General features: G+C 58.0%; 61 protein-coding genes and 2 pseudogenes (2 of these 63 cut by a window edge). 38 read left to right on the top strand and 25 right to left on the bottom strand.

The features are described 5' to 3' along the window. The 9 genes from AC3WWR_RS07165 to AC3WWR_RS07125 form a co-directional block, all read left to right on the top strand. Window positions 1–287 carry the 3' end of a 3-hydroxybutyryl-CoA dehydrogenase gene (locus tag AC3WWR_RS07165; RefSeq protein WP_083348776.1) on the top strand. The gene continues 565 nt to the left of window position 1, outside the view, so the window shows 287 of its 852 coding nt (coding positions 566–852); its start codon lies beyond the left edge, outside the window; it ends in the stop codon at window positions 285–287. Continuing rightward, window positions 274–933: a TetR/AcrR family transcriptional regulator gene (locus tag AC3WWR_RS07160; protein ID WP_033045218.1), complete on the top strand. Its 660-nt coding sequence runs from the start codon at window positions 274–276 to the stop codon at window positions 931–933. Before AC3WWR_RS07165 ends, AC3WWR_RS07160 begins: the two co-directional genes overlap by 14 nt. Before the next feature lie 91 nt (window positions 934–1,024). Further along, complete coding sequence (locus AC3WWR_RS07155) at window positions 1,025–1,438, top strand: VOC family protein (protein WP_033045217.1); 414 nt, start codon at window positions 1,025–1,027, stop codon at window positions 1,436–1,438. Window positions 1,439–1,576: 138 nt separating this feature from the next. Continuing rightward, window positions 1,577–2,005, top strand: a complete 429-nt coding sequence (locus tag AC3WWR_RS07150) for a hypothetical protein (protein WP_033045215.1) — start codon at window positions 1,577–1,579, stop codon at window positions 2,003–2,005. Between the two features lie 359 nt (window positions 2,006–2,364). Further along, window positions 2,365–3,141 carry an ABC transporter substrate-binding protein gene (locus AC3WWR_RS07145; RefSeq protein WP_033045213.1) on the top strand — a complete coding sequence of 259 codons (777 nt, stop codon included), beginning with the start codon at window positions 2,365–2,367 and terminating at the stop codon, window positions 3,139–3,141. 91 nt (window positions 3,142–3,232) lie between these two features. Continuing rightward, window positions 3,233–3,922 (top strand): ABC transporter permease, encoded by a 690-nt coding sequence (locus AC3WWR_RS07140; RefSeq protein ID WP_020800209.1) that lies wholly within the window; start codon window positions 3,233–3,235, stop codon window positions 3,920–3,922. 14 nt (window positions 3,923–3,936) lie between these two features. Then, complete coding sequence (locus AC3WWR_RS07135) at window positions 3,937–4,635, top strand: ABC transporter permease (protein ID WP_033045212.1); 699 nt, start codon at window positions 3,937–3,939, stop codon at window positions 4,633–4,635. An 8-nt stretch (window positions 4,636–4,643) separates the two neighbouring features. Beyond that, a complete protein-coding gene (locus AC3WWR_RS07130; protein WP_020800211.1) occupies window positions 4,644–5,756 on the top strand; it encodes a succinylglutamate desuccinylase/aspartoacylase family protein in 1,113 nt (370 codons plus the stop codon). Window positions 5,757–5,774: 18 nt separating this feature from the next. Beyond that, window positions 5,775–6,539, top strand: coding sequence for an ABC transporter ATP-binding protein (locus tag AC3WWR_RS07125; RefSeq protein ID WP_083348775.1), 765 nt, complete (start codon window positions 5,775–5,777; stop codon window positions 6,537–6,539). 101 nt (window positions 6,540–6,640) lie between these two features. On the opposite strand, the pseudogene AC3WWR_RS07120 reads toward AC3WWR_RS07125, so the two are convergent. After that, window positions 6,641–7,192, bottom strand: a pseudogene (locus AC3WWR_RS07120) (sulfite exporter TauE/SafE family protein); the annotation flags it as partial. A 396-nt stretch (window positions 7,193–7,588) separates the two neighbouring features. Between AC3WWR_RS07120 and AC3WWR_RS07115 the strand changes: the two are divergent. After that, a complete protein-coding gene (locus AC3WWR_RS07115) occupies window positions 7,589–8,497 on the top strand; it encodes a MurR/RpiR family transcriptional regulator (protein WP_033041390.1) in 909 nt (302 codons plus the stop codon). Between the two features lie 115 nt (window positions 8,498–8,612). Beyond that, entirely contained in the window at window positions 8,613–8,885 is a 273-nt protein-coding gene (locus tag AC3WWR_RS07110) for a hypothetical protein (protein WP_020800214.1), read from the top strand. A 36-nt stretch (window positions 8,886–8,921) separates the two neighbouring features. Here the strand turns inward: AC3WWR_RS07110 and AC3WWR_RS07105 are convergent, their stop codons facing one another. After that, window positions 8,922–9,146, bottom strand: a complete 225-nt coding sequence (locus AC3WWR_RS07105) for a hypothetical protein (protein ID WP_020800215.1) — start codon at window positions 9,144–9,146, stop codon at window positions 8,922–8,924. Window positions 9,147–9,691: 545 nt separating this feature from the next. On the opposite strand from AC3WWR_RS07105, the gene AC3WWR_RS07100 reads away from it, so the two are divergent. Genes AC3WWR_RS07100 through AC3WWR_RS07090 form a run of 3 tightly spaced genes read left to right on the top strand, consistent with a single transcriptional unit; the run spans window position 9,692 to window position 13,645 of the window. Then, a complete protein-coding gene (locus AC3WWR_RS07100; RefSeq protein WP_020800216.1) occupies window positions 9,692–10,990 on the top strand; it encodes a sialidase family protein in 1,299 nt (432 codons plus the stop codon). Then, a complete protein-coding gene (locus tag AC3WWR_RS07095) occupies window positions 10,987–11,580 on the top strand; it encodes a hypothetical protein (RefSeq protein ID WP_020800217.1) in 594 nt (197 codons plus the stop codon). The genes AC3WWR_RS07100 and AC3WWR_RS07095 overlap by 4 nt, the downstream gene beginning before the upstream one ends. A gap of 31 nt (window positions 11,581–11,611) precedes the next feature. Continuing rightward, a complete protein-coding gene (locus AC3WWR_RS07090; RefSeq protein WP_033039420.1) occupies window positions 11,612–13,645 on the top strand; it encodes an LTA synthase family protein in 2,034 nt (677 codons plus the stop codon). An 11-nt stretch (window positions 13,646–13,656) separates the two neighbouring features. On the opposite strand, the gene AC3WWR_RS07085 is transcribed toward AC3WWR_RS07090, so the two are convergent. The 4 genes from AC3WWR_RS07085 to AC3WWR_RS07070 form a co-directional block, all read right to left on the bottom strand. Beyond that, complete coding sequence (locus AC3WWR_RS07085) at window positions 13,657–14,136, bottom strand: DUF6130 family protein (RefSeq protein ID WP_033039422.1); 480 nt, start codon at window positions 14,134–14,136, stop codon at window positions 13,657–13,659. Between the two features lie 12 nt (window positions 14,137–14,148). Then, the gene (locus AC3WWR_RS07080; protein WP_020800219.1) at window positions 14,149–14,823 is read right to left on the bottom strand and encodes an NADPH-dependent F420 reductase; all 675 of its coding nucleotides are present in this window, start codon (window positions 14,821–14,823) and stop codon (window positions 14,149–14,151) included. A 220-nt stretch (window positions 14,824–15,043) separates the two neighbouring features. Further along, on the bottom strand, window positions 15,044–15,535 hold the full coding sequence (locus tag AC3WWR_RS07075) for a hypothetical protein (protein ID WP_042955779.1): 492 nt from the start codon (window positions 15,533–15,535) through the stop codon (window positions 15,044–15,046). 93 nt (window positions 15,536–15,628) lie between these two features. Continuing rightward, entirely contained in the window at window positions 15,629–16,099 is a 471-nt protein-coding gene (locus tag AC3WWR_RS07070; RefSeq protein WP_020800222.1) for an anti-virulence regulator CigR family protein, read from the bottom strand. Window positions 16,100–16,264: 165 nt separating this feature from the next. On the opposite strand from AC3WWR_RS07070, the gene AC3WWR_RS07065 reads away from it, so the two are divergent. Together AC3WWR_RS07065 and AC3WWR_RS07060 are read left to right on the top strand one after the other, a co-directional pair. Next, window positions 16,265–16,999 (top strand): metallophosphoesterase, encoded by a 735-nt coding sequence (locus AC3WWR_RS07065; RefSeq protein ID WP_033044640.1) that lies wholly within the window; start codon window positions 16,265–16,267, stop codon window positions 16,997–16,999. Window positions 17,000–17,091: 92 nt separating this feature from the next. Further along, a complete protein-coding gene (locus AC3WWR_RS07060; protein ID WP_492598570.1) occupies window positions 17,092–17,361 on the top strand; it encodes a hypothetical protein in 270 nt (89 codons plus the stop codon). A gap of 69 nt (window positions 17,362–17,430) precedes the next feature. Here the strand turns inward: AC3WWR_RS07060 and AC3WWR_RS07055 are convergent, their stop codons facing one another. Further along, on the bottom strand, window positions 17,431–17,610 hold the full coding sequence (locus AC3WWR_RS07055; RefSeq protein ID WP_020800225.1) for a hypothetical protein: 180 nt from the start codon (window positions 17,608–17,610) through the stop codon (window positions 17,431–17,433). Window positions 17,611–17,760: 150 nt separating this feature from the next. Here AC3WWR_RS07055 and AC3WWR_RS07050 point away from each other — a divergent pair, with 150 nt between their 5' ends. Beyond that, the gene (locus AC3WWR_RS07050; protein ID WP_042955784.1) at window positions 17,761–17,964 is read left to right on the top strand and encodes a hypothetical protein; all 204 of its coding nucleotides are present in this window, start codon (window positions 17,761–17,763) and stop codon (window positions 17,962–17,964) included. A 442-nt stretch (window positions 17,965–18,406) separates the two neighbouring features. Here AC3WWR_RS07050 and AC3WWR_RS07045 read toward each other — a convergent pair whose 3' ends face one another. Next, window positions 18,407–20,086, bottom strand: a complete 1,680-nt coding sequence (locus AC3WWR_RS07045; protein ID WP_083348769.1) for an arylsulfatase — start codon at window positions 20,084–20,086, stop codon at window positions 18,407–18,409. Between the two features lie 280 nt (window positions 20,087–20,366). On the opposite strand from AC3WWR_RS07045, the gene AC3WWR_RS07040 reads away from it, so the two are divergent. After that, entirely contained in the window at window positions 20,367–21,377 is a 1,011-nt protein-coding gene (locus AC3WWR_RS07040; RefSeq protein WP_454865689.1) for an AraC family transcriptional regulator, read from the top strand. A 74-nt stretch (window positions 21,378–21,451) separates the two neighbouring features. Here the strand turns inward: AC3WWR_RS07040 and AC3WWR_RS07035 are convergent, their stop codons facing one another. Continuing rightward, window positions 21,452–22,729: an OprD family porin gene (locus AC3WWR_RS07035; protein ID WP_093935707.1), complete on the bottom strand. Its 1,278-nt coding sequence runs from the start codon at window positions 22,727–22,729 to the stop codon at window positions 21,452–21,454. A 125-nt stretch (window positions 22,730–22,854) separates the two neighbouring features. Beyond that, complete coding sequence (pobA, locus tag AC3WWR_RS07030) at window positions 22,855–24,042, bottom strand: 4-hydroxybenzoate 3-monooxygenase (RefSeq protein WP_020800229.1); 1,188 nt, start codon at window positions 24,040–24,042, stop codon at window positions 22,855–22,857. A 203-nt stretch (window positions 24,043–24,245) separates the two neighbouring features. On the opposite strand from pobA, the gene AC3WWR_RS07025 reads away from it, so the two are divergent. Continuing rightward, window positions 24,246–25,130 (top strand): helix-turn-helix domain-containing protein, encoded by an 885-nt coding sequence (locus AC3WWR_RS07025; RefSeq protein WP_020800230.1) that lies wholly within the window; start codon window positions 24,246–24,248, stop codon window positions 25,128–25,130. Between the two features lie 201 nt (window positions 25,131–25,331). Beyond that, window positions 25,332–26,267, top strand: coding sequence for a SphA family protein (locus AC3WWR_RS07020; protein ID WP_492598569.1), 936 nt, complete (start codon window positions 25,332–25,334; stop codon window positions 26,265–26,267). A gap of 64 nt (window positions 26,268–26,331) precedes the next feature. Here AC3WWR_RS07020 and AC3WWR_RS07015 read toward each other — a convergent pair whose 3' ends face one another. Continuing rightward, entirely contained in the window at window positions 26,332–28,179 is a 1,848-nt protein-coding gene (locus AC3WWR_RS07015; RefSeq protein WP_492598568.1) for a sigma 54-interacting transcriptional regulator, read from the bottom strand. A 344-nt stretch (window positions 28,180–28,523) separates the two neighbouring features. Here AC3WWR_RS07015 and pchA point away from each other — a divergent pair, with 344 nt between their 5' ends. Genes pchA through AC3WWR_RS06990 form a run of 5 tightly spaced genes read left to right on the top strand, consistent with a single transcriptional unit; the run spans window position 28,524 to window position 33,113 of the window. Further along, complete coding sequence (gene pchA, locus AC3WWR_RS07010) at window positions 28,524–30,008, top strand: 4-hydroxybenzaldehyde dehydrogenase (protein ID WP_492598567.1); 1,485 nt, start codon at window positions 28,524–28,526, stop codon at window positions 30,006–30,008. A 53-nt stretch (window positions 30,009–30,061) separates the two neighbouring features. Beyond that, window positions 30,062–30,397, top strand: coding sequence for a c-type cytochrome (locus AC3WWR_RS07005; RefSeq protein WP_492598573.1), 336 nt, complete (start codon window positions 30,062–30,064; stop codon window positions 30,395–30,397). A gap of 10 nt (window positions 30,398–30,407) precedes the next feature. Continuing rightward, window positions 30,408–31,100, top strand: coding sequence for a hypothetical protein (locus tag AC3WWR_RS07000; protein ID WP_492598566.1), 693 nt, complete (start codon window positions 30,408–30,410; stop codon window positions 31,098–31,100). A gap of 13 nt (window positions 31,101–31,113) precedes the next feature. Continuing rightward, window positions 31,114–32,682 carry an FAD-binding oxidoreductase gene (locus AC3WWR_RS06995; protein ID WP_083348765.1) on the top strand — a complete coding sequence of 523 codons (1,569 nt, stop codon included), beginning with the start codon at window positions 31,114–31,116 and terminating at the stop codon, window positions 32,680–32,682. A 59-nt stretch (window positions 32,683–32,741) separates the two neighbouring features. Continuing rightward, window positions 32,742–33,113 carry a c-type cytochrome gene (locus AC3WWR_RS06990; RefSeq protein WP_020800238.1) on the top strand — a complete coding sequence of 124 codons (372 nt, stop codon included), beginning with the start codon at window positions 32,742–32,744 and terminating at the stop codon, window positions 33,111–33,113. Between the two features lie 17 nt (window positions 33,114–33,130). On the opposite strand, the gene AC3WWR_RS06985 is transcribed toward AC3WWR_RS06990, so the two are convergent. After that, complete coding sequence (locus tag AC3WWR_RS06985) at window positions 33,131–33,280, bottom strand: hypothetical protein (protein WP_155943752.1); 150 nt, start codon at window positions 33,278–33,280, stop codon at window positions 33,131–33,133. Between AC3WWR_RS06985 and AC3WWR_RS06980 the strand changes: the two genes are divergently transcribed. The 8 genes and pseudogenes from AC3WWR_RS06980 (at window position 33,279) to AC3WWR_RS06945 (ending at window position 38,225) form a co-directional block, all read left to right on the top strand. Then, the gene (locus AC3WWR_RS06980) at window positions 33,279–33,677 is read left to right on the top strand and encodes a hypothetical protein (protein WP_083348764.1); all 399 of its coding nucleotides are present in this window, start codon (window positions 33,279–33,281) and stop codon (window positions 33,675–33,677) included. The genes AC3WWR_RS06985 and AC3WWR_RS06980 overlap by 2 nt on opposite strands. Window positions 33,678–33,783: 106 nt before the next feature. Continuing rightward, entirely contained in the window at window positions 33,784–34,179 is a 396-nt protein-coding gene (locus AC3WWR_RS06975) for a hypothetical protein (protein ID WP_020800240.1), read from the top strand. A 111-nt stretch (window positions 34,180–34,290) separates the two neighbouring features. After that, window positions 34,291–34,359, top strand: a pseudogene (locus tag AC3WWR_RS06970) (DUF2933 domain-containing protein); the annotation flags it as partial. 29 nt (window positions 34,360–34,388) lie between these two features. After that, window positions 34,389–35,072, top strand: a complete 684-nt coding sequence (locus AC3WWR_RS06965; protein WP_020800241.1) for a methyltransferase family protein — start codon at window positions 34,389–34,391, stop codon at window positions 35,070–35,072. Then, window positions 35,069–35,338, top strand: a complete 270-nt coding sequence (locus AC3WWR_RS06960) for a DUF5676 family membrane protein (protein ID WP_020800242.1) — start codon at window positions 35,069–35,071, stop codon at window positions 35,336–35,338. The genes AC3WWR_RS06965 and AC3WWR_RS06960 overlap by 4 nt, the downstream gene beginning before the upstream one ends. 26 nt (window positions 35,339–35,364) lie before the next feature. Beyond that, window positions 35,365–37,536 carry a heavy metal translocating P-type ATPase gene (locus tag AC3WWR_RS06955; RefSeq protein ID WP_432669387.1) on the top strand — a complete coding sequence of 724 codons (2,172 nt, stop codon included), beginning with the start codon at window positions 35,365–35,367 and terminating at the stop codon, window positions 37,534–37,536. Next, window positions 37,536–37,754: a hypothetical protein gene (locus AC3WWR_RS06950; protein WP_020798990.1), complete on the top strand. Its 219-nt coding sequence runs from the start codon at window positions 37,536–37,538 to the stop codon at window positions 37,752–37,754. The genes AC3WWR_RS06955 and AC3WWR_RS06950 overlap by 1 nt, the downstream gene beginning before the upstream one ends. Before the next feature lie 156 nt (window positions 37,755–37,910). Next, window positions 37,911–38,225 (top strand): DUF2933 domain-containing protein, encoded by a 315-nt coding sequence (locus AC3WWR_RS06945; protein ID WP_151141782.1) that lies wholly within the window; start codon window positions 37,911–37,913, stop codon window positions 38,223–38,225. Between the two features lie 135 nt (window positions 38,226–38,360). Here the strand turns inward: AC3WWR_RS06945 and AC3WWR_RS06940 are convergent, their stop codons facing one another. Then, the gene (locus AC3WWR_RS06940) at window positions 38,361–39,005 is read right to left on the bottom strand and encodes a DUF2268 domain-containing putative Zn-dependent protease (RefSeq protein ID WP_110753841.1); all 645 of its coding nucleotides are present in this window, start codon (window positions 39,003–39,005) and stop codon (window positions 38,361–38,363) included. A 186-nt stretch (window positions 39,006–39,191) separates the two neighbouring features. Here AC3WWR_RS06940 and AC3WWR_RS06935 point away from each other — a divergent pair, with 186 nt between their 5' ends. The 3 genes from AC3WWR_RS06935 to AC3WWR_RS06925 all read left to right on the top strand — a co-directional run bounded on the left by AC3WWR_RS06935 (window position 39,192) and on the right by AC3WWR_RS06925 (window position 40,808). After that, window positions 39,192–39,626: a YeeE/YedE family protein gene (locus tag AC3WWR_RS06935; RefSeq protein WP_033039564.1), complete on the top strand. Its 435-nt coding sequence runs from the start codon at window positions 39,192–39,194 to the stop codon at window positions 39,624–39,626. Window positions 39,627–39,628: 2 nt separating this feature from the next. Continuing rightward, window positions 39,629–40,048 carry a DUF6691 family protein gene (locus AC3WWR_RS06930; protein ID WP_168757813.1) on the top strand — a complete coding sequence of 140 codons (420 nt, stop codon included), beginning with the start codon at window positions 39,629–39,631 and terminating at the stop codon, window positions 40,046–40,048. 256 nt (window positions 40,049–40,304) lie between these two features. Continuing rightward, window positions 40,305–40,808, top strand: a complete 504-nt coding sequence (locus tag AC3WWR_RS06925) for a hypothetical protein (protein ID WP_033039568.1) — start codon at window positions 40,305–40,307, stop codon at window positions 40,806–40,808. A gap of 178 nt (window positions 40,809–40,986) precedes the next feature. On the opposite strand, the gene AC3WWR_RS06920 is transcribed toward AC3WWR_RS06925, so the two are convergent. The 10 genes from AC3WWR_RS06920 to AC3WWR_RS06875 all read right to left on the bottom strand — a co-directional run bounded on the left by AC3WWR_RS06920 (window position 40,987) and on the right by AC3WWR_RS06875 (window position 49,688). Further along, entirely contained in the window at window positions 40,987–41,301 is a 315-nt protein-coding gene (locus AC3WWR_RS06920) for a hypothetical protein (RefSeq protein WP_020798997.1), read from the bottom strand. 224 nt (window positions 41,302–41,525) lie between these two features. After that, window positions 41,526–41,744 (bottom strand): hypothetical protein, encoded by a 219-nt coding sequence (locus tag AC3WWR_RS06915; protein ID WP_020798998.1) that lies wholly within the window; start codon window positions 41,742–41,744, stop codon window positions 41,526–41,528. Between the two features lie 342 nt (window positions 41,745–42,086). After that, complete coding sequence (locus AC3WWR_RS06910; protein WP_033039572.1) at window positions 42,087–42,833, bottom strand: fumarylacetoacetate hydrolase family protein; 747 nt, start codon at window positions 42,831–42,833, stop codon at window positions 42,087–42,089. Continuing rightward, window positions 42,830–44,266, bottom strand: coding sequence for a dihydropyrimidinase (hydA, locus tag AC3WWR_RS06905; protein WP_020799000.1), 1,437 nt, complete (start codon window positions 44,264–44,266; stop codon window positions 42,830–42,832). Before hydA ends, AC3WWR_RS06910 begins: the two co-directional genes overlap by 4 nt. Before the next feature lie 51 nt (window positions 44,267–44,317). Beyond that, on the bottom strand, window positions 44,318–45,214 hold the full coding sequence (locus AC3WWR_RS06900) for an allantoinase PuuE (protein WP_492598565.1): 897 nt from the start codon (window positions 45,212–45,214) through the stop codon (window positions 44,318–44,320). 53 nt (window positions 45,215–45,267) lie between these two features. After that, a complete protein-coding gene (locus AC3WWR_RS06895; protein WP_033040878.1) occupies window positions 45,268–46,146 on the bottom strand; it encodes a MurR/RpiR family transcriptional regulator in 879 nt (292 codons plus the stop codon). A gap of 36 nt (window positions 46,147–46,182) precedes the next feature. Beyond that, the gene (locus AC3WWR_RS06890) at window positions 46,183–47,418 is read right to left on the bottom strand and encodes a cysteine desulfurase-like protein (protein WP_020799003.1); all 1,236 of its coding nucleotides are present in this window, start codon (window positions 47,416–47,418) and stop codon (window positions 46,183–46,185) included. 20 nt (window positions 47,419–47,438) lie between these two features. Continuing rightward, window positions 47,439–48,173 carry an amino acid ABC transporter ATP-binding protein gene (locus AC3WWR_RS06885; RefSeq protein WP_020799004.1) on the bottom strand — a complete coding sequence of 245 codons (735 nt, stop codon included), beginning with the start codon at window positions 48,171–48,173 and terminating at the stop codon, window positions 47,439–47,441. Next, window positions 48,170–48,847 (bottom strand): amino acid ABC transporter permease, encoded by a 678-nt coding sequence (locus AC3WWR_RS06880; RefSeq protein ID WP_020799005.1) that lies wholly within the window; start codon window positions 48,845–48,847, stop codon window positions 48,170–48,172. The genes AC3WWR_RS06885 and AC3WWR_RS06880 overlap by 4 nt, the downstream gene beginning before the upstream one ends. A 64-nt stretch (window positions 48,848–48,911) precedes the next feature. Next, a complete protein-coding gene (locus AC3WWR_RS06875; RefSeq protein WP_020799006.1) occupies window positions 48,912–49,688 on the bottom strand; it encodes a transporter substrate-binding domain-containing protein in 777 nt (258 codons plus the stop codon). A gap of 736 nt (window positions 49,689–50,424) precedes the next feature. Between AC3WWR_RS06875 and AC3WWR_RS06870 the strand changes: the two genes are divergently transcribed. Next, on the top strand, window positions 50,425–50,637 hold the full coding sequence (locus AC3WWR_RS06870) for a hypothetical protein (RefSeq protein WP_033040881.1): 213 nt from the start codon (window positions 50,425–50,427) through the stop codon (window positions 50,635–50,637). Window positions 50,638–50,691: 54 nt separating this feature from the next. After that, window positions 50,692–50,904, top strand: coding sequence for a hypothetical protein (locus tag AC3WWR_RS06865; RefSeq protein ID WP_033045751.1), 213 nt, complete (start codon window positions 50,692–50,694; stop codon window positions 50,902–50,904). A gap of 124 nt (window positions 50,905–51,028) precedes the next feature. Here AC3WWR_RS06865 and AC3WWR_RS06860 read toward each other — a convergent pair whose 3' ends face one another. Beyond that, window positions 51,029–52,378, bottom strand: coding sequence for a hypothetical protein (locus tag AC3WWR_RS06860; protein WP_492598564.1), 1,350 nt, complete (start codon window positions 52,376–52,378; stop codon window positions 51,029–51,031). Window positions 52,379–52,476: 98 nt separating this feature from the next. Next, window positions 52,477–54,495: the final stretch of a hypothetical protein gene (locus tag AC3WWR_RS06855; RefSeq protein ID WP_033041377.1), read on the bottom strand. 2,730 nt of this gene lie beyond the right edge of the window; the window shows 2,019 of its 4,749 coding nt (coding positions 2,731–4,749); the start codon falls outside the window, past its right edge; the stop codon is at window positions 52,477–52,479.

Below are 54,495 nucleotides of genomic sequence, written 5' to 3'. Positions count from 1 at the left end.
TCAACCGGATCCTGGTGCCGATGATCAACGAAGCGATCCTGGTACTGCAGGAAGGCCTGGCCAGCGCCGAGGACATCGACGCCGGCATGCGCCTGGGTTGCAACCAGCCTATCGGCCCGCTGGCCCTGGCGGACCTGATCGGCCTGGATACGCTGCTGGCGATCATGCAAGCCTTCTACGAGGGCTTCAACGACAGCAAATACCGCCCGGCGCCATTGCTCAAGGAAATGGTCGCCGCCGGTTACCTGGGACGCAAGACGGGGCGCGGCTTCCATGCCTATGCCTGAGCGTTGCTCGCGTTTCGCCGAATACCGGGACAAGGTGCTGGAGCTGTTCGCCAGCAAGGGTTTCGGTCAGGTGGGCATGCGCGAGCTCGCGACGTGCCTGGGGCTTTCCCCGGGCTCGCTGTATCACCATTACCCGAGCAAACAGCACCTGTTGCTGGATTTGATCGAAGAGTTCTACGAAGAGCTGCTGGCCACGCTGGGGCGCATCAAGCAACAGGCGCCGGCCAAGCGCGACCGACTCAACAGCCTGATTCGCGCGCACCTGAATTTACATCGCGACTTGCCCTGGCATTATCGCCTGGTGGAGCGCGACAGCAGTTGCCTGAACGAAGAGCAGCAGGCTCGGGTGCAAAAATTGCGCGAGCAATACGAGCGCCAGTTGATGGTCCTGCTCGGCGCTCGTTCGAGGTTCAGTGAATCAGGTCTCCTGGCGGCCGGCCATGCCATCGCCGCCCTGCTTAACAGCGCACCCAGCTGGCTGACCGGCCATTCGCTGGACGAAAGCGAGCACGATGAACTGCTGGAGAACCTGGTCGGCGGTGCCATCGAGCGCGTGCTCGCGCCGAGGCGCACGAGCGAGGCTATAAGCCTGGCGCGCCCTATCGAGAAAATATCTAAAAATACCCAGGCTGCCTCCGCGTTTTAGCGCTTTGCTTGCCCAGTCGATGCCATCGGAATTCGCGCTTGCACCCAGCGTCCAATTCGATGTGTACCTTCCACTGACCGGGAGCGCAATCATGAAAATCAATCCCTACCTGATCTTCAACGGCGACTGCAAAGCCGCATTCACCTTCTATGCCGAAAGTCTCAAGGGCCAGCTCGAAGCCATGCTGACCTTCGGCGAAACACCTGCCGCCGAGCACGTCCCCAAGGATCTGCACAACCTGATCATCCACACCCGGCTGGCCGTGGGGGACCAGGCGATCATGGGCTCGGACACCACTCCCGATCGCCCCACCGATGAGATGAGCGGTTGTTCGATTTCGCTGAATGTCGACAGCATCCAGGAGGCTGAACAGGTGTTTTCAGCCCTGTCCGAAGGTGGCAAGGTGCAAATGCCGCTCGAGGCCACCTTCTGGGCCGCGCGTTTTGGCATGTTGGTCGATCGCTTTGGCGTGTCGTGGATGATCAACTGCGAAAAGGACCAGTAACAGGATCGCGCACAGCGCCGCTGTTCAAGTCTTCGAGCAGCTCCGGCCGGGAACGGTCGGGCACTCTGGCAACTCCCGGGCCGTCTGCTACCGTCAACAAGCCACCCGTGTGACAGCGGCCCTTCGGAGGAAACCACCATGCACACCCATGACCCGTCATGGTCCACCCGTCTAAAACTGTCGCTGCTGGCAGGAGGGCTCGCCGCCGCCCTGCTGGCACTCAGCGGTTGCGCGACAGTCGATGCCCAGACCACCGCCTACGTTGGCGTGGAACATCCCGCACCGACACTGCCCAGTGAAGTCGTCGTATTGCGCTCCGAGCCCCTGCGCCCGCACGTTCGGCTGGGCGAAATATTGATCGACGCCAGTGTTGACCCGGCCCCGCCCATTACCGAGGTCGAGCAGAAACTGCGCGAAGAAGCCGCCAAGCTCGGTGGCGATGCCGTGGTGGTGGTCTATGACCATATCCAGCCGGTAGGTGCCTATCTCAACGGGCCGCTATGGGCTCGCGACGTACAGACCGTCAATGGCCGCAAACTCAAAGGGATCGTGATCAAGTACAAGTGAACAGCAGGTTTTTTCGCTGAAATTGACAACGCGGGGCGCAGTTTCCCCGCGAGTCAGCGGTCGCATTCGTGTCCGCTTACCACCCCTGTCCCCTCCCCCGGATCTAGAAAAAACCGGCTATCGACAATCAGGCCCGCCTGCGTGGTTGCACGTGGGACTTGCCCGGGCCTGACCTGCCAATAGTGACAGTGACGCTCCGGTATTTTTCGCCCGACACTGATATGTTTTTTTTCATTTGTTTGATTTATGAAATTTTATGTGCCATTTATAGCCTCGAAAATCCACGGAGCGGTCCCCTTCGACAGATCGGACGATCGCTGCGCGCAACACCCAAACACCTCATCCAGGGAGTCAACAATATGAACAAGACAGAACTTCTAGGTACTCTGGCACTGTGCGCCGCAAGCTTGCTGGCACATGCCGACGAAGACAGCCTGCGCATCGGTATCGAAGCCGCCTACCCGCCCTTCTCCTTCAAGACGCCGGAGGGCAATGTCAGTGGTTTCGATTACGACATCGGCAACGCGCTGTGCGAAGAAATGAAGGTCAGGTGCGAATGGGTCATCCAGGAATTCGACGGCATGATCCCCTCACTGAAAGTGCGCAAGATCGATGCCGTGTTGTCGTCGATGTCGATCACTGAGGACCGCATGAAATCCGTCGACTTCAGCAAAAAGTACTACCACACGCCGGGCAAGTTCGCGATGAAGGCCGGCAACGTAATCAACGACCCGCTGGTCGACCTCAAGGGCAAGAAAGTCGGCGTCCAACGTTCCTCGACCTATGACCGTTTCGCCACCGAGCAGCTTCAGAAAGCCGGCGCCTCGATTGTTCGCTACTCCTCACAGAATGAAGCCTTCCTCGACCTGGCAGCGGGTCGCCTGGACGCCACCCTCGCCGACGTCGTCAACACCAACGAGAGCTTCATCAAGACGCCATTGGGTAATGGTTTTGCCCTGGTCGGACCCGACATCAACGACCCCAAATACTTCGGCAAAGGCGCCGGGATTGCAGTGCGTAAAGGCGACAGCGCGAACGTTGCGCGCCTGAGTGCGGCGATTGACGCCATCCGCAGCAATGGCAAGTACCAGCAAGTGATGGCCAAGTACTTCGCGTTCGATATCTACGGCGAATAAGCCTTTACCCCAGACCCTGGCGCAGGCCTGTGCAGGCGCCACTTGTGGCTTGTCTCGTGCGCCTTGCGGCGCTCGCTTGAGGAACTTCAACATGCTCCACGGCTACGGATCGAGCATTCTCGATGGCGCCTGGCTGACCATCAACCTTGCCCTGACCTCCATGACCCTGGCCATTGCCCTGGGCCTGATCGGCGCCGCCTTCCGGTTGTCGCCGTTCAAATGGCTGGCGGTACTGGGCGAAGGCTATACCACCCTGATCCGCGGGATTCCCGACCTGGTGTTGATCCTGCTGATCTTCTATGGCGGCCAGGATCTGGTGAACCGCCTTGCCCTCGCGCTGGGCTACACCCGCTACATCGACATCAATCCGTTTATCGCGGGCGTCTGCACCATGGGCTTCATCTTTGGTGCCTACCTCTCGGAAACCTTTCGTGGCGCCTTCATGGCGATCCCCAAGGGCCAGGGCGAGGCCGGCGCGGCCTATGGCATGAGCGGCCTGCAGGTGTTCTGGCGGATCCTGGTGCCGCAGATGATTCGCTTCGCCATTCCCGGCTTCACCAACAACTGGCTGGTGCTGACCAAATCCACTGCGCTGATCTCGGTGATCGGCTTGCAGGACATGATGTTCAAGGCCAAGAACGCGGCGGACGCCACCCATGAGCCGTTCACGTTTTTCCTCACCGCTGCCGCGCTCTACCTGATGCTGACCAGCGTGTCGTTGCTGGTGCTGCGCTATCTGGAAAAACACTACTCGGTCGGCGTCAAAGCCGCCGAACTGTAACGGGGAGCACAGGCATGATTCTCGACTACAACCTGATCTGGGAAAACCTGCCGCTGTATTTCAATGGCGCGCTGGTGACCCTCAAAGTCCTGCTGATTTCCCTGGCCATTGGCCTGGTGCTGGCGATTCCCATCGCGTTGCTGCGCGTATCCCGTTCGCCGCTGCTCAACTTCCCGGCCTGGCTCTACACCTACGTGATTCGCGGCACGCCGATGCTGGTGCAATTGTTCCTGATCTATTACGGGTTGGCGCAGTTCGAAGCGGTACGCCAAAGCGCGCTCTGGCCGTACCTGTCCAGTGCAACTTTCTGCGCTTGCCTGGCCTTTGCGATCAATACCAGTGCCTACAGCGCCGAACTGTTGGCCGGCAGCCTGAAGGCCACCGCCTACGGCGAGATCGAAGCCGCCAAAGCCATGGGCATGTCGCGCTTGACCCTGTACCGGCGGATTCTCCTGCCGTCGGCCCTGCGCCGGGCGTTGCCGCAGTACAGCAACGAAGTGCTGATGATGCTGCAAACCACCAGCCTGGCGTCGATCGTCACGCTGGTCGATATCACGGGAGCCGCGCGAACGGTCAGTTCACGGTTCTATCTGCCGTTCGAGGCGTTCATTACCGCGGGCCTGATCTATCTGGCCCTGACCTTCATCCTGGTTCGTCTGTTCAAGTTGGCCGAGCGCCGCTGGCTGGCCTACCTGGCACCGCGCAAGCACTAAGGAGTCTCATGCAACACATTCAATACCTGTTGCCGTGGAGTGCCTCGGGCACAGAACGAAAGCTCTCGCTGTTCCGTTTTGGCAGCGGCGCGCGCAAGGCCTACATCCAGGCTTCCCTGCACGCCGATGAATTGCCGGGAATGCGCGTCGCCGTCGAACTCAAGCGCCGCCTGCAGGCGCTGGAAGAGCAAGGTCGCCTGAACGGGGTGATCGAATTGGTGCCAATGGCCAATCCGATCGGTATCGCCCAGATGTTCCAGGCCACGCACCAAGGTCGCTTCGAGTTCTCCAGCGGGAAGAATTTCAATCGCGACTTCCCGGAACTCGGCAAGGACGTCGCGCAGCGACTGGAAGGTCAATTGGGCGACGATGCCGATGCCAACGTCGCCCTGATCCGCCGCGCCATGGGCGATGCCCTCGCCAACTTGCCGGCAGCGACCTCGGAGCTCGACGGTTTGCGTCGCCTGTTGCTGCAGCATGCCTGCGACGCCGATGTGGTGCTGGACCTGCACTGCGACTTCGAGTCGATCATGCTGTTGTATACCATGCCGCAAAACTGGCCACGCCTGCGCTCGTTGGCCGCCCGCCTGGACGCCGGCGTTGCCCTGTTGGCCGAGGCTGCGGGCGGCAGCGCTTTCGATGAAGCCTGCGCACTCCCCTGGCTGCAACTGGCCAAGCGCTTCCCTGAAGCCAATATTGCGCTGGCATGTGTAGCCACCACTATTGAATTGCGCGGCATGGCTGACACCGAACGCGAGACGTGCGTCGACAGCGCGCAAGCCATTCTCGGCTATCTCGCCGATCAAGGCCTGATCAGCGGTGACTGGCCTGCGTCGCCACCAAGCAGGTGTGAAGCGACACCGTTCGCCGGTGCGCAGTACGCCTACGCGCCACACCCGGGGGTGGTGAGTTATCTGCAACCGCTGGGGGCCCGGGTCAAGGTCGGCGATCCGCTGTTCGAAGTGATTGATCCGCTCACCGACCAGCACAGCGTGGTGCGTGCCAGTACCGACGGCATTCTTTACGCCCGCGAACGCCTGCGCTTTGCCCAGCCCGGCCTGTGGCTGGCGAAAATTGCCGGCAGTACCCCCATTCGCCAAGGCCGCTTGCTCAGCGACTGATAACAGAGAGTCAGAACCATGTACAAGCTGGAAATAAAGGACCTGCAAAAAAGCTACGGCACCCATGAAGTACTCAAGGGCGTGTCCCTGGAGGCGAAAGCCGGTGACGTCATCAGCATCATCGGCTCCAGCGGCTCGGGCAAAAGCACCTTCCTGCGTTGCATCAACCTGCTGGAACAACCCAACGCCGGCAACATCGCGCTCAATGGCGAACAGCTCAAGCTGGTGAGCAACAAACTCGGCGGGCTCAAGGCTGCCGAACCCAGGCAGCTGCAACGCATGCGTTCGCGGTTATCGATGGTGTTTCAGCACTTCAATCTCTGGTCGCACATGAGTGCCCTCGAAAACGTCATGGAAGCACCGGTACATGTACTGGGCATCGACAAGAAACAGGCGCGGGAAAAGGCCGAGCACTACCTGAACAAGGTCGGCGTGGCACACCGCATGGACGCCTGGCCGGCGCATATGTCCGGAGGTGAGCAACAGCGGGTGGCGATTGCCCGGGCACTGGCCATGGAACCTGAAGTAATGCTGTTCGACGAGCCCACGTCGGCACTCGACCCCGAACTGGTCGGCGAAGTGTTGAAGGTCATGCAGGACCTGGCGCTGGAAGGCCGGACCATGGTGGTCGTGACCCACGAAATGGGCTTTGCCCGCGAGGTGTCGAACCACTTGGTATTCCTGCACAAGGGCCAGGTCGAGGAACGTGGCGACCCGCGCGAGGTGCTGGTCAACCCGCAGTCCGAACGCCTCCAGCAGTTCCTGGCTGGCAGCTTGAAATAAGCCTTCCGCGCACACCGACTCTTGGCCCGTCGCTGCACACCGAGGGTCGGCTTCGGAACGCTCCGGCCGGGATGTTGCCCACCCAAAAAGTTCTTCACGGAACCGCCTGAAACACCGGTAATTGTCTTGCTCAAGTAAATAACAAACGAGGCGGCTGCTTCGGTTGAGAGCAATGGGCCTTTCAATAACCCGTATGCAGAAAAAATTGGAATGGTCAGCGGCCCGGTAGAAAGAACAATACCCGTGAGGTAGCCGACAAAAGCCCCTGTGATTAAGAGCTGCCAAAGCGAAAGAGTGAAATTTCTTGATTTTGCCCAGTGGCGATAGGGAATCATGAGCAGAAAGAACGTCCCGAGGGCTATATCAATCCAGGTTGCTTTCAGGCTCCAGAGTGTGTGTGCACCAAGAGCCGCTGCGGGTACCCCTGTCACCGAATAGGCTAAAAACGCCTTCCAGTGAATATCCTTTCGCCAAAGAATAACTCTTGAAATATTGCCGACGATTGCTGCCACCGCCATGATCGGCACCGCCTGCTTGGGGCCGAAACAAAGGGCGAGCGCAGGCAGAAGCATGATCGATGCCCCCGTACCGATTACACCACTGACGACGCCTGAAATGACCCCGATAAACAAAACGAGTAAGTATTCTGTCATTTGTCTTCCAGAGCGAATGTTGGTTTTTTACTATTTCAACGCCGCTCCAACACACCGATAACTTCACTAACTTAGTAAGTTAATTTTTTCTCAGGGTGATTGCGGATTCGATAAACCAAGCCACCGTGCCAGGCTTCGATTAATTTTTGTATGTGGATGACTTGAGAGATCTTTCTTTATATTTTGTAGGAGTTTTCGCTGACTTTGTTGCATGGTCGTAGTGAAGCCTGAGTACTGCAGCAACTTCAGGCGCGAGTAGCTTGAAATAAGTCATCTGCGCACAGCGAGGGTCGGCTTCGGATACACTCGCGAGCAAGACCTCTGTAGGAGCGAGCATGCTCCTACGGGTCATTCGCCCCACCCCACCTCCAACCCCCAGGACATGTTGAGCCGGATATGCCGACCCCTTCGAAAGACACCACGGTCTATGCCGCGCCAGTGATGCGCAAACTGGCGGAAATCGTTTCCGACCTGCCGCCGTCACTGCGCAAAGTGGCGGACTTTGTCCTGCGTCACCCGCTCCGGGCCGCGACGTTGACCATCGAAGAAATGGCCCATGAAACCTCCACCTCGCCCGCCGCGGTGAATCGCCTGGCCAAGGCGCTGAACCTGGGTGGCTACACCGGCATGAAGGCCGAGTTGGTGGCGACGTTGCAGCAGATGGTGTCGCCGGTCGACAAGCTGCGCAACGAACTGGCGCATCGACCGGGGGGCGCGTTTGGCCTGCATGAGCAAATCCACAGCGCCAGCAGCAACCTCGCCACGGCCGCGACCAACAACCACGCCGAGACTTTCGAGGCGTTCGTCACCCGCCTGACCGAAGCGCGGAAAATCTACATCCTGGGCTTTGGCAACAGCGTGTACTTCGCCGGTCTCGCCGCCTCTACCCTGATGCCCTTCTGCGCGGACGCAACCGCCATCAGCATGGAGGGCGGCAACGAAAACGCCGCTTACCGGCTGGCTGCCATCACTGATGAGGACGTACTGCTCGCGATCTCCCTGCCGCGCTACTCCCTCGATACGCTGCAACTTGCACGTTTTGCCAACGCGCGCGGCGCCTCGGTATTGGCGATCACCGACTCACCCGCCTCCCCGCTCACCGCCATTGCCGAACACGTGCTGTTTGCCCCGGCTGACCATCCGGTGTTGACCAGTTCCAACATTGCCGTGCTTGCCCTGATCGAAGGACTGGTGGCAGGCGTGATGGCTCGCAACAAGGAAGCCGTGAAGCTGGCCACCGAACTGACCGAAAGCGTGATGTCTTACCTGCACATCCCCACAAGCAACAAATCGCCGAAAAAGTGATGGTTCCCGGGCGCCCGTTGCAACACTTCGGATCTGCCGCCCGTCTGCCACTGCGCACCTTCCTGTGAGCCGTGCTTCAAATGCCGTACATACCCTTGCACGGAAGACTCAAACGATGAACATCACCATTGTCACTCTCATGCTCACGGGCTTGTTGTCGGCTTCGCCGCTTTACGTGCAGGCCGCCGAGAAAACCACCGAGGATGCAACGATTCCACCTTCGGCACTTCCCGGGCTCAACCAGCCGGAATCCAACGAAGAAAAGGCAGATAAAAAGGGCGAGGAAGCAGCGGGTTCAAACGCCGGTGCCGACGCGCACTCCATAAAAAAAGACGCAGCATCGGAGGACGACGGGGAGAATCAAAGGGGTAGCAAGTCTGGCAGTTGACCAACCTCTACCCCTTTTTCAAAAGCCCCGGATGTATCAGTCGTCCCGGTCGTCACGATCGCGATAACGACGGTTGTCGCGATCATCGTCACGACGATCGTATCGATGGTCATACCCTCGGTCATCATCCCGGTCATAGCCACGGCGATGATCATGATCTTGATATCGACCGTACCTTTCTCCGTCTTCCCAGTGAGGTCCGCAGCCTCCCAGCAAGAGCAGGCTGGAAATGGCCAGGGTCATCATTACTGCGCGATTCATTTGAGCATCCTGAAGGTGGGGGGGGTGAGAGGGTTTCAGCCGCTGGAAAATCCCGCACGGTGTTGAAACCCTGTCTTTGACCATTCAGTAACTCAATGATTCCGCTGGCAAAAAAACTGGCCGGCACGCCCGTGGCGCGAGCTCCGGTTCGGCGTGGTTTAGCCTGGGAAATGCTGGTTGGCAATCACCTGCTCGGTGATCGGCGCAAGTGCCGCCACCGCCCACAGGCCATAAACCGGATGGGCGGTGGCGGCCTCAGGCTTCTTCATTGCGGGCTAATGAACTGCTTGAAGCCGTCAGCTCCCACCCCATCGGCTCGAACGAACCGATCTTGAGCCTGTTTTCAACGTGCCGACGAGCAGAAAACGGGTCGGCTGGAAACGGTCATGAACCCACCCGCTCCACGCCCTGAAAAAGTCGCCCTTGGAGCGCTCAGCCAAATTTTCAATCAACATCCCGCAAAACAAAAATTCTTACAATCCAATTATGTACTAAAGTAAGAGGTTGAGTGTTTTAATGGGTCTTGAAATGCCAAAGGCCCAATCATGCGCATCAAATTTTCCGGCATTCCTGCATTCGGCATCTACATTGCCCTTGTTTGCCTGTTCGCGGCTGCATGGATCACCCACCCGGCCCCCGAGCACTCGCCCTTTGCCCTGATCAATCCGGCCTCGGCGGTGGCGGATAAGGACGCTAAACCCATCTATACCAGCCGTTTCGCCTCCTCCGGGCTGGTGGACTTCGTGCATTCGGCGGCGGTCACTGCCTTGCCTGACGGTAGCCTGATGGCGGTCTGGTTCGCCGGCACCCGTGAAGGCGCAGCCGATGTTCAGGTGCGCTCCGCCCGTTTCAACCTGAGTACCGGCGAGTGGGGGGAGGAACAGGTCATGGCGACCCGGGACTCGACCCAGCAAAGCACGCGAAAGTACATCCGCAAACTGGGTAACCCGGTCATTGCCCTCGCGCCGGACAACCGCCTGTGGCTGTTCTACGTTTCCGTGTCCATGGGCGGATGGGCCGGTAGCGCGGTCAATGTGATGGTTTCAGACGATTTTGGCGGGCATTGGTCGGCACCACGCCAATTGATCACTTCACCGTTCCTGAACATCAGCACCCTGGTCCGGTCGGCACCGGTGTTCCATGCCGACGGTTCCATCGGCCTGCCGGTCTACCATGAGTTCCTCGGCAAGTTTGCCGAGTACCTGTACTTGAGCGCAGACGGTGATGTGATCGATAAATTCCGCATCAGCCATGGCAATAATTCATTGCAACCGGCGATCGTTCCGCTGGATGGCCAACGCGGCATCGCCTTGTTGCGTTATGCCGGTGACACCCACCACCGGGTCCTGGCGAGCCGCACGGAAGACGCCGGACAAAGCTGGAGCGAACCTTATCCGCTGGTTCCTTCGAACCCCAACTCCTCGTTGGCAGCTGTTGCGACGCCGGACCGCGGGTTGCTGGTAGCGCTCAATGACCTGCAGGATGGACGCTTCAAGCTGAGCCTGTATGGCACCGATGCGAAAATGGACGATTGGCGCCTGTTGCACGACCTGGACAAATCACCGGATCCAGAGGGCGATCCGTATACCCCTCTGGTCTACAAGGAAATCATCGGCAAACAATTCCGTGGCTCCAGTGGCAAGCTGCGCCAGACGCTGGAGGCGCAATTCCTCGCCAACCTCGACAAACGTGTGTGTAAACGCCAGGAATGTGAGTTTGAATATGAATACCCCTACTTCCTCCGCAGTCCCGACGGGATGTATCACCTGGTCTATTCCTGGAACAACACCTTCATCAAGCACGTCACCTTCAACGATGCCTGGCTGGCCGAGCGTCTCCAATGATTAATCTGTGGCAGGCCCATGCCAGTTTCGCGATGATCCTCTTCCTGTTACTGCCGTCTTTTGGCCTGGGCAGGACCTGGCGCATCGCGCTGCTGCTTGCCTTGCTGGCCGCCAGCTTCATACCGCTGGGCGGGTTGTCGCTGGCCGCTTACCTGCGCAGCCATATCGACGACCTTGCGATCACCTCAATGGTGTTCATGGCCTGGGGATGTTTGCGCAGGCTAGGTCTGCTGCCGCCTGAGCGGCAGGGTCAAACCAGCGTATTGATCCTCTTCGCCGCGCTGGCCCTGGTGCTGTACCCCGCAACCCTGGGCCTGAGTGACCTGGACCCTTACCGGCGGGGCTACAGCCCGCGCCCCCTGTTGTTGTTCGTCGCACTGATGACGCTCGGCCTGTTCTACCTGCGCCATTACCTGGCCGTGGTGATGTTGACCTGTGCGACCCTGGCCTTCCTCGTCGGGATCAAACCCTCCCACAACTATTGGGATTACCTGGTCGATCCGTTGCTGGGCCTGTATTGCTGCGTGGCACTGCTGATGCTGGCGGCGCGTCGGCCGTATCGCCGGCTCATCACCCTGCGCGGCGCTTGAACTTCAATGAAATCTCAATAAGGAAACGGGCATGGGCTGGCTGAAATCGAGACGTCTGCATTACTGGCTGGGTGCAACAGCGATCGCCTTCGTGCTGTTCGCACTACTGCGGGTGGTGTTCTTTTTCGGCTTTTCCGGTTTCGACGCCAAAGCCCTGGGCGACGAACATGTGCTGACAACTCTGGGCATCGGCTTTCGTTTCGACTTGCGCCTGGCCATCCTGATCATGCTGCCGCTGGTATTGCTGGCCTGGATCCCGCGCTGGAACCTTGTCGGCAGCCGCCTCCTGCGCGGCATCGCCCGCCTGTACCTGGTAGCCGCCCTCAGCGTCGCGCTGCTGATCTACATCATCGATTTTGGCCACTACGCCTACCTCGGCGTGAGGATCAACGCCACAGTGCTGCGCTTCATCGAGGATGCGCAAATATCCCGTGACATGGTCTGGCAAACCTACCCGGTCATCTGGATCTCACTGGGTTGGTTGGCAACCGTCGCAATCGCGACACTGGCCCTGGTGCGTCTGGAGCGCGTCACGCTGGACCGTCCACGCAAAACCATTCACCCGCTCTGCGCGACATGGGGCGGTGCAGTGATGGTGGTGCTGGTGCTGCTGGGTATCCTGGGCCGTGTCGAACACCTGAACATCGAGAACCCCGTGCCGCTGCGCTGGAGCGATGCGTTCTTCTCGGGCAACAACCAGGTCGCCGCACTGGGCCTGAACCCGGTGATTTTTTTCTACGACACCGTCAAGGTCGGCCAGTCACGCTATGACGAGGCACAGGTGCGCGAACATTACGCGGTCATGGCTCACTATCTGGGCGTCGACAAACCTGATCCGCAGGCCCTCGACTTCGTCCGCCACCAGACGCCACAACCTTACAAAATCAATGGCTCGCGACCACCTAACGTGATGTTCGTCATGCTCGAGTCGCTGGGCACCAGTGCCGTCGGAGCCTATGGCAACCCGATCAATCCAACGCCCAACATCGATCGCCTGGCCACGCAGAGCTGGTTCTTCAAGCACTTCTATGTGCCGGTCACGGGAACGGCCAAAACTGTCTGGGCCAGCATTACCGGGGTACCTGACGTCACTCGACAGGAAACCGCGACGCGTAATCCACTTATCACCCGGCAAAACACGCTGGTCAATGCCTTCACCGGCTACGACAAGATCTACACCATTGGCGGCAACTCCGGCTGGGCCAACATGAATGCCCTGATCCGGCAAAGCATCGACGGCGTTCGCCTGTTCGACGAGCGCGACTGGAAATCCCCGGTGGTGGATGTGTGGGGCATTTCGGACCTGGACCTGTTCAAGGAAACCGACCAGATCCTGCAAGCGTTGCCCAAGGACAAACCGTTCTTCGCCTATGTGCAAACGGCGGGCAACCACCGCCCATTCACCATTCCAAAGAGCAATGACGGCTTCGAGGTCAAGCACCCTACCCTGGAGCAAGTCCAGGCCGCCGGCTCGCGCAGCGTCGAGCAATACAACGCCGTACGCCTGCTGGACTTCAACATCGGACGCCTGATGGAAATCGCCAAGGCCGGCGGCTGGTACGAAAATACCATTTTCGTGCTGTTTGGCGATCACAACACCCGTATCGCCCAGATCCCCTTCCTGGCCCCGGCCTACGAGCAACTGGGCCTGGAGAGCAACGCGGTGCCGATGATCATCCACGCGCCAGGCCTGATCGGAACACGCAAGGTCGAGGAAGCTGTCGGCCTGGTGGACCTGCTGCCAACCGTGGCAGGCATGGCCGGCCTGGAGTTTCGCAACAGCGGCATGGGCCGCGATATCCAGCAGCCCGCGCCCGAAGGCGAACGTGTGGTGCCATTGGTGTTGCGTGAAGGCACCTTCCCGCTGATTGCCGGCGTGACGCAACACTACATGGTGCAGATGGAACACGACGGCAGCTCGCCAACCCTGCATGACCTGGCCTCACCGACGCCGCTGGACAACGTGGCCGAGCAAAACCCCGAGGAGTTCAAGCGACTGTCACGGTTGACCCGCGCCATGCACGAAACCTCACGGTTGATGCTGTACCAGAACGTACGCGACTAACCACTCAACAGTTACGGTTTTACCGCGGGACCTGCGCCAGTGTGAGGGGCGACGGATGGCCCCTTCGGCGGAACAGTGAAACTCACTGTCGTATGGGTGAGGATCCTGTGCGTCGGGTCGGCTACTTCAAGCAGAACCTTGTGGGCGCCGGGGGTCAGTCCGACCAGGATGATCGGATCTTCACTGGTGTGCGCCCATGTACCTTTCCAGTCGTCGACAGTCACGTGAAGGTGGCCCAGTCGTGGGGATACATCGGCGGCCGCCTTACCGAATACTGGCATGATCCTGGCGTGCTCTGTTCGATACTGGATGATGACGACCCCGCGGGCGAGCGGCTCGGCGAGCGGCGGATAGGCAATGAGCCTTGGCGTCGTCTCGGATTCCAATGGCAATATTGCCGGTGGGTGATCGGTGTCGGCCGCCCCTTGACCGAACGCTGCCGTGCAAGACAACACACTCCAGGCAATGGCCAACAGATTTGCGGAAGCCATGGTGGATTTCTCCTAAAGACCGACTTTGCGCTTGAGTTCGGCTTCGTTCCAAAGGCCGCTGAGCGGGCCGCCCGGCAACCCTTCATTGGCTCGCGCCAGCGGGAAAATAACCGGTAAAAAACCGGCGTCGCGCACCAACCGGGCACCCATGTCCCGGGCCTGGGCGTCGTCGGCGAATACTGCAATCGCCTTGTCTTTGCCCGACTGGTCTTTCATCGATGCATAGCCTATGGCGTTGAACGCACGCACCAGGTGTATTCCGGGCAGATATTGCTGGTCCGCCGAGGCGACACCCATCTCCAGCGCCTTGCGCCCGACCTCTGCGTCACGGCCGCCGAACGGGTTGCTGGTGCTCAACACTACCTTGCCGTCCAGCTTGCCCTGGACCTTTTCGGACAGCTCTGGCATCGCGCCATAGGGAACACTCAACACGATCACATCGCCCCATGTGGCGGCATCGCTCACCGAGCCCGCCTGAGCGTTTGGGCCAGCGCTATTGACCAGATCCGTCAGCTCCTCGGGGTGGCGCGAGGAAAACATGACCGAGTGCCCGGCCTTTACCCAGAGCGTACCCAGCGTACCGCCAACGTTACCGGAACCGATGACGCCGATCTTCAGGGGGTCCGCCATAGCCTGGCTGACGCACATGACCATGCCGGCGAACATCAAAAAGAAAATTCTGGACATACGCTGTGCTCCTGCGATGGAAAGCAGTCTCCTCTCCACACGGAAAGCGCCTGCAACACCAAGTTGAAGACTAGCTGATTATTGTTATTGCTGATCCTCGAGAGCGCTGGGTAAAACGCTTACCGACCTGCAGTACAAAAAAAATCCCGGAAACAGACGTCTCCGGGATTTTTTTGTAGAAGCCTGGCCGCTAGAAAGTCGCTTGCCTGGCAGTTTCTGCTCAGTGGGATTTTTTTGGCGCGCCGGCTTTACTCAGTCCCTTCGAGTTGTGATCGCCCGGCGTCGATTCCGAAATGGCCCTGGCCTTGTCCAAGCCGCGCGTATCTTTGGAGTGTGCGATGCCTGAAGTCGTGGTGCCGTGGCCATTGTCACTATTACGATCACTGCCGTAGTGATTGCCACTGACGCCATGGTCGCGAACGGCCTTGCCAGCATGATCACTGCTCAACCCCTTGCCGTGGCCGTTACTGCCGGAATGACCCGAACCACTGTGGCCGGCACCGTTACCGCCGCCATTACCACCGCCATGGCCACCGCCGTTTCCGCCACCATTTCCGCCGCCGTGGCCACCACCACCACCACCACCACCACCACCACCTTCTTTCGCATAGGCGGCGTTCATGATGGACAGGTCAGCAGGGAGTAACGGGGCGGCTGCAAGCATCAGGGCGCATGACATTACAGCAACGAGACTCTTGTTTTTTAAAAGCATGATTGCTTCCGTGAGGGTTGATTACGCGTACTTTATGACGCGTAAACCCCATGACAGTTCAAGTCCCGCGACGGACGGAGTCGCCAGCAAGAATCAATCGAAAGCGCCGTTAAGCACTTCATAGATCAGACCGGTAGCGATCGCCACCAGTATCAAGTCGGTGCCCGCCTGCTGCCATTCATACCCGTCATAATGCGGCAGCCTGCCGATCAGCCGGCCATCGAGCTTCTTGGCAATCCCCGGCGGAAGCGGTTTACCGCGGGCGAGGTTCTTTTGAATGCCGGGTGGTAACGCAGGTCCAGGGGCCCAGTAGTCCCGATACCCGTCCACAATGCCAAGAACGCTTCCCCGATTGATGCTTGGGCCATTATCCCAATCACCGCCGCCTGAATGCTTTCCCTTGTTGCCCTGGTTGCCCTGGTTGCCATGCTCCTGGCTGTCTTGCGAATTGCCCTTTGCGTTTCCTTGCCCCTTGCCATTCCCAGGATCGGCCAATGCCAGCGTCGAGGCACAAACCAATGCAACACAGGCAATAGCGGCAACAAACGAGCGATATCTGAACATATCCGTTCTCTCAGAAAGGAAGTACCCCTGGAATGTATACGCTTCGCGGCGAAGCCATGCCAAATTTTAAACAAACGGTTGTGACACGGCCCACAACCCTGGCGCATGCTTAAGCGGTGATCGACCAGCAACAAAGCAACACGTCCTGCCGTACCGGAGTACCCCATGACCACAACCATCGAGGTGCCGCGCATCCAGCGCTTTGCTGCAAACACTGCGGGTCGGGATTTCGCGGCAGGTGACATTCACGGGCACTTCAGCCGATTGCAAGCCGCGCTGGAAGCGGCTGGTTTCGATCCTGTTGTCGACCGCCTGTTCAGCGTCGGAGACCTGATTGATCGTGGACCTGAATGCCGGGACGCACTGGACTGGCTGGCCAAGCCATGGTTTCACCCCGTGCGCGGCAACCATGACGACTTCGTGGTTCACTTCGATACGTGTGACGTCTTTAGCTGGATCTGCAATGGCGGCTCATGGTTCACCGGTTTATCGCCACCTGAGCAGCAAGCGTTCGCGCTGCAGTTCGCCGAACTACCGATTGCTATCGAGATAGAGACGCCTGGCGGATTGGTCGGGATTATTCACGCCGATTGCCCAGTGTCCTCATGGGACCAACTTCGCGCCGAACTGCAATCGCCTGAAAGTGACAAGCAACTGCGAGCCGTACTGCTGCGCTGCATGTGGTCACGAACCCGGATTCAGGCGGGCGATACCCGCGGCGTCCATGGACTTCGCGCCCTGGTGGTTGGCCATACGCCACTCAGGCAGCCTGCGGTGCTGGGCAATGTGTACCACGTAGACACCGCGGGCTGGCTGGACGGTTATTTCACACTGCTGGATCTCACCACCTTGCAGTGCATCCCGCCAATCGATCCGGAACCCGGTTTCGACCAGGCCTGACGCGCCGTTCGTCCAAAGCCCGGCACTCACGATGCGCCGCTGTCTCTCATGTAAAAGCACGGGCATCCCGCGCCTCAGAACGGAGAGCCAGCATGGACATTGACGAAAATGCAGTTGGCAACATGTCACAGCAGGACGTAACGCGAACAACGGACAACGAAACCGGCCACGATCCCCGCAAAGATCAGCCGCAGGTGCCGCTGCCGCCGAACGATGAAGCGCCTGTCGATGACGATATGACAGATGTGGCGGCCTATAACTCGGTGTCGAGCGAGCATCCGCAAGCAGGCACAAGCGCTCAGGACGAAAATGACCAGGAGGCTCGCGGCTTACCCGCGAGCGACCCTGAATCAGGTGCCTGAATCTGTCAGGTTCATTCCAGTTGCCCGCTCAGTGCGGGCTTTCTTTTTTCTCGAATTTACCTGCCATGATCAGTCGTCTTCTTGATCTATCTGATCTAGATAATCAAGGTCATCATCCTCTTCGTCTTCATCTTCTTCATCGTCAAGAATGCCTTGAGCGTCTTGTTCAACCCATGCTTCTTCATCGTGGAATTCATGATCGAGCAGATGGTCGTGCTCGGGTTCTGGAATATCAATCTCATCGCTCATCTACATTTCCTGCATTGGCTGAACTGCGCATAGGGTACTGTAACTGCAGCGGCGCTTGTAACGGCGCGTTCGATGATCGCCAACCATTGCTCACTTGTATTTGTCAGGTTGATTGCGCACTGTTACTCCATCACTTCAGAAATGTTGAGCATGTCAAAGAAGCAGCAGACAAACACCCCTCCAGCATCCGCTGCGGACATTGAACGATCTATCCAGGCCCTGAACAAAATGGCTGAACGACTATGGGGAGATGGCCGGGAAGCTGAGGCAAAAGCCCTTCTCAATGCCCTGGACGCCTTAAACCGGGCGCTTGACCGGATCAGGATTGGAGAGAGTCGAAAGACGCTCCATTGAGAGAATGCCGGGCTTCACGTGATGGGCACACTCCCGTCACGCCTTCGTAACACTTGGCAAGCACACTGCAGTCAGCCAAAGGGATTTGGCCACGTGATTGGAAAGCCCGACCCAGTGTCGGGCTTTTTCTTCTGCGGTGAGATGATCGTTCCCACGCTTTGCGTGGGAACGCATCCTGTGACGCTCCGCGTCACCGTTGCGCATGGCTCATGTCATGCGTCGTCAGCGGAACGCGGATCGTCCCCGGCGGCATTCCCACGCCGAGCGTGGGAACGATCAGATCCCGGACAGACCTGCAATCAGGTCGACTGTCAGGCCGCCTCGCTCTGGCTTTTGATTTTCTCCTATTTGATTTCGCCATTGCGCTCCCACTACTTGCCGGTATTGCCATTGTTCAGTTTCACGTTGTCGCCGCTCACATAGCGGGTTTCAGGGCACCCGCTTACTTGAAACAATATTCATAGAGGCACGTCTCGAACCCATACTTGAGGTCGAACTTGCCATCGAGCACGTTGTTTTCCTTCGCGTACTGGTCCCACGCGACCAACATTTCCTTCATTTTTGCCGGCTCGGCCTGGGACAGGTCGCGGCTTTCGGTAGGGTCGGCCTTGAGGTTGTACAGCTGCCAGTTGGCGGTGCCGTAGGGTGGGTTGACCAGGGTGATTTTCCAATCGCCCTTGCGCAGCGCCTTGCGGCCGAACAATTCCCAGCCAATCTGACGTTCGGCCATCGCTTGCCCTTCCAGCAACGGGCGCATGCTCTTGCCACTGATGGTTTGCACCGGACGGCCGTGGAATGTTTTGCCCAGTGCCGGTACGCCGGCGAGGTCCAGCAAGGTCGGCATCAGGTCCATCACATGGACCATGTCTTTATTGACGGTGCCTTGCAGGTGGGCCTTTTTCAGCATTTTCGCGCTGATGATCGCCGGCGCACGAATTCCGCCCTCGTTGGTGAAGCCCTTGAACAGTGGGTACGGAGTGGAACTGACCTGGGCCCACTGAGCACCATAGTCGGCATACGAGCCTTTGTGACCGAGATTCTTCAGGCTGTTATCGAACTCGCTGGCGAACCACTCCTTGTTGCCTGGCAGGTCAAGCGGGCTGTTGCCGTCGGCACCGTTGTCGGAGATAAACACAATGAAGGTGTTATCCAGCTTGCCGGTTTTCTCCAGGTACTGGAGCAGTCGACCGATGTGATAGTCCATGTTGGACACCATCGCCGCATAGATCTCCATGTTGCGCGCCTCACGCTTTCGCTGCTCATCGCTCAACTGGCTCCAGTTTGGAAGACCCTTGGCCATGGGCGTGTTGGGCGTCGTATCCGCCGCGACGATACCCAGCTGTTTCTGGCGCTCCAGGCGTGCCTGGCGGATCGGTTCATAGCCTGCGTCGTATCGGCCCTTGTATTTATCCAGCCAGTCATCCGGAGCATGCAGCGGCCAATGCGGGGCGGTATACGACAAGACGGCCATGAACGGCTTGTTGCTGGCTTTGTCGGCTTCGATGTAGTCAATCAGCCGATTGGTGTAGAACTCACTGGAATAGAACCCCTTGGGCACTTCCACCTGTTTGCCGTCTTCGCGATAAATCGCTTTCGGGTCTTTCGCGATGATGGCGTGCTGGTCATCGAAATGACTGGCGCCGCCTTGTACCAGAATGAAGGAGCGGTCAAAACCACGTGCCTTCGGGCTGGTTTCTTCGGTGCGACCCAGGTGCCACTTACCGGTGGTATAAGTGTTGTAGCCCGCGTCCTGAAGCACTTGTCCGACCGTGACCATGCGTTCGTTCAAGTAACCTTCGTAACCAGGCCTGCCTTGCTGGAACGGCTGAAGCAGCTCGCCCATGTTGCCCAGGCCAGCCACGTGGCTGTCGGCACCGGAGAGCATCATCGCCCGAGTCGGCGAACAGGTGGGGGCCGTATGGAAGTTGCCCAGGCGCACACCGTCCCGGGCAAGCGAGTCGAGGCTCGGGGTGCTGATTTCACCGCCGAAACTGCCCAGGTCGCTGTAACCCAGGTCATCGGCGACAATTATCAGGAAGTTCGGGCGCTCGTCTGCGGCCATGGCTGCGGGGCTGCAAACGGCAACCATCAGGACAAGCATCAGATGGGTCATCCAGCTCATACGCGCGGTTCCTCAGTTGTTATTATTGGTTGAGCCAGCAGTATGCAGAGGGCCCGACGCCGGCCGCTAACGCGGTTGCGCAAGCGCTTATCCAGCCGCGTCGTTATTTGCCCCGACAGCTGGGGAACCGGTCAGCCATCGTTCATCATCCCTGCCTTGGCGGGGCACGGGACACCCGCTGTCGAGCCTGTTGTCCATGTACCGCAACAACGGCACCGTTGATACAGCACTCATTAACCAGACGGGGCAACCCGGACAAACAAGAATAAAGGTTACGCTGATGAATACGCCCTCTATCAGCGGCCCGCCTCCTTCAAGGAGCGAGGCCTGCCCTGCCAGGAATATTCCGTTTGCAGCGGAGCCGATACTGCGCTCGCGCAATATCGAAGATGCCGAGGCGCTGCTCAACAACCATCTTGAAGAACGTCGGATCAGCCTCGGAAGACGAGGAACCCTGGACATTGCTTTCACCTTGCAGTCCTTGCCGCAGATGAAGTTGTTCGGGGCGCAATGGGGCGGTGAAGTCCGCGTGAGCTCTAGCCCCTTGAACAGCTGGCATGGGATTTTACCCTTGCAAGGTACCATCAGCAGTCGTCCCGACGGCCTGCAAGCCAATGGCGGAGAGCTTCTGGTATTCAGCCCTGGGCATGAGGTGGATGTCATCTGGCATGAGGGGGCCAAGGCGATCGTCATTGCCCTGGATGCTGCATTACTGCTCGATCACCTGGAGCGCCACCATCAGACCCACGAGCTGCGGCTCCCGACCCGGACACTGTTGTTCGATAGCAACCATCGTGCCCTGCAGAGCCTTGGCAGCTTGCTGCGCCTGGTGGACAGCGAAACCGGCAACACCTCGGGGTTGCTGGCCAACCCAACCAGCCAGTCTCATGTGCAGCACCTGTTTTGCGAGAACCTGCTGCAACTGATCCCCAGCTTGCATACGGAGCCACAACGTCGCCTGTTGCCGGGCACCGTGAAACGGGTGGTCGATTTTATTCATGCCCATCTCGACCAGCCGCTGGACATCATGCAGCTGGTAGCCATCAGCGGTACCAGCCGACGCAGCCTGGAACAGGCGTTTCGCAATGGCCTGGGCACCAGCCCGCAACGCTATATCCAGAGTTGCCGGCTACAGGCGATACGCAAAATACTACTGAGCCACCAACCTGGAGACCTGCAGTTATCGGCGCTGGCGTTTCACTGGGGTTTTGCGCAACCCAGCCACTTCACCGCGGCCTACAAGCAGGCCTTTGGTGAGTTGCCATCGCAAACACTGGCCAGGCCGGCTTGAGGTTTTTCGTCGATTGCGTCCATACGTAGTCATGGCGGCCAGGTCGCTCCAGGCAGAGCGACCGTCACCATGACCTACCAGAATTTCCAGGTATAGGTGGTCATCACTCGGTTTTCATCATAGTCATTGCCATGCTTGAACTGGGCGTTGATGTTCCGCCATTCCATGCCCACATTCTTCAAGGGCCCACCCTGGATCACATACGCCAGAAACAGATCCCGCTCGCTTTCAGCGCTGTCGCTGAGGTCCCCACCGCGATCGATGCCCGTGCCGCGCAGGTAACGGGTGGTCAAGGTCAAGCCGGGCACGCCCATGGCCGCGAAATCATAGTCGTATCGCGCCTGCCAGGAACTCTCGTTGGGTTTGATGAAGGCCACGGCCGACCAGTTCACCAGATAAGGCTGCGGAGCGAAGCCATTCAGGGTCGGGAACGTGCTGTCACCCAACATGCGTTGATAACCCACGCCAACACCGTGCCCACCCTTCCTCAAGGTAATCATGGCGCCATAGGAGTGGTTGTCGATTTCGCCGTACAGGGCCTGACCCGCTTCCTTGTTGTTGAAGTAGCGCAAATCGGTCTTCAGGCGATAGCCGCCACCCAGGTCCGAGTTGAGCGTCAGGCCCAGGTAATGCTGCCGGTAAATGTCCTCCAACTGCCCGTAAAAGTAGCTGGCCGAAAGGTTGGGACCGAAGGCGTAGGTGGCACCGGCAAAGTCCAGTCCGTCGCTGGTGTAGCGCGGCCCGCCAGGTTTGGTGAACAGGTACATCTTTTCTCTGTTGGAGGATTCACGGCTGCTGATCTCGGTGAATCGCCCGCCAGTCAGGGTCAGGTTGTCTATCTCGTTGGACTTGACCAGTACGCCATGGAAGGTCGTCACCAACTGCCGTGAGTCGTCCTGGAAGGCCACCGGCAACGTCGGCCGATGTTCACCGACTTTCAGCTCGGTCTTCGAGAAGCGAACTTTGCCGGTCAGTGCCGCCCGGCCGTAATCCTTGGCCTGCTCCCGGCTGCTTTGGCTATAGGGCAAGACACTGTCCGGGCCACGACCGCCGCCACCGTCAAGGCGATAGGCGTATTGCGCGGCCGCATCGAGACCGAACGCCAGCGGCCCCTGGGTGTAACCGGAGGTAAAGCGCAGGTCAAAGCCCTGGCTCCAACTGCCATCGCGCGAGGTTCTCGGGTTGTCGCCCTTGAAGTCGCGGTCGACATAAAAGTTGCGCAATCCCAGGTTCATCTGGCTGTCTTCGACAAAGTCAGCTTGCGCAGCCAACGGCATCATCACGCCGATCAGCCCCATGGCCTTCAGGTTTTTTGCAGCAGAGTAAGCGGACCGCGGCACAGCCGCGTGCATAGGATTCATGGACACCTCTACACATTTTTATTGTTGTTGTAGAGGTTCAGTATCCGCAGTCAGCCCACAGGCCGTTATCGTCTGCGCGTGACGACTAGCTGCGCAGCGCAGGTATTGCAGGCGTTCTACTCGATAGCTTCGTAGGGCAGCCCCACGTAGTTTTCGGCAATGTTGACCAACCCTGCGTGGGAGTTGAAGAAATACTCGCGGTCGGCCTGCTGCATCTTCTGGTCCCACGCGTCCTTGTGCTCGCCGAAGTCGTGCAACAGGTTGGTCATGAACCAGCTGAAACGCTCGCCCTTCCAGACACGGCGCAGTGCCACTTCGGAGTATTTTTCCAGCAGGTCGGTACGCCCCTCCCGATACACCTTGACCAGGATGCGATACAGGTAGCACACGTCCGAGGCGGCCAGGTTCAAGCCCTTGGCACCGGTTGGCGGCACGATGTGGGCAGCGTCGCCGAGCAGGAACAACTTGCCGTACTGCATCGGCTCGACCACGTAGCTGCGCAGCGGCGCGATGCTCTTCTCCAGCGAAGGGCCGGTCACCAGCTTGTCCGCCACCTCGTGTGGCAGACGTGCCTTGAGTTCACCCCAGAAACGCTCATCGGACCATTCTTCGACCTTGTCGGTTAGCGGCACTTGCAGGTAGTAACGGCTGCGGGTCAGCGAGCGTTGACTGCACAACACGAAACCCCGGTCGTGGTGGGCGTAGATCAACTCGTGGTTGACCGGTGGCGTGTCGGATAGCAGTCCCAGCCAGCCGAAAGGATATACGCGCTCGTAGTGGGTAAGCACTTCGTCAGGAATGCTCTTGCGGGCGACCCCGTGGAAGCCGTCGCACCCGGCGATGTAATCGCAGTCGATTCGGTGGGTTTGGCCATCTTTCTCGTAGGTGACGTAGGGGCTGTCGCCCTTCATGTCGTGGGGCTGCACGTTTTCGACCGAATAGATGATCGGGGCACCCAGGGCGCTGCGGGCCTCCATCAGATCGCGCGTGACTTCGGTCTGCCCATAGACCATGACAGTCTTGCCACCGGTCAGTGTCTTGAGATCGACATGAATACGCTTGCCGGCCACCAGCAACTCGACGCCCTCGTGGACCAGGCCTTCGGCATCCATGCGTTCGGATACACCTGCTTCGCGCAGCAGGTCGACGGTGCCTTGCTCCAGCACCCCGGCACGAATTCGGCTGAGGACGTAGTCCGGTGTCTGGCGTTCGACGATGACGTTGTCGATGCCGGCGTTATGCAGTAATTGGCCGAGCAGGAGTCCGGAAGGACCAGCGCCGATAATAGCAACCTGAGTTTTCATTATTTTAATCTCTGATATGCGATTTCCAACCGTTTGCAGATGGCGGCCGGATTATTTTGTTTTATTTACATCCTGCATTTTTACTGATGAAACTTGCAATAAAAGGTGATTTTTCAGGGTAAAATTGCACTTTTACAAATTTGGTTCGATTATCGAACGACCACACACACTGTACGTTTCCGTCCTCAAGGGTGCCGAACACGATGAAAAAAAGTGTCAATAACATCCCGGTGTTCAAGCTGTATGGTGAAAACAAGGCGTGGTCCACCCCGGACTTGCTGCACTGTGAATCCATACCCAAACGCAGCAGCCTGCACCATTGGGAGATCAAGCCGCACCGTCATGCCGACCTGTTCCAGTTGCTCTATGTGCAACGCGGCCAGGCAGTGGTCGAGATCGAGGGCAAGCGTAGTGACGTGTTGGAAGCGGCCATCCAGGTCATTCCGCCGCTGACCGTGCATGGTTTTCAGTTCTCGGAAAAAATCGAGGGTTATGTGCTCACCCTCGGCGCGCCACTGGTGGCCAAACTGGAGTCGCAATTGGGCGCGCCGTTGACCGTCCTGGCGTCTTGCGGGTGCTACCCGGTTGGGCGCGATCGTCGCTATATCAACACTCTGTTTGCCGCCCTGCTGGAGGAATACGAAAGCAGCGCACCGGCGCGCGACGTGCTGATGCACTCATTGGTCAGTGTGCTGATGGTCTGGACCAGCCGCCACAGTCAACTCAGCACGCCGCCAAGCAATCGTGGCGAACGCGACCAGCACTTGCTCAGCCGCTTCATCAAGTTGGTAGAGCAGCACTACCGCGAGCATCTGTCGGTGGAGGTGTTCGCCCAGCGCATCGGTCTCTCCAGCGTGCACCTGAACACCCTGTGCCGCGAACTGGCCGGGCAAACCGCGCTGCAGATCATTCACCAGCGCCTGCTGCTGGAAGCCAAGCGTAATCTGACTTACACCAACATGAGCATCAACCAGTTGTCCGACAGCCTGGGCTTCAGTGACCCGACCTATTTTTCACGCTTCTTTCGCCGTCTCGCTGGCCAGACACCGAATGCCTTCCGCCACGGCGTCGAGCAAAGCGGCGCGTGAACCGTCACGAACTTTGCGCACTCAGTCGAATTTTCTTAACAAGAAGCGTCACAGGTCGCTGCAACCATTAGCAGGGATAATCCATCTTATTGATTTAAAAGGAATAACAATAAAATCCAAGCTGGCATAATAGTTGAGTAGGACAACCTTGCGCAGGCAACAACTGCGGTCCACCACTCATAACAATAAGGTTGTCCTCCCATGCATCACAGACTCCCCCGCTGCACGCCCCTTTCGCTCAGCGCAGCCCTGTTGTTGGCCGGCAGCGCCTCACTGGCCCAGGCTACCGAAGGCGGTGTGTCGTCCTGGCCATTGGGCATTGAAATCTACGGCATGGGTATCCTGCCGCCGCCTGGCACCTACGGTCAGGTTTTCGTCGGCGACTACCTGGCCGATACCCTTCGCGACAACGCGGGCGACAAGGTGGCCGACATCGACCTGCGCGTCACCACCATTGTGCCTCGGTTCATCTGGGTCACCGAACAGCAGGTCCTGGGTGGCAGCCTGGGTTTCCACGCTTTGCTACCGCTCAATGACATGCGGCTGAACATCAAGAACGGCCCGCACGACCACAAGCGCGGCATCGGCGACGCTCACCTCGGCCCGGTGGTCGGGTTCCACCACAGTGACAAGTTCCATACCGCAGTGGGTATCGACTTCGTTCTGCCCACCGCCAGCGAATATGACAAGAACGACCTGATCAACCTCGGCACCAACTATTACACCGCACAAGCGGTGTATGCCATGACCTACATGGACCCCGAGGGTCTCAACGCCGATGTGCGCCTGATGTACGATTACAACTTCGAAAACCAGGACACCCACTATCAGTCCGGCCGCGAGCTGCACGCCGACTACACCCTTGGCTGGGGTTTGGGCAATGGCTGGGTCCTCGGCGTCGGCGGCCACGCTTACAAGCAGGTGAGCGATGACCAGTGCAGCGCTTCCCACTGCGCCGCCGCAGCCCAGGTCGATGCCGCCGATGGCAACCGTGGCAGCTCCTTCTCCATCGGCCCGGCGGTGCAATACGCCAGCCGGGACGGCTGGTTCCTCAGCGCCAAATGGCAAGATGAATCCGGTGTTCGCAACCGTACCGATGGCCAGGCCTATTGGCTGAAGTTCACTTTCCCGCTCTAAGCCCTGTCGCCAACAAAAATGCCCCGTGAGCATCGAGCCTCGGGGCATTGGGTTCAACCCGGCGCTAGCTTCCCTTGAGGCGATAGCTGACCTGGGCGCGACTCATGCCAAGCATCTGCGCCGCCGCGGTGATGTTGCCACCGGAGCGTTCCATGGCCAGGCGTACCAGGTGCAGTTCGATTTCCGCCAAGGGTGTATTGAGCACCCGTTGGCTTCCGGAAACGAAGGCCTGCAGACCTTCCAATACCGGCTCGCGTAGTGCGTCTGTGGTACCGCCCTCTTCGATGGGTGACCCTGCCTTGCCGGCCCCCTCATCACGGCGCTCGCCAGCCGACAAGCGCCCCTCTGGCGTCAGGCCGATGGCCATTGCCATCAACGGCGCGCCAATCTCGGCCAGATGCACGATATCAATGACCTCGCCATCACCGGCGGATATCACGCCACGCTCGATCAGGTTCTGCAGTTCACGAATATTGCCGGGAAACCGATAAGTCAGCAGTGCGTTGACCAGTCTGGTGCTGAAGCCCGCCAGCCGACGTCCGTGACGCTGGCTGAAATGACGCAGGAAGTAGCTCATCAGCAGCGGGATATCTTCGCGGCGCTCGCGCAACGGTGGCAGATGAATAGGGAACACATTCAGTCGGTAAAACAAGTCTTCACGAAAACGTCCCGCCTCAACCTCGCGACGCAGATCCAGGTTAGTCGCGGCGATGACCCGTACATCCACCCGGATCGGCGCCGTGCCACCGACGCGCTCGATTTCACCTTCCTGCAAGGCACGCAAAATCTTGCTCTGCGCACTGAAGCTCAACGTCGCTATTTCGTCGAGGAACAGCGTCCCGCCATGGGCCCGTTCGAAACGACCGGGACGCGAACGCTCAGCGCCGGTAAAGGCGCCGCGCTCGACCCCGAACAGTTCGGCCTCCACCAGGTTCTCCGGCAAGGTCGCGCAGTTGAGCGCCACCAGCGGCTTGTGCTGCCTCGAACTGGATTGGTACAGCGAGCGGGCGAACAACTCTTTGCCGACCCCTGATTCCCCGGTCAACAACACCGTCGCCTGAGTCGGTGCGACCCTTTGCAGCAATTGAGTGGCAACCACGAACGCCGCCGAAATGCCCACCAGCGGTTTGCCATCGGCGGGCTCCTCCAGTTCGGCAACGGTGGTTTCGGTGCCCGAGGCGTAGGTGCTGCGACTGAGGAAGTCGCTCGGGTCCAGATAGGCCAGGTCGGCATCGATGTCGTCCCACTGATCGGCCGGTTTGCCAACGATACGGCAGGCCGGGTGCCCCATCGAGCGGCACTCCTGCTCGCGAAAGACCACCAGGCGGCCGAGCAACGACGAGGCGTACCCGCTGGCATAACCGATCTCCATCCAACAGGCCGGTTCGCCGCCCAGGCCATAGGCTGCAATATGCTCGTCGTCTTCGAGTGAGTTGTGCCAAAGGAACTCGGAATAGAAGTGTCCAATGCCAGAGTCGATTTCGAAACGCACCACCTCGACATTGACCATGCCTTCGAGCATGTGCAGCCGTGGTCCGGCGCTGTACAGGCTGGTGTCATCACCCTCCGGCCATTGCTCGCTGACCTGGGCAGCGTCACGCGCACCGGCTTGCCAGCCGATTCGCGTAAGCAGGCCACGTGCCTTGTCGAACCCCAGCGCCTCGATCAGCTCGCGGCGGATGGCCCCGAACGCAGAACCTTGCAGCAGCATCATGCGCTGGCCACACAACCACACGCTGCCGTCTTGAGGAGCGAAGGCCACCGTTTCCGCCAACTGCTCAGCAGTGGGAAAGCCGCTGCTGCCAAACTGGCTGGCGCGGTCGACGATCAGGCGCTTCTGCCGGCCAAGCATCTGCTTGAGAAAATCCTCACCGGCAGAGCGACCAGTCTTGGTGTGCGTAGTACGAGTCATGGGCAGTCAACAAGAGGCAGGTAGGTAACCTGTGAGTATGCCCAGCCCTCCAGCGGGGTCAATCCGCTTGCGATCGACTCCACTGCTCCTTGTCGTCCGCCTGCTCGATAACCGCACAGTTTCTGATGACGCTCACCTGGCGTCGAGCTTTCAACAGCGTGCGATTTTCTCTGCATAAATTTGCGCACAACTGCCTTCCAGTCCGCGCCACAGGCAGGATTCAGCGCGACCACAGTACAACTTAACTTATTGTTTATTAAGGAAATATACCTATTAAACAGACATGGCACGATAAATGTTAACAGGCACCTCTGCACATAAATAAAAAAAGAGGTGACCTCGTCATGACCACTACCCCTTTCATTCGCCCTGCCTACCAGAACCTTGAATTGCAGCCACTCGCCGGACAATGGCGCGCCGGCAGCGCCGGTCGAACGTTGGACGTGTTCGACCCTTTCACTCAGACACGCTTGCTGCAGATCACCCAGGCCAATCGCGAAGACCTCGATGCCGCCTACCGCAAGGCGCGCGTCACCCAGCTCGATTGGGCCACCAAAGGGCCGGCCGAACGGGGCCAGGTGCTGCTCAACGCGGTGAAAATCTTCGACGAGCGTCGTGAAGAAATCATCGATTGGATCATCCGCGAGTCTGGCAGTACGCGCATCAAGGCGCAGATCGAATGGGGCGCCGCGCGCGCCATCACCCTGGAGTCAGCCAGCCTGCCCAGCCGCGTGCATGGGCGCATTCTTGCCTCCAACATCCCTGGCAAGGAAAGCCGCGTCTACCGCACCCCCCTGGGCGTGATCGGTGTGATCAGCCCGTGGAATTTCCCCTTGCACCTGACCGCACGCTCCCTCGCACCGGCCCTGGCGCTGGGCAACGCCGTAGTGGTCAAGCCGGCCAGTGACACCCCCGTCACCGGCGGCCTGTTGCTGGCGCGCATCTTCGAGGAAGCCGGCTTGCCATCTGGCGTGCTCAGTGTCGTCGTCGGTTCCGGCGCGGAAATCGGCGATGCCTTCGTCGAGCACCCGGTCCCGGCGTTCATCTCCTTCACCGGATCGACCCAGGTCGGCCGCAACATCGGCCGCATCGCCAGCGGCGGTGAGCATCTGAAGCACGTTGCCCTGGAACTGGGTGGAAACAGTCCGTTCGTGGTTCTGGCCGATGCCGACGTCGAACAGGCCGTCAGTGCCGCCGTGGTGGGCAAATTCCTCCACCAGGGGCAAATCTGCATGGCGATCAACCGCATCATCGTCGAACAGCCGCTGCTGGAAACCTTCACCCGGCGATTCGTCGAGCGAGTCAAGGCGCTGCCCTACGGCGACCCGAACAAAGCTGAAACGGTGATAGGCCCGGTGATCAACAGCAAGCAACTGGCGGGCCTGCAAGAGAAGATCGCCACGGCCCAAGCCGAAGGCGCCACGCTGCTGGTTGGCGGTGAAGCCCACGGCAACGTCCTGCCGCCGCACGTGTTCGGCAACGTCACCGCCGACATGGACATCGCCCATGAAGAAATCTTTGGCCCTCTGGTCGGCATTCAGTCTGCCCGTGACGCCGAGCATGCCCTGGAACTGGCCAACAGCAGCGAATACGGACTCTCCAGCGCCGTATTCACCTCCAGCCTGGAGCGCGGCGTGCAGTTCGCCCGACGCATCCACGCCGGTATGACCCACGTCAACGACATCCCGGTCAATGACGAACCCAACGCGCCGTTCGGCGGTGAGAAGAACTCCGGGCTCGGTCGCTTCAACGGCGATTGGGCGATCGACGAGTTCACCACTGACCACTGGATCACCTTGCAACATGCGCCAAGGGCGTATCCGTTCTGAACTGCATGACGCCTCCCATGAACCCACCTGCCAATAAGAAAATGGAGTACGAAATGTCTTCACTCCTCAACAGCTCAGCTGTGAAACGGACCCTGTCTGCCTGCCTTGCCCTGCCCTTTATCGTGCCGGCTGGGAACGCCGCCGCCGATGGCGACGGCGTCTGGAAAGGCGGGGAAAACGTCTATGCCAAGGTGTGCGGCCACTGCCACGAAAAACAGGTCGGCCCGCAAATCACCGGCCGCCAGCTGCCAGCGCAGTACATCACTGCGATTGTGCGCAATGGATTTCGTGCCATGCCGGCCTTCCCTGCCTCGTTCATCGACGATAACTCGCTGCAACAGGTCGCCGAGTACATTTCCAAAACGCCTGCCCCGGCGGCCAAGCCTTGAGGAGCCTGCCATGAACGTCGAACGTCGCACGGTACTGAAGGGCTTGGCATTGAGCAGCCTGGCCGGCATAGCCGTGACCAGCTCCTGCCTGAGCATGGCCGGTAGTGTTCTGGGCGCTCAAGCCCAGCCTGTCTTGCCGACCCTGGTCCTGGTCAACAATGAGGTGGCCGAGTCGGTCTTCCTCCAGGGCGTCAACACCAGCCGGGGGGGCAAGCAGGTCAAGGTACAGCGTACCGACCTCAGCCTGGACTTCATCCTGGGTTTTGAAAAACGCCTGCGCAGCGGCCAGCCGCAACGCATCATCGGCCTGGTCGACGATGCCAGCGCCGCATTGATCGTCGACTTGGCACGCAGCGCTGGCGCGCGCGTGCAGTGGCTCGGCCAGCACCGCGCCACGCCCCACGCTTCACAGCACCGTCTGCTCAGCGCCGAAGCCGCCAGCGGCTGCGCCCCCCAACTGGGCCTGAGCCTGAACGCCTGTGGCAGCGGCTTCAGCCTGACCGAACAGCGTATGCACAGCCTGCAAGCGCCGTTGCAAGCGTCTGCCACCGCCCGCAACAGAGACAGCTCAGACCAATGGGCCGCCACGCTGGGCTACACCCTTGCAGCCCTTGGCACCACCAGCGACCGGCAGGCACCACTGATTGCCCGCCGACCCGTGCCGCTTACCGGCAATTTCGTTTCGTTTTCGATCGAGGCTTGAAGGAGCTAATCAAATGACTGAGCAAAACAACAAGACCCTGCTCCCGCGCGGCGTCGACAGCGCAAACTTCGAGCAAGCCATCGCCAAGTTCCGCAAACTGCTGGGCGATGACAACGTCCTGGTCAAAGACGATCAACTGATCCCCTACGCCAAGATCATGATGGCCGTGGACAATGCCGAGCACACGCCATCTGCCGCCGTCACCGCCACCACCGTCGAACAGGTGCAGGGCGTGGTGAAGATCTGCAACGAACACAAGATCCCGGTGTGGACCATCTCCACCGGTCGCAACTTCGGTTACGGCTCGGCAGCACCAGGCCAGCGCGGACAGATCATTCTCGACCTGAAGAAGATGAACAAAATCCTCCACGTCGACCCTGAACTGTGTACCGCCCTGGTCGAGCCGGGCGTGACCTATCAGCAGCTCTACGACTACATCCAGGAACACAACCTGCCCTTGATGCTGTCGTTCTCCGCGCCGTCGGCCATCGCCGGCCCCTTGGGCAACACCATGGATCGCGGCGTGGGTTACACACCCTACGGCGAACACTTCCTGATGCAGTGCGGCATGGAGGTTGTGCTGGCCAACGGCGATGTGTACCGCACCGGCATGGGCGGCGTAAAAGGCGACAATGCCTGGCAGGTATTCAAGTGGGGCTATGGCCCGACCCTGGATGGCATGTTCACCCAGGCCAACTACGGCATCTGCACGAAGATGGGCTTCTGGCTGATGCCAAAACCTCCGGTATTCAAACCGTTCGAGATCAAGTTCGAGAACGAATCGGACATCGCCGAGATCGTCGAATTCATCCGCCCGTTGCGCATCGCCCAGGTCATTCCCAATTCGGTAGTGATCGCTGGCGTACTCTGGGAAGCCTCCACCTGCAACACCCGCCGTTCCGACTACACCAGCGAGCCGGGCGCGACCCCCGACGCGATCCTCAAGCAAATCCAGAAAGACAAGAACCTCGGCGCCTGGAACGTCTACGCCGCGCTGTATGGCACCAAGGAGCAGGTCGACGTCAACTGGAACATCGTCACCGGCGCCCTCAAGCAACTGGGCAAAGGCCGGATCGTCACCCAGGAAGAAGCGGGTGATACCCAGCCGTTCAAGTACCGCGCCCAATTGATGTCCGGCGTGCCTAACCTGCAGGAATTCGGCCTGTACAACTGGCGTGGCGGCGGCGGCTCGATGTGGTTCGCACCGGTGAGCCAGGCCCGGGGCAGCGAGTGCGACAAACAACAGGCCCTGGCCAAGAAGACCCTCAACAAACACGGCCTGGACTACGTCGGCGAGTTCATCGTCGGCTGGCGCGACATGCACCACGTCATCGACGTTTTATATGACCGCACCAACCCTGAAGAGACACAGCGCGCGAACGCCTGCTTCGCCGAGTTGCTGGATGTGTTCGAGAAGGAAGGCTACGCCGTCTACCGCGTCAATACCGCCTTCCAGGATCGAGTCGCGCAGAGCTACGGCCCGGTCAAACGCAAGCTTGAACATGCCATCAAGCGTGCACTGGACCCGAACAACATCCTGGCGCCGGGCAAGTCGGGCATCGACCTCGCCAACCCATTCTGATTGCGCTTGCGGCTCCGCCAGGACTGTCCTGGCGGGGCTTTTTATCGACAGGGAACACAATGACCTACACACAATTTCTGGTGGCCGCCGCGCTGGTGCTGGCCGCCCCTCTGACACTGGCCCAAGGCGACGTCGCTCAGGGCCAAGCCCTGTTCAAGACTCAGTGCGGCTTCTGCCACAGCCCCGAAGCGGGCAAGAACCTGATGGGGCCGAGCCTGCACGGCGTATTCGATCGCACCAGCGCCCAGGCCCCAGCCTTTACCTATTCCGCCGCCCTGCAAGGCGCCAGCCTGAAGTGGGACGACGCCAATCTGGACAAGTGGCTGACCAGTCCTGCCAGCCTGGTGCCGGGCAATGTGATGATGTTTGCGGGGCAGGCCGACAGGCAGAGTCGTCAGGATCTTATTGCTTATTTGAAGAGTTTGAGGTGAGTAAATCAAGCGTCGGGTCATACATCTGGGCATTGCGCCCATCCCCGTGTTGGCGTTGTTGGGGAGCCTTCACAAGTGACCTGAGTTTGATTTTGATCAAACTCTCCATTGCTTTGCCAGCTAGACTGAAAATCAACACGACGTAATAAGTCGAGGTTGTACTTCATGTACTGGTTCCATCGTCACCGCCGCAGCCTATTGCACCTTACCCTCGCGGTATGGGTGCTGGCTGTGGCCGTGATGGCAATCCAGGGGTGTCTGGTACAGCCGATTCACAATTTGGCCGCCCCACACACTATCGAGCAGTATGTGGTGGATGGTCATGCGCTCCACGCCAATGGTTGCCTTCAAAACTGTGAAGACACTGCCACGGCGATAAAACCTTCATTGCAGACGCCAGCAGCGGATCCTGTCCACTTGGCCGCCCTGTTACTGCTAACAGCGGCAGTCCTGATATTGGTGCTTGATCCTGAGCAAAAATCCTCTCTGGCCACCCTTGTACTAAAACGTCCCGCGCCACCAAAAAGCCCGGTACGGCTGACATTCGTCCGTTTCAACGATTAGCCCCCCCCTGTCTCAGAGTGGCAGAGCACAGGTTGCTCTGCCCTGCTGCAGCGCTTTTTCGCGACCAGGCCATTCTGCTTATCCCTCACAATCTCAGGAGTTCATCATGCAAGTGCATTCTAAATGGGTTCTGGCTGCCGTCCTGGCTAGCAGTGCATTCATGGTCTCTGCCGAGGATGCCCATCACCCGGCCGACTCAACCGTGAGCACTGCTCCGGCATCGACGGCCGTGAACAATGCCATGACCGAGCAAATGCAAAAAATGCAGGCTGCACATGACAAAGCGGCAGCGGCTGAAACGCCAGCTGAGCGCCAGGCCGCCTTGCAGGAAGGCATGAAAGCGATGAAGGACAGCATGTCCATGATGAGCAAGGAACACAGTGCAATGGGTTGCATGGGCATGTCTGGTGCGAAGGACGGCGCAGGCAAAGGGATGATGGACATGATGATGCAGATGATGGACCAGCAGTCGTCCATGATGGAAATGCCAATGAAAAAGTAAATGTGCGGTGGAGCCGCGGAATGTTCTGGGCCATGGGCGCTTTACAGTTCCTTACAGCCAATTGAGCTAACAACTCAGGTACAGAGCGCCTTACCCTGCTTGTAACTAGCAGCCTGCCCACTTGTGCAACTGTTTATGCCCCACGACCAAGGTGATCATCAGCAAAGGCACGAACGGTAAACACACCAGGCAAGTGAGGAGTACCAACCATGAGCCATACTGAATCGGCCTACGGTCTCTGGTCGCTGGTCATTATCAACTCATTAGTGTTTATCTTGTTCGCCTTCAGCTTCACCCGGCCCAAGACGCGCCGCGATTGGCGCTCCTTTGGCATGTTCTCGGCGTTCCTGGTGGCACTGTTTACCGAAATGTACGGTTTCCCGCTGACTATCTACCTGTTGATGCCCTGGCTCGCTCGTAACTTCCCTGGCATCGACTTCCTCTCGCACGACGCTGGGCATCTGCTCGAAACACTGATGGGCTGGAAGGTCAATCCGCATTGGGGGCCATTCCACATTTTCAGCAACCTGCTGATCGCTGGCGGCTTCTGGTTATTGGCAGCCGCCTGGCGTGTGCTCTACGAGGCCCAAGGTACTGGGCAGCTAGCGGTCGACGGGCCCTATGCGCGGATCCGTCACCCGCAGTACGTCGGTTTCGTGCTGATCATGTTTGGCTTTTTGTTGCAATGGCCCACGTTGATCACCTTGGTAATGTTCCCAATTCTCCTACTGGTCTACATCAAGCTGGCGAAGCGGGAAGAACAGGAGATGCTTGCACGATTCGGCGATGCCTACCGCACTTACCGTGAACGGACACAGGCATTCCTGCCTTGGTCAGCCCGCCGCAGTCCCTCCCCTACTGGCGCCCCTCCGAACTCAGGAAAACAGCCATGAACGCCCCCTGGAAAACCGGCATTTCCTTGGCCCTGACCATGGCCATTTCCTACAGCATCTGTGCGCTGCTCTATGCGCTATGGCCGGTGCAGGGAATCGCCTTTCTCAACGCCTTGTTCCATGGACTCGACTTCGGTCGCCTGCAAGCTCCGCAAGACTACGGTGTGGCGACTTTCGTCGGGCCGCTGCTGGTCTTGAGTGTATGGGGAGCGATGGTCGGCACCTTGTTTGCGTGGTTGTCCGCCAAGCTCCATGGCAGGCCTTGATAGGCGCTTCGAATCAGGAGGCCGTGATGAACCAATCACACATGCAGCACCAACAGGCGCTGGCATCAGGAAAAATGGCAAAAGATCCGATCTGCGGGATGATGGTGGACAAGACCACCGCGTTGTCACGAGAACGTGGCGGGCGCAGCTATTACTTTTGCAGCGATACCTGCCTGCGCACCTTCGAGTCGCCGGAAAATGAACTGAAGGCGATGAAAACCCGCGTGACTATCGCCCTGACCGGGGTACTGGCCTTGGCACTGCTGCGTGCAGGCGCCTTCATTGCACTCGCCGCTGGTGCCACACTGCTGACTTGGGCGCCGATCCCGGCACTCCCCTGGTTCACATGGGGTATATGGCTATTCCTGCTGGTAACACCGGTGCAGTTCATCGGTGGCTGGGGTTTCTATAAGGGGGCGTGGAACGCCATTCGCACCCTAAACATCAACATGGATTTTCTGATCGCCCTCGGCACGTCCGTCGCCTATTTCTATAGCGTCGCGGTGTTGTTCTTCCCAGACGTCCTGCCGGTCAAGGTGTCCGAACGTGACGTCTATTTCGAGGTGTCGGCGGTCATCATCGCCTTCGTGCTGCTGGGCAGGTACATGGAGGAGATCATCAAGACAAAATCCTCAGCCGCAGTACGACGCCTACTTGATCTCAAGCCTGCGATTGCGCACGTGATTCGTGATGGACAGGAGGTCGACTTGCCCGCTGAAAACGTCATGGTCGGCGAGTTTTTGGTGGTCAAGCCTGGCGAGAAGATCCCCACCGATGGCGATGTCAGTGAGGGTCAGTCAACGGTCGATGAGTCCATGCTGACCGGCGAGTCGATGCCGGTCGACAAACACCCGGGCAGCCCGGTAATCGGAGGTACGCTCAATGGCAATGGCGTGCTTACTTTCAAGGCGAGCAGGATCGGTGCCGACACCGCACTGGCGCAGATTATCAAGATGGTCGAGGAGGCGCAGACCAGTACGGCACAGATCCAGCGGTTGGCTGACCAGGTTACCGGCTACTTTGTGCCGGCAGTGGTGGCGGTCGCGTTGTTGGCCCTTGTCGGCTGGTCTCTTGTGGGGAATTTCCCACAGGGGTTATTGGCCTTTATCGCGGTCCTGATCATTTCCTGCCCCTGCGCATTGGGCGTGGCGACGCCCGCCGCGTTAATGGTCGGTGTTGGCAAGGGCGCCGATAACGGCATCCTTATCCGTGGCGGTGAAGTATTAGAGCGGGCTGAAAAACTGAGTACGGTAGTGTTCGACAAAACCGGCACCATTACCCGAGGAGAACCCAACGTAACCGATGTGATCTCGCTTGGGACCGCGATGGAAAACGAGGTCTTGATGCTCGCCGCTGCCGTGGAGTCCGGTTCAGAACATCCGCTCGGCGCAGCGATAGTGCGCGCCGCACGGCATCGCGGCATCAGCCTGCCGAAGGCGACCGGCATCAGTGGGATCGCCGGTCACGGCATCGAAGGCAGTATCGACAGTCGCAAAATCTGGCTGGGCAACCGACGTTTGTTCGCCCGCCAAGGCATTTCGACCGAGGCTGCCGAGGAGCACCTCATCGGCCTGGAAGCCGATGGCAAGACCGCGATGCTGGTCGGGGTCGACGACCGCTTGCTCGGGGTAATTGCTGTGGCCGATACCATAAAACCTGAAGCGGCTGAAGCCGTTGCGGCATTGCAGGCCAGCGCCATCAAGGTCGTGCTACTGAGCGGCGACAACCACCGGACTGCCGAAGCGGTCGCGCGGCAGGTCGGCATCGAGCGAGTGATTGCCGAGGTCTTGCCCGACGACAAGGCCGCAATGATCCGTCAATTGCAAAGCGAAGGGCAGGTCGTGGCCATGGTTGGCGACGGTGTCAACGATGCACCTGCCCTGGCCACCGCTGACATCGGCATCGCCATCGGCTCGGGTTCCGATGTCGCCAAGGAAACTGGCGGCATCATCCTGCTCAAGAACGATGTACGCGACGTGGTCACCGCGATCAAGCTGTCGCGCGCAACCATGGTCAAGATTAAACAGAACCTGTTCTGGGCATTCATCTACAACAGTATCGGCATTCCAATTGCGGCCTTTGGCCTGCTTAATCCCATCATCGCTGCCGCCGCTATGGCGCTCAGTTCCTTGTCGGTAATCGCCAACTCCGCGCTGCTGAAACGTGCCCGTATTGGCTTGAGTCAGGAGGTTACATAATGAATCGCGAAGTTCTGATTATCTGCCTCCTGGTGAGTGTTGTGGGCATCGCCACCGTGCTTTACCTGCTGGGGTTGACCGGAAAATCGTTTGTCATAGCAGCGATTTTCCTGCTGTGCCCGGTCGTGGTCGGGGTGCAACTTTTCCGAGGTGTCCGCCAATTCGACAAGGACATGGCCGGGGCCAATCGGCAACTGAAAAGGAAGAATCTGCCTTGATACTTTATGCGACTCACCACCCTGAATTTCCGACGCATTGGACACGTAAACCGATGCTCTGGCTCGCTATGCTCACACCTACGATAGCGCTTCAGCAAAATTGGAAGTGGCCTTGCGTCATGACCCTCTCTCCCGTTCCCTGCAAGGAGTGCCATCATGAATCAACATAACTTGCCCCAGCACCGCGCAAGGGGCACCCACTGGTACTTTTTAGGCTTCCTGGCCATCGCCGGCTATTTCCTGTTTGCCGAGCACAGGGCTCACGTCCTTCCCTATCTGCCATTCCTACTGTTACTGGCCTGTCCACTGATGCATTTTTTCATGCATCGTGGGCATGGCGGACATAAATACGGTGAGAGTAATGAACATGCCAATTGCTGTGGACATCAGCACACCAGCGCTCGCAATGGCCAAGAGGCGCACGATGGTCTACCCGATAATCAGACGAAATATCCCGATCGCCCTGCATGACGATTCAACGTCTGTCCGTAATGCCATGAAGCCAGGTGCGCAGAGCCAGGGCGTCGGCTTGAACGCCTGGTTAGATGCACAATACGAGGCGTGTCCACAGTTCGAAGATCGATTGATGACCTAAGCCCGAACGTTTTAGATAACTGCGAGCACTCCACGAAACGCTTCGGCCTCCATCTCCACGAGACTGGAAGATGTACTGCCCTCATGCTCCAGCAGGAATCGTTTGACGAGCTGAAATCCAAGGGAATAGCCCAACCATCTTGGGAGGTCAGATGCACCGAAGAACCACGCGTCGTGGCCATAATCCTTGCGACTCCAGTAGCTTGCCGCCATTGCGACATGGCGTCGAATGTCAGACACATCGAGGCGCTCCCATGGTTCAGGTAAACCACCACAGACTTCCTGCGCAAAAGCGCCCGCCAGTCCCTCCGAAACAAGCGCTTCACCTAAAGACGATCCATAACCTGGCCCATCCCATCGGGCGGCATGGTGTAGCTCATGTGCAAACATTCGTTCGAGCGACGCTTCCTGGTTGGCTCTGAAAATGTCACTTGCAGGATCTACGGTCAAAAAAATAAGGCCTGGTTCCGGCGTATATCCCAGATGCCCCTTTTCTGGAATGACATGAGTGCCAGCTTTCACGATCACATCAAGTGGGCGCAACGGCATCAACGCACTTGCCTTTGCGTAGGTTGCTAACAGGCGGGTGTGAAGCCAATCACGGTGATCGATAAGCGCGCCGCGCGCGTCGATGAAATGGAAATTTATGGATGTCATTATCATGCCTCCTTGCATAAAGCCTTGGGTAACGCGATAAGTCGTCAACTAGATTGCGCTGATCAGCCCTGTTCCGACCGACCGAGTTGAGTTCGTTTATTGATCAGTATGAAAATGCGAGATCGCTCCAAACATTAACACTTGGCACCCTTCGCTTCTGTCTACGTTTTGCGCCGGAGAAACTTCATGACTATCGACTGGCTCAACTTCACCCCCTGGTCATCCCTCGCGGGCGGCGCTTTGATCGGCTTGGCGGCCAGTCTGTTCGTGGTCGCCAACGGGCGTATTGCAGGCATCAGCGGTCTGATCGGCAGTCTTTTACAGCGTAGAAGCGAGGGGGTGAGTGAGAAAGCACTGTTTCTCCTGGGCCTGCTCATCGCGCCGCTGCTATGGGGCTTGTTCGCCACGCTGCCGCGAATTGAGTTCCACAGTGGCTGGTTCGGACTGATGGTTGCCGGTGCATTGGTGGGCATCGGCACACGGTACGGTTCCGGTTGCACCAGTGGCCATGGGGTGTGCGGCATATCGCGCCTGTCGCGGCGATCGATGGTTGCCACTGCGTGCTTCATGTTCAGTGGTTTCGCCACGGTGTATGTCTTGCGTCATCTGCTGGGGGGCTGAACATGATCAAACTGAGCGCATTCATTGCCGGCTTGCTGTTCGGCTTCGGCCTTCTGTTGGCAGGCATGGCCAACCCGGGAAAAGTATTGGCGTTCCTGGATCTGACCGGTGCCTGGGATCCTTCCCTGGCGCTGGTCATGGTTGGAGCGATTGGCGTCGCCATTGCCCCCCTGACCTGGGCACGCCGACAATCCAGCTCGCTGCTGGGACGGCCAATGCAGCTACCGGTCAAGCGTGAACTGGACCCACGCCTGATTGGCGGCAGCCTGTTATTCGGCATTGGTTGGGGAATCGCCGGGATCTGTCCAGGTCCTGCTGTAGTCATACTGCTGACCGGGCACTGGCAAGCCATCGTATTCATGCTAGCCATGCTGGCTGGCATGCTGTTGTTCACTGCGCTGGAGTCCCGGCGCAGCCATTGATCGGTTGGCTGCCATGAACGGTCGGTGGCGCGACCACTGCTGCAGCGTTGGCCGGCGGGAAGATGCGTTCGCCATAGAACCCCTTCGGTATCTGATAAATATCAAGGTTGTTTTTGACAGCCCTGTTAACTAGTGAAGGGTCACAGGCGATCGTCATGCTGAAATCCGTCATGTTGGCGAATGCGGGCTAACGCAAATTCCGCAATCGGTTAACTCAGAATTGGGTTCAGCTCACCCCCACCCAAGGCAGCCATACATGAAAAATAGCAAATTGGCCGTGCTTTTCTTCGTCGCATCCCTAACCCCCGCATGGGCCCTGGCAGCCGAGCCATCTCAACCGACCCAGACGCAGCAACAAACGCCAAATGTTGCCGAGTTCGATAAACAGATGGCTCAGGCGCAAGACACCTTCAAGAAGATGCAGGCACAGATGGAGAAAATCCAGCAAACCCAGGATCCCCAGCAACGGCAGAAGCTCCTTCAGGAGCATTGGGAAACGATGCAACATGGGATGAGCATGATGAATGGCATGTGGGGGCCGGGAATGAAGGGCAAAAAACACATGATGGGTGGCGACCACATGATGAGTGCTGACCACACGATGGGCTGGCACGACTACTCGAACCTGACCCCGGAGCAAAAGAGTCAACGCCAGTACATGATGGAAAGGTACACCGGGATGCAACAGATGATGATGGATCACATGATGTGGCATCAAAACTACATGCAGGGGCAGCCGCCAGCCAAGCCCGGCCAATAAGAACAGCGCAATTACCGCTGTACCGTCGAACCACTGCATCTCGGTTACCTCGGCCCTGAGCGGTTCGACGGCAGCAACCTCTGGGGTTACGACAAAGCGGGCAGGACGACTGGGCGTGAACAGGCAGTTGCCCTTCCCGTCTTTCGCCGGACTGTCGAAAAAGCAACATGAAGTGAATCTAAACGTCGATCAAGCGAGGTGCCTGGTGCGAATCGATGATTGGAATCATGCCAGATGCCTGATTGTCCGCGATCCACTTCCTGGCCAGCTCCACGTCAAAGTGCCAGCCGTGGGCTTTTATCAGCACAAGCGCCGCACCGGTGATTCGATAATGCCCGCACTTCGGACAGGCCCTCTCCAGATAATCTTCATCAGCATCAATTGCCGTTGCAGGCCCGTTGCAAATCAAGCAAGTCATGAGCTTCACCTGTTTGGCTGATTGCTCAAATGTAGCTGAACTCAACACCTGATCCTCACGGCGTCTGTAGTTCATTTTAGGCTACGCCTTGCGTTCAAATGTTCGCCTTGGGGACTGGCTGATGGATGAATGAGTTCCAGGCCTCACAAACATCGCGATGCCTCTGAACGGCCAGATCCCAATCGATCCCCGCCATGTCTCGTGATGAAACCAGCAGCATCATGCTTGTAGTTGAAGCATCCAACTCAAGCAGCAGCTCCGCTCAACTTGCTCTGGCTCAGCTACAAGGAGCCGTAAATTCAGGCAACCTTTAATGAGTCGACATGCACTCTCCCATAAGCCATCAGCTGAAGATACTCTCGCCATTTTTGGAAGGCTTGCTGCTGCCTGGTGGAGGCCGCGATCCACTCTGCGCCACCGATTAGCTCGACCGAGATGGCCATCATCTGCTCAATAGCAAGATCAAGTTCATTTGCGAGCTCACGCCCATTCGGCAAATCGAGGATTAGCGGTCGCATAAGGAACCTTTCTTTTTTTGGGCTACTTCATCGACTTGCCAATTGGCTGATCGTGCGTGAGCCCTGACGAACGGTTAACTCCCCCCTGTTCAACCCAATGCCGACCGCCGTGCGCGGCGTGGAGCATTCAATGAAAAAGAACTCATTAAGATGGCTCGAGGGCTGTCTCGGAAGAACTTGGCAGGGGTCAGCAGCCGAACTTACGTTTCAAAACTGGAACGGGGTCAAAGAGCCCGACTTGACTTGCCTAGTTCCAGCCAAGCCAGGCCCTTAGGTGGCCGGGATAGCCCCGTGCAGGGTCGCAGCTGTCGGCCAAAAGGGGCCAAAAGTGACCTTTTAAAATCAAGTCGACAAGGCAACCCGCCCTATCCCGGCAAACTCGACTTCCACTTGCACCCCGGCCGATGCCCAGTAAATACCGGTCCAGCTACCACAAGCCACCAGGTCACCGGCTCGCAAAGGGTTGCCCAATGCCGCAGCGTGACGCGCCAACCACGGCAGCGAACTCAGCGGCTCACCGAATGGATGGCTGCCAACGCCGACGAACTCAGGCTTCCCGTCTACCCGCAACACCGCCTGTTGTCTTGACCAATCCGGCATTTCCCCCAGCGTTTGCGGTGCACCGAGTACCAGCGCGCGGTTGAGTTGCTGGTCGGCCAGCCGAAGCAGTGGCGCGGCCTGAGCGCCCTGCAGCCAGCGCGTACCACACAGTTCGATGCCCGGCATCCAGACATCGACCGCCGCACGTGCCATGGCCAGATCCGTGTGCTGGTCGAGGTCGCGCAACAGGCGCACGATCAGCTCTCCCTCGATCCCGAAACCAAAGGCATCGCCCGGCGGAACCTGCCAACCGCAGGGGTGTATCGCCATTGCCGGTACCCCGGCGGCGCTGATCAGCCCTCCCGGTGCGCCGCCCAGTTTCCAGGCCGCTGGCGGCCCGTCGGCGAACCAGCCGAGGGCATCCGCGACCTGATGCTGCACGGCATAGGCTTGGGCTTCGTTAGCCAGTTCCATGGTTGGCAACGGTTGCTGGCGCCCCTCACGCCAACCACGAATCAGGGTGGCGGCGACCTGCGCGACCGCACTCACAATGGCAACTCAGTCTTGCGACGGCGCACTTGCGCCGGCGCCGGGCGCTCGCACGGCAGAAACCGGCCCCGACCCGCCTCACCGCGTGGCTCGCCGTCCCAGACCACCTCACCGCGAGACAGGGTCATGGCCGGCCAGGCGCTCAGCGTCATGCCGGCGTAAGGCGTGTAATCGACGTTGTGGTGCAGCATTTCGTTGCACAGGTGCACCGACTCTCCTTCGTTCCAGATCACCAGGTCGGCATCGGCACCGATAGCGATGCTGCCCTTGCGTGGATACAACCCATACATCTTGGCGGCATTAGTGGAGGTCAGCGCAACAAAGCTTTGCGGGGTAATGCGCCCACTGCGCACGCCTTCGGACCAGAGCAATGCCATGCGGGTTTCGACACCGGGAATGCCGTTGGCGATCTGGTCGAACGACACTTCTTCACCGTGAGCCTTCTTGCCATCAGGGCCATCGAAGCGAAAGGGTGCGTGGTCTGACGAGAAAATCTCGAACGAACCGTTCTCCAGGCCATCCCAGATCACCTGCTGGTTGGCGGCATCGCGCGGCGGCGGGCTGCAGACGCACTTGGCACCTTCGAAGCTGTCGTCACACCCCAGCGAGGCGGCGGTCAGGAACAGGTACTGCGGGCAGGTTTCGGCGTACACCTTCAACCCCTGACTCTGGGCCCAGCGAATCTGCTCCACGGCCTCGCGACCCGACACATGCACGATCAGGATCGGCACATCCACCAGCTCGGCAAGGGCGATGGCGCGATGGGTCGCTTCGCGCTCCACCAGCATCGGCCGCGACGCGGCGTGATAGCGCGGCGCAGTCAGCCCGGCCGCCAGTAGCCGCTCGGTCAGCCAGGCGATGCAATCGCTGTTCTCGGCGTGGAGCATCACCATGGCGCCCTCGCGGCGCGCGACCGACAACGTCTCGAGAATCTCCCGGTCGCCCAGTTTCAGCGCATCATAGGTCATGTAGATCTTGAACGATGTATAGCCCTCAGCAATCAAGGCCGGCAGTTCTTCACGCAGCACCTGCGGGGTGGGATCGGTGACGATCAGGTGGAAGGCATAATCGATCACCGGCTTGTTCCCCGCCCGACGATGGTAGTCATCGACGGCAGAACGCAAGCTTTCGCCCTTCTGCTGACAGGCGAACGGGATGACGGTGGTGGTGCCACCGCAGGCCGCCGAGACCGTGCCGCTGAAAAAGTCGTCGGCCATCACCGAGCCGTCGCCGGTCGGCTGGTCGAGGTGCACGTGGCTGTCGATGCCACCGGGGGTGACATGCCGGCCTGCCGCGTCGATTTCCTGGTGACCTGGCGGCAGGTCCAGGCCAAGGGAGACGATGCGCCCATCCCGAATGCCGATATCGCTGGTAAACGTGTCCGCGGCGGTTACCACGCGGGCGTTGCGAATCACCGTATCGAAAAATTGCATATCAGGCCGCCTTGAAATGACTGTGGTTGAGCGAGCGTGATTGCCACGCAATCAACCGCGCTCAAGCCAGGCACGGGCGATCTCTTCCCGCGTGGCAAACCAGACACCACCGTGTTGCCTGGCATACTCGATGAATTGCTTGATCGCCCTTACCCGCCCGGGATGGCCTACCATGCGCGGGTGCAGCCCGATCGACATCATCCGTGGCCCTTCAGCGGATTCCTCATACAGGACTTCAAAGCTTTCTTTCATGTACTCGAAAAAGTCCGATGCCTGGGAAAGCCCTGGAGAATTCCAGTAGCGGAAATCGTTCACATCAGCGGTGTAAGGCACCACGAGGTGCCGCTTGCCCTCGACCTCGACGAAGTAGGGAACATCGTCGTTGTAGGCATCGGAATCGTAAAGAAAACCGCCCTCCTCGGCGACCAGGCGCCGTGTGTTGACGCTGGCGCCATAGCGGCAATACCAACCAACAGGACGCTTGCCACAGGTGCGCTCGAAGGACTCGATGGCCAAGCGCATGTGTTCACGTTCCTGCTCTTCAGTCAGGCGAAACACCTCTTCCCAGCGATACCCGTGACTGCAAATTTCGTGACCACCGGCCACTGCAGCGCGAGCAACATCGGGATTCTGCTCAAAGGCGACAGCGCAGGCATGAAACGTTGCTCTTACCGATTGCTGATCGAGAATATCCAGAATCCGCCAGATCCCCACGCGCGAGCCGTACTCATACATGGACTCCATCGCCAGATTGCGTGTGCCGTCGGGTATTGAATAGCTACCCCATTCGGTCATGGACTCCTGGTCCGGGTCGCCCATGGCGAGCGAGCGTTCGGAGCCTTCTTCGTAGTTGATCACCAGGCTGATGGCCAATCGTGCGCCATTCGGCCAGGTGCCTTGCGGGCGTTTTCTACCGTAACCCACTAAATCGCGTGCAGGTGAAACCATCGGGATCGTCTCCTGAAGTGACTGGTTAAAAAGTACGTAGCGAAGGTAGCGACTTAGCAGTCGATCTCTTTCAGTCGGTCATGACTGAAAGTGCTATCCGATTGCCACTCGCTAAAGGCCAGCCCCATGGCCAGGGATTGCGCAATACAGAACGACGCGGTAAGCGAACGAAAGCCCAGCAGTTCAGCGTCGTTAACCTCAATCACGGTATCGGCCATCTGCCCGATGGGGCTCAGAACGCTGTCAGTGATCGCCACCAGCGTCACGCCAGCCTGGCGCGCCTGGCGACAAGCCTCAACGGTGTCATTGGCGTACGGCGGAAAGCTCACAGCTATCAATAAATCATCATCGGCAATGGCGCTGACCTGCTCAGGCAAGGTGCCGCCAGCACCGCTGATGTGCACGGTTCTACGGCCCACACGACTCAATGCGTAGCTCAGATATGCCGCCACCGGAAAGGCGCGACGCATGCCGATAACGAAGGTGGTTCGCGCCACTTGCAGATGAGCGATGGCCGCTTCGATATTCGCCTGCTCCCCCCCTTCAGCCAGGTGTTCCAGGGAAACGATATTGGCCTGACTGAATTCGCGCAAAATCGCGCCGACGTCACTCGGGTCCTCCAGCAACGTCTCACCGCCGTAGTGTCGAATGCGCTCACTGCGTTCGCTTTGGGAGTCGGCAGCCTGTTGCAGCGGTGCACGGAACAGCCGCTGCAAATCCTTGAAACCTGCAAAGCCAAGGGCCTGAGCCAGCCGGATATAAGCGGTGGGCGCGATACTCGAACGCTTACCCAGTTCGGCTACCGTGTTGAGTGCGATCTCATGCGGGTTGTCGATCAGGAATCGGGCAGCATCGCGCAAGCGACCGGTCAGGTGTTCGTGCTGTGCCGCTATACAGTCACGCAGCTCTGCAAGGGTTTCAGGTAAGGCCATGATGAAGGCTCGTCAAATTAGAAGGGTGTAGGCCTGTCAACGCAACGCATCGATTGCTTGATCCAGCGCAGTGATGAGACGGTCGACTTCTTCCAGCGTGTTGTAATGCGCCAACGACACACGCACTACCCCGCCAAACCGATCAAGCCTAAGGGCTTCGATAAGCCGTCGCGCATAGAAGTCACCAAAGCGAATGCCGATCCGGTGCTCATCGACCCTGCGCACAATGGCCTCCGACTGACCCCCCTCAACCACGAAACTGATCGTAGGTACCCGATTGCGGATATGTGCCTTGCCAATAATGCGAACGCCCTCGCGCTGGCGCAAAAACGCTAGCAAGCGCTCGGCAAGCAAATCTTCCTGCACCTCGAAGGCATCGAACGCTGCCTGCATGCACTTGCGCTCGCTGCCTTGGGCGCCAAGACGGGTGCTGATGTCGAGCAGGTAGTCGGTGATACCGATGCAACCGAATGACAACTCGTAGTTGACGTTGCCCGGCTGCAATTTGTAAGGCACCACGTCCTGGCCGATGAAAAAGTGGTTCAGGCTCGGCAGCTCAAGCAACAAATGACGACGCCCCCAGAGCACGGCAAAGTGCGGGCCGAACGTTTTATAGAAGCTGTAGACGTAGAAATCGGCACCGCTGGCCTGCACATCCACCAGTCGGTGTGGCGCATAAGCGACGGCGTCCACGCACAACCTGGCGCCCACTGCATGGACACGCCGCGCCACTTCGGCAACCGGATTGACTGAACCAAGAATATTCGAGGTGTGGGTCATCGCCACATAGCGGGTGTTGTCATTCAACAAAACCTGCAGGTCATCCAGCTCGAGTTCACAACTGTCGGGATTGACTTGCCACACACGCAAGGTCGCGCCACGGCTTTCGCACAACTTGACCCATGGACCGATGTTCGCTTCGTGATCGCAATTGGTGACGATGATTTCATCGCCTGGGACGATTGACGGGGCGATGGCGCGACACAGGATTTGCAACAAGTGGGTGGTCGATCCGCCCATGATCACTTCTTCGGGATGCTCGGCGTTGATCAATTGCATGACCGAGTGACGTGCCTGCATCACTCGCTCGCCAGCGTCGACGGAAGCCTGGTAGGACGCGCCCAATTGCACACTGTTGTTGAGCAGGTAATCGCTGACCCTTTGCGCCACGGAGCTCAGCACCATCGAACCACCGGCGTTATCCATGTAGGCAAAGCCACCGGCCAGACCTGGAAATTGCTTGCGAACGTAATCGATATCGAGAGGATTCACTCTACTTTCTCCAGCCGGATTCAGTGATGCAGGATGGCCTGCAGGAACGCTTGTGTGCGTGTTTCCTTAGGTGCGGTAAAAAACGGTTCAGGGATGTTCTGCTCAACAATGCGTCCGCTTTCCATGAAAATGACTCGATCGGCGACCCGACGGGCAAAGCCCATTTCATGAGTGACCACGACCATCGTGACACCGGAGCGAGCGAGGTTTTGCATGACATCGAGCACCTCGCCAACCATTTCCGGGTCCAGCGCGGAAGTCGGTTCATCGAACAGAATCGCCCGAGGTTCCATAGCCATGGTGCGGGCGATTGCCACACGCTGCTGTTGGCCGCCAGACAATTGGCTGGGGTATTTGTGCGCATGATCGGCCATGCCGACCTTGACCAATAATTCCTTGGCCCGGGCATGAGCATCACGCCGACTCAACCCCCGCACCCGAATCGGCGCCAGCGACACATTGTCGAGAACACTGAGGTGCGGATAGAGGTTGAAACTTTGAAACACCATGCCGACTTCGCTGCGGATGGCGGCCAGTCGGGGTCCGTTTTCGACCCGCTCACCTGCCACACGGATATGGCCTTGCTGATAGTCTTCAAGCAGATTGATGCAGCGGATCAAGGTCGATTTCCCCGAGCCGGACGGGCCAAGAATGACCACCACTTCACCTTCTTCAACCTGCAGGTTGATATCACTCAACGCTTTGAAGCTGCCGTAGTACTTGTCTAGCTTTTCGATGTCGATCAATGTGCTCATGCGGTTTTTCCTCCCGAGGCATTACGGCGCTCAACCCAGCTGACCATTTGCACCAACGGCAACAGCAGCAACAGGTACAGCAAGGCAGCCCCTACCAGCGGTGTCGGGTTGGCAGCCAACGCCTGCGCCTGGGTTGCCTGTTTCAACAAGTCAGGCATTGCGACCACCGAGGCAAGCGCCGTGTCTTTCATGACGTTGATGCAATTGCTCGTCATGGGCGGCATTACGATGCGTATGGCCTGGGGTAAAACGACGTCGCGCATGGTGTTGAAAAAGCTCATGCCTTGAGATGCCGAGGCTTCAAACTGGCCACGGGGAATGGCCTCGATACCCGACCGAAAAATCTCCGCGCTGTAAGCGCAGGACACAAGCGAGAGCGCACTGGCAGCGGCCGCAAAAGACGACAGTCGGATACCCACAAAAGGCAGTGCGTAATAGATCAGTACCAGCAAAACCAGCAATGGAATGGAGCGCATGATATCGATGTAGATACGTGCCAGCGCCCGAACGGGTGCGTAGGAATACAACCTCAACAGCGCCAGCAACAGCCCACCCACGAGGCCCAGGGCAATACTTACCACTCCAAGCAGAATGGTGACGCCCAGACCACGCATCATCAGCGGAAGTGACTCGATGAGCACATTCCAATTAAAAAATGTCTGCAAAAGATCCATGGGATACCTCGGTCAATACAAGTGGCGAACGGGCGTCGCCACTTTCATGCAACAGCAGCAAGGCTTACTTGAGAACAGCGGTCACTTGCAGAGTGCTCGAGTCTTTAGCCGCGTCGGTGCCGAACCATTCTTTGTGGATCTTTCCGAGTGTGCCGTCTTCTTTCATCTTGCTGATGATGTCGTTGACCTGATCGCTCATCGCCCAGCCTTTGGCGTGCATCAGCGAATAGCGCTCACCGGTGGGAATGCGAGCGACGATGGTGTATTGCGGCTTGTCCTTGATGTAATAGAGCACCGCGGGAATGTCGCTGAGGTAGCCATCGATGCGCCCGGAAGCCAAATCAAGCATGGCCGGCGATAGCCCCTCATAACGCGAGACGTCGGCGAACTTGTACTCGTCCATGTGTTGGCCAATCCACATGTCACCGGTCGAACCCGTATCGACGCCAACGACCTTATTGTTCATATCAGCCAGGCTCTTGACCTTGGACGTGGTCAGCGCAGTAAGGGACTGATCGCTGTCGAAATAAGGCTGTGCGAAGGCAACTGACTCGAGGCGTTTAGGGGTGATGGTGATGGAGGAGATAGCGATCTCGACACGCTTGGATTGCACGGCACTGAACAGGCCATTGAATGGAATATTGACGAACTCGACGCTTTTCCCGGCGCGCTTGGCCACCTCTTTTACAACATCGACCTCGAAGCCGACGAACTCCCCTTTGGCGTCCTGGAACTCCCAAGGCACGTTGCCAACGTTAGCTCCTACCGTCCAGTCAGCTGACCAGGCCGGCAGTGCAACGGCGGCGGTCATGAATAATCCCAACATCACTTTCGCTTTCATGTTTGCTCCCGATTGTTTGTTTTTTTAGGTGCTAACAGCGGTTGATCTCGTGCAACGTGGGATCGAGAGTAAATCAGTGGATTATTTATTTCAACAAATCGTTAATGTGAATTTTTTACTCCATCGCTGCCTTCAGTTTTCTCAAGCGTCACGTCCAAAGGGCCAGTTCGGTCAGAACCGACCAAGGTGGCCACGCTCACCAGACCTCGCGGAAGACAGAGGACTCCGGGCTCAGATTTCAACATCTGGCGGCAATCGCCTATCATCCAGCAAGGCCGTGGTCGCAATCACACCTGTACATCTGCTTCATTCCCCGACTAAGCCTGTCCAAGCGAGAGGGGTTGCTGTCGAAATCAACACTTCACGACTAAAAACAGTTGATAACAATTTGCTGAAATTATAGTTATTTCACAAACTAATACTGCCAAGCACAATTACAAAACATTCCAATCTGCGCGACACTCAAACTACAAAACCATTACTTCGAATCGCTATAGAAAATCCAACAATCCTTCACATCCCGCCTATCTACACTTACGCATACCCAAACTCGAAAACACTAAGAGCACCAACTTTACGCCATCAGCGAAAATTCTTGGCGACCCGATACCACCTATCGGTAAACGGGCAAGGGCATCCATTAACACATTGCGTACCAGTGATTTCCATACATAATCATCCAGCGACATGAAACACATCTAATCATGCATTTTCATATCAACCAGAAGGTGATCACATGGCACACTGGAAGCCGAGTGCAGCAAATGATCTGATGGCGTTCGCTGCAAACCATAACTTAAATGCAACTGTTGGAGCCTTTCAACTCACTGTGGATACATGGGCAGACAATCTCCCAGGATTCGCTCACCGCGTGTTTCCTTTCGGTCAATATCGAGCGGAGGTCACCGGGAACGCGGGTCAGGTCGATAAAATTGAATTTGATTTATAATTTTTAGATTTCCGACAACAATCGGTCGATGAACGAAGGATACGAGGTGATCACATGGCACACTGGACCCCCACTGCAGCTAATGATCTGATGGCGTTTGCCGCTAATCACGGCCTGACCCCCCTAGTAGGCGCCTTTCAAAACATGGTGGATAACTGGGCAAACGCGCTTCCCGGACATGCAAATGCCTCATTTCCATTTGGAAACTATCAAGCGGAGGTCGCTGGGGATACCGGGCAAGTACTCAGAATTCAATTTGATATGTAAATTTGTTTCTTCAGGAATGAAGGTTACGATTGATCCAGACGTCCAATCCGTAACCTTTCAAAGAAGACTCACATTACCCTGATTAAAAAATTCCTGCACATAATCGCCGGATGCAATGTCTTCCTCATGGATTTCCAGCAGGCGCAAGCCTCCAAAACTGACCGCTGTAATCTTCCTTTGTATCGCCCATGAAACCAGGGAAGAAAATATCAGGATTATTGTACGTATCCAGAATCTTCAAATCGCCAAGCGTTGCATTTGCAAGACGAAACCAGCCACTTTCATCGGTTTTTAGGCAACGCCACCAATAACTCTTCGCTACCGCCCCACCCGGCCCCTGCATCACGCGTTCCACTTGCGCCTTATTATCGAGTAAGAATATTGCCGGCTGGCCGGTATCGTTTCTTATGCGACTTTCAATACCCCACCAACCTTTTCCATATCGATGAAATCGCCATTGCTGGGACCCTGCTTCGTCATAATTGACCTGATCATTTTGTTGAGCACGGGGTTTCATGATGGTCTTGGCATTGTGTTGCGGGACCGTGGACACCTGCCCTGGACGTTGGGCCGTGAAAACATAGCCTTTGTCGGATAAAAACGAGTTGGTCATCAAGTACCATTTATTTTCATCGAGTGGACAATTTTCATAATAATTCGCCCCGGACAAATAGCTGTCCTGTGCAGGCATATCGGCAAGAAACTGGCGGGCACGCTGAGAGATCTCGTCCCAGGCATTGACGCCGACTTCGAGGTCCAGGTCGTACAATTGAGGAACTCCGGCGGTTCCCGCGGGCAAAGCAACGGTTTTGCGTAGATAAGCCAGATTCGAGGTCAACATATTCCACCGGCCTACCATTGTCCCCATTGCCAACCCCACATCCTCCATTTTGGGACCAATGTTTACCCAGCTTGAATCAGGCGGGTTGTTTTTCCTGTACTGGCCGATGACCGTATCGCTCGCATTTTTGAATGCCATTGACTGTTGATTCACCTGCTGGCTGAGTTCGTTCAAGGTGGTCAACTTTTTGCTCACATTATCGGCTGCCTGATCGAATTCGCTGCGCGCGGCACCGGTGTTACTCGACAGATTGGCAACCGCGGTTTGTAATCGCAACAGAAGCGGTTTCATTTCGCCCGAGGCCAGTTCCGTCGCCAACGCCTGCAACTTCGAAAAGGTCGTCGAGCCCCATACCTGGCAACGGGAACGAAGTTCGTTGTATCCCCCCAGTTGGCTCAGGCGATCATTGAGGGTCGCTTTTACCCCCGGCTCATCCAGGCACACCAGAAATGCAAATTGATTGATGTTCGACCACATTGCCACGGGCAGGGCGAACAGTTGACTGGCTTGCCCCGGGGAAAAATCAACGGCGGCGTTTTCCGCCCCTGCGTGGCGGGACACCTCCGATGCCAACCCCACAGTCACCAAGAGTGACAACATGATTGATCTGAGGGTCGAGTTGCGTCGATGCATGATAATTCTCCCGCTGAACCCGTGAATCGTCCTGGTAAACCAGGCGACTCACAGGCTCATGCCTTTACATGCAAGCCAAAGGATTGGCTGAGTCTTGACTATGTTTGCGGTAACTTCTGTTCTTCAAAATGCGCCACCAGGTACGAACTTTTGCTGACCTCGTAATAGTTCTGCCCATTGTGCGGCTTGGTTTCTCCGTCGATGCACCAGCCCGTATGCACATAGTTGCCATAACGTTCTGGCACGCTGACCCGCATTTTCTGCATGTCCTGGAAAACGCCAACGTAGTTACCAAGCCCACCGGAGCAATCACTCATGTCTTTGAGGTTGGTCGTGATTGGAATGGCCAGCGCTGGCAGGGTGCTCACACAGATGATTTTCTGGCCTTTCGGCACCTCGCCAGCCTCTGACGTAATCTGCAGCCGTATCTCCTCCAGCTCGATTCTGCATTCCGGTGGACTGATTTCGACGGTCAGTTCAAAGTCTGAAAACACGCCTGGACGAAACTCCGAGAGCGTAATACCTGCACCGGCCGCATCACTGTTCAGAAACTGTGTCAACAGGTTCTCCTGCCTGTCCAGGGTGGGCTGCCACAAGGCCTTGCCCTGAAGAATGCCGATCTCGTTTGCGATCACCCAACCCTCATCGGCGGTCTGGCCCCCCCTCGTGTTGAAAACCACCCTGGATTGTTGTCCCCGATCCTCTTCACGACCGCCCTCGGGTTCAAAAGCAAACAATTTGCCCTGTGAGCGCACCACCGATTTGCCGCAGTGGCTGACCTTGAACGTGACAGAGTCGGGAAACGCCTTGCCCAGTTTCCTGCATTGGACCTTCACCACCTTGATGTTGCCGATACGTTGTTTCTCGCTGGTCTCATCGATCTGACGCAGCCGCGTCAGCGACAGTGGAATGGTGTTTTCGACAATAGATTCCCTGATTCTGCCGTTTAGCTCATGCAGCTGCTCCCTGGCTAACGTCACGATCTTCGGCGCTTCCTTCAACAGGCGTCCGGAACCTGAAGCTAATTGACTTGCCAGGCGTTTACCCATATCCCGCAAGGGTTTTTCGTACACAATCGTCAGGAGTTCAAAATCGTCCTGCGTCAGCATGCTGTCCTTGAAGGAGACGGGTTTGTTGAGCAGTGCCTGGAGTTTCTTTTGTTCATCCTCGCCGAGATTATCGATCCCGGTAATCTGGTCAGACGGTTCGAGCACATTCTGCAAACTCTCAAAGAGCTTCTGCGCCCCCTCATCCAGCTTGCCCCACGGCTCGACGGTGTAATATTCATAAGCCTTGACGACGTAGTAGAGGAACTGCATGAGGGTTTGATGCGCCTCGTGACTGATCGACTGCACGTAAGCGATCGCCGCGGGGTCCAGGGCATCCCGACTGCCGCCCAGCTGACTGCCGAGAACGTTGATCGCCAGCAGGTTGTTGGATATCTGATTGCTTTGTTGACCAAGACTGGTTTTCAGCGCCAGCAGTTGGGTAGCCAAAGCCGTTTTGCGCAGGTTCAGTACCGCCAATTGATTGGTGACGTCCTGAAACTCCTTGTCGTTGAGCATCAGTTTTGCCAGCGTTTTATCCCAGGCGCTGTTCAACTGTGATCGTGACACCATCAATTCGTTGACGGTTTTACCGATGGATTCCACGCCGGCAGCTATTTTTTTAACTTGTTCAATGCCCTTTTTCACTTTCGCGGCATTGTCCTTTTTCGCCTTCTCAACCAATACCTGCGACTCTTTCAGGGCGATCTCCTTTTTCTTGATGTCGCCCTCGACCCTGGTGACCTCACCGGACTGGCTGTTGTAATCAACCGTGTTTTTATCCAGCTCCTTCTTCTGCTGCTCCTCAAATGACTTGAAGCCTTTCAGAAGCTGCTCCTCTTCCTCCTTCTTGCGCTGTCCACGGCCGTACAACAACAGGTCACGTTTTTTATTCAGCAGCTCTTTTTCCTTTTTCACCAACTCGTCGTGTGCTTTCTTCTTCTCATCGTAGGCACCTTGCAAATCGTCTTTTTTCTTCGACGCAGCGTCGGCCTTGTCCTTCAGTTGATTGATGTCCTTTTTCGCATCCAGCAGGGCGTCATCCATCCCCTTTGCAGACTGCTCCACAAA

Source organism: Pseudomonas sp. EB271-G4-1, assembly GCF_058791355.1.
Note: the sequence above shows the minus strand (reverse complement) of the source record. Positions and strands in the feature narration are given on the sequence as shown.

Excerpts from the sequence above, each read along its gene's own strand:
- AC3WWR_RS07160 (WP_033045218.1), top strand. The coding sequence starts at position 274 with ATGCCTATGCCTGAGCGTTGCTCGCGTTTCGCCGAATACCGGGACAAG.
- AC3WWR_RS07155 (WP_033045217.1), top strand. The coding sequence starts at position 1,025 with ATGAAAATCAATCCCTACCTGATCTTCAACGGCGACTGCAAAGCCGCA.
- AC3WWR_RS07150 (WP_033045215.1), top strand. The coding sequence starts at position 1,577 with ATGCACACCCATGACCCGTCATGGTCCACCCGTCTAAAACTGTCGCTG.
- AC3WWR_RS07145 (WP_033045213.1), top strand. The coding sequence starts at position 2,365 with ATGAACAAGACAGAACTTCTAGGTACTCTGGCACTGTGCGCCGCAAGC.
- AC3WWR_RS07140 (WP_020800209.1), top strand. The coding sequence starts at position 3,233 with ATGCTCCACGGCTACGGATCGAGCATTCTCGATGGCGCCTGGCTGACC.
- AC3WWR_RS07135 (WP_033045212.1), top strand. The coding sequence starts at position 3,937 with ATGATTCTCGACTACAACCTGATCTGGGAAAACCTGCCGCTGTATTTC.
- AC3WWR_RS07130 (WP_020800211.1), top strand. The coding sequence starts at position 4,644 with ATGCAACACATTCAATACCTGTTGCCGTGGAGTGCCTCGGGCACAGAA.
- AC3WWR_RS07125 (WP_083348775.1), top strand. The coding sequence starts at position 5,775 with ATGTACAAGCTGGAAATAAAGGACCTGCAAAAAAGCTACGGCACCCAT.
- AC3WWR_RS07115 (WP_033041390.1), top strand. The coding sequence starts at position 7,589 with ATGCCGACCCCTTCGAAAGACACCACGGTCTATGCCGCGCCAGTGATG.
- AC3WWR_RS07110 (WP_020800214.1), top strand. The coding sequence starts at position 8,613 with ATGAACATCACCATTGTCACTCTCATGCTCACGGGCTTGTTGTCGGCT.
- AC3WWR_RS07105 (WP_020800215.1), bottom strand. The coding sequence starts at position 9,146 with ATGAATCGCGCAGTAATGATGACCCTGGCCATTTCCAGCCTGCTCTTG.
- AC3WWR_RS07100 (WP_020800216.1), top strand. The coding sequence starts at position 9,692 with ATGCGCATCAAATTTTCCGGCATTCCTGCATTCGGCATCTACATTGCC.
- AC3WWR_RS07095 (WP_020800217.1), top strand. The coding sequence starts at position 10,987 with ATGATTAATCTGTGGCAGGCCCATGCCAGTTTCGCGATGATCCTCTTC.
- AC3WWR_RS07090 (WP_033039420.1), top strand. The coding sequence starts at position 11,612 with ATGGGCTGGCTGAAATCGAGACGTCTGCATTACTGGCTGGGTGCAACA.
- AC3WWR_RS07085 (WP_033039422.1), bottom strand. The coding sequence starts at position 14,136 with ATGGCTTCCGCAAATCTGTTGGCCATTGCCTGGAGTGTGTTGTCTTGC.
- AC3WWR_RS07080 (WP_020800219.1), bottom strand. The coding sequence starts at position 14,823 with ATGTCCAGAATTTTCTTTTTGATGTTCGCCGGCATGGTCATGTGCGTC.
- AC3WWR_RS07075 (WP_042955779.1), bottom strand. The coding sequence starts at position 15,535 with ATGCTTTTAAAAAACAAGAGTCTCGTTGCTGTAATGTCATGCGCCCTG.
- AC3WWR_RS07070 (WP_020800222.1), bottom strand. The coding sequence starts at position 16,099 with ATGTTCAGATATCGCTCGTTTGTTGCCGCTATTGCCTGTGTTGCATTG.
- AC3WWR_RS07065 (WP_033044640.1), top strand. The coding sequence starts at position 16,265 with ATGACCACAACCATCGAGGTGCCGCGCATCCAGCGCTTTGCTGCAAAC.
- AC3WWR_RS07060 (WP_492598570.1), top strand. The coding sequence starts at position 17,092 with ATGGACATTGACGAAAATGCAGTTGGCAACATGTCACAGCAGGACGTA.
- AC3WWR_RS07055 (WP_020800225.1), bottom strand. The coding sequence starts at position 17,610 with ATGAGCGATGAGATTGATATTCCAGAACCCGAGCACGACCATCTGCTC.
- AC3WWR_RS07050 (WP_042955784.1), top strand. The coding sequence starts at position 17,761 with ATGTCAAAGAAGCAGCAGACAAACACCCCTCCAGCATCCGCTGCGGAC.
- AC3WWR_RS07045 (WP_083348769.1), bottom strand. The coding sequence starts at position 20,086 with ATGAGCTGGATGACCCATCTGATGCTTGTCCTGATGGTTGCCGTTTGC.
- AC3WWR_RS07040 (WP_454865689.1), top strand. The coding sequence starts at position 20,367 with ATGAATACGCCCTCTATCAGCGGCCCGCCTCCTTCAAGGAGCGAGGCC.
- AC3WWR_RS07035 (WP_093935707.1), bottom strand. The coding sequence starts at position 22,729 with ATGCACGCGGCTGTGCCGCGGTCCGCTTACTCTGCTGCAAAAAACCTG.
- pobA (WP_020800229.1), bottom strand. The coding sequence starts at position 24,042 with ATGAAAACTCAGGTTGCTATTATCGGCGCTGGTCCTTCCGGACTCCTG.
- AC3WWR_RS07025 (WP_020800230.1), top strand. The coding sequence starts at position 24,246 with ATGAAAAAAAGTGTCAATAACATCCCGGTGTTCAAGCTGTATGGTGAA.
- AC3WWR_RS07020 (WP_492598569.1), top strand. The coding sequence starts at position 25,332 with ATGCATCACAGACTCCCCCGCTGCACGCCCCTTTCGCTCAGCGCAGCC.
- AC3WWR_RS07015 (WP_492598568.1), bottom strand. The coding sequence starts at position 28,179 with ATGACTCGTACTACGCACACCAAGACTGGTCGCTCTGCCGGTGAGGAT.
- pchA (WP_492598567.1), top strand. The coding sequence starts at position 28,524 with ATGACCACTACCCCTTTCATTCGCCCTGCCTACCAGAACCTTGAATTG.
- AC3WWR_RS07005 (WP_492598573.1), top strand. The coding sequence starts at position 30,062 with ATGTCTTCACTCCTCAACAGCTCAGCTGTGAAACGGACCCTGTCTGCC.
- AC3WWR_RS07000 (WP_492598566.1), top strand. The coding sequence starts at position 30,408 with ATGAACGTCGAACGTCGCACGGTACTGAAGGGCTTGGCATTGAGCAGC.
- AC3WWR_RS06995 (WP_083348765.1), top strand. The coding sequence starts at position 31,114 with ATGACTGAGCAAAACAACAAGACCCTGCTCCCGCGCGGCGTCGACAGC.
- AC3WWR_RS06990 (WP_020800238.1), top strand. The coding sequence starts at position 32,742 with ATGACCTACACACAATTTCTGGTGGCCGCCGCGCTGGTGCTGGCCGCC.
- AC3WWR_RS06980 (WP_083348764.1), top strand. The coding sequence starts at position 33,279 with ATGTACTGGTTCCATCGTCACCGCCGCAGCCTATTGCACCTTACCCTC.
- AC3WWR_RS06985 (WP_155943752.1), bottom strand. The coding sequence starts at position 33,280 with ATGAAGTACAACCTCGACTTATTACGTCGTGTTGATTTTCAGTCTAGC.
- AC3WWR_RS06975 (WP_020800240.1), top strand. The coding sequence starts at position 33,784 with ATGCAAGTGCATTCTAAATGGGTTCTGGCTGCCGTCCTGGCTAGCAGT.
- AC3WWR_RS06965 (WP_020800241.1), top strand. The coding sequence starts at position 34,389 with ATGAGCCATACTGAATCGGCCTACGGTCTCTGGTCGCTGGTCATTATC.
- AC3WWR_RS06960 (WP_020800242.1), top strand. The coding sequence starts at position 35,069 with ATGAACGCCCCCTGGAAAACCGGCATTTCCTTGGCCCTGACCATGGCC.
- AC3WWR_RS06955 (WP_432669387.1), top strand. The coding sequence starts at position 35,365 with ATGAACCAATCACACATGCAGCACCAACAGGCGCTGGCATCAGGAAAA.
- AC3WWR_RS06950 (WP_020798990.1), top strand. The coding sequence starts at position 37,536 with ATGAATCGCGAAGTTCTGATTATCTGCCTCCTGGTGAGTGTTGTGGGC.
- AC3WWR_RS06945 (WP_151141782.1), top strand. The coding sequence starts at position 37,911 with ATGAATCAACATAACTTGCCCCAGCACCGCGCAAGGGGCACCCACTGG.
- AC3WWR_RS06940 (WP_110753841.1), bottom strand. The coding sequence starts at position 39,005 with ATGACATCCATAAATTTCCATTTCATCGACGCGCGCGGCGCGCTTATC.
- AC3WWR_RS06935 (WP_033039564.1), top strand. The coding sequence starts at position 39,192 with ATGACTATCGACTGGCTCAACTTCACCCCCTGGTCATCCCTCGCGGGC.
- AC3WWR_RS06930 (WP_168757813.1), top strand. The coding sequence starts at position 39,629 with ATGATCAAACTGAGCGCATTCATTGCCGGCTTGCTGTTCGGCTTCGGC.
- AC3WWR_RS06925 (WP_033039568.1), top strand. The coding sequence starts at position 40,305 with ATGAAAAATAGCAAATTGGCCGTGCTTTTCTTCGTCGCATCCCTAACC.
- AC3WWR_RS06920 (WP_020798997.1), bottom strand. The coding sequence starts at position 41,301 with ATGAACTACAGACGCCGTGAGGATCAGGTGTTGAGTTCAGCTACATTT.
- AC3WWR_RS06915 (WP_020798998.1), bottom strand. The coding sequence starts at position 41,744 with ATGCGACCGCTAATCCTCGATTTGCCGAATGGGCGTGAGCTCGCAAAT.
- hydA (WP_020799000.1), bottom strand. The coding sequence starts at position 44,266 with ATGCAATTTTTCGATACGGTGATTCGCAACGCCCGCGTGGTAACCGCC.
- AC3WWR_RS06900 (WP_492598565.1), bottom strand. The coding sequence starts at position 45,214 with ATGGTTTCACCTGCACGCGATTTAGTGGGTTACGGTAGAAAACGCCCG.
- AC3WWR_RS06895 (WP_033040878.1), bottom strand. The coding sequence starts at position 46,146 with ATGGCCTTACCTGAAACCCTTGCAGAGCTGCGTGACTGTATAGCGGCA.
- AC3WWR_RS06885 (WP_020799004.1), bottom strand. The coding sequence starts at position 48,173 with ATGAGCACATTGATCGACATCGAAAAGCTAGACAAGTACTACGGCAGC.
- AC3WWR_RS06880 (WP_020799005.1), bottom strand. The coding sequence starts at position 48,847 with ATGGATCTTTTGCAGACATTTTTTAATTGGAATGTGCTCATCGAGTCA.
- AC3WWR_RS06875 (WP_020799006.1), bottom strand. The coding sequence starts at position 49,688 with ATGAAAGCGAAAGTGATGTTGGGATTATTCATGACCGCCGCCGTTGCA.
- AC3WWR_RS06870 (WP_033040881.1), top strand. The coding sequence starts at position 50,425 with ATGGCACACTGGAAGCCGAGTGCAGCAAATGATCTGATGGCGTTCGCT.
- AC3WWR_RS06865 (WP_033045751.1), top strand. The coding sequence starts at position 50,692 with ATGGCACACTGGACCCCCACTGCAGCTAATGATCTGATGGCGTTTGCC.
- AC3WWR_RS06860 (WP_492598564.1), bottom strand. The coding sequence starts at position 52,378 with ATGCATCGACGCAACTCGACCCTCAGATCAATCATGTTGTCACTCTTG.